The sequence below is a fragment of the Octadecabacter sp. B2R22 genome, assembly GCF_018861045.1.
GTDB lineage: Bacteria > Pseudomonadota > Alphaproteobacteria > Rhodobacterales > Rhodobacteraceae > Octadecabacter.
Genome location: NZ_JAHKQJ010000007.1, coordinates 1,067,850 through 1,121,776, shown reverse-complemented (window position 1 = coordinate 1,121,776; position 53,927 = coordinate 1,067,850). Strand labels below are relative to the sequence as shown.

The following is a 53,927-nucleotide window of genomic DNA, read 5'->3' as shown; positions in this document are numbered from 1 at the left end:
ATACTTGGACTGGAATGCTTCACGCGTCACAGTCTTTTCGACCATGTCTGCAACTTCTTTGGATGTTGGCCAGATGTCTTTCAGGTAGACGTCTTTGCCATCAGGCGTTTGGGCGATTGGATCTGTTGCCAGATTGATGTCCATTGTACCGGCCAGCGCATATGCCACCACGAGAGGAGGAGACGCGAGGTAGTTGGCACGGACGTCAGGCGAAATACGGCCTTCGAAGTTACGGTTACCAGACAGGACGGATGTTGCGACCAGATCACCCTCGTGAATCGCCTCAGAAATTTCTTTCTGCAGCGGACCAGAGTTACCGATACAGGTTGTGCACCCGTAACCGACGAGGTTGAAGCCGATTTTGTCGAGCTCTTCTTGAAGGCCGGCAGCCTCAAGGTAAGCAGACACAACCTGAGACCCCGGAGCGAGGGATGTCTTAACCCAAGGCTTGCGGTTCAGACCCAATGCTGCGGCTTTCTGAGCCACAAGGCCCGCACCGATCATCACATATGGGTTGGATGTGTTTGTGCAGGATGTGATCGACGCGATCACGACCTTGCCGCTGTCCATTGTGTAATCTTCGCCAGCGACTGCAACTTCTTTGCCCATTGGACGCTTGAATGTTTCTTCCATTTCTTTGCGGAAGGCATCTTTGGCGCCTGTCAGTGCCACGTAGTCTTGTGGACGTTTCGGGCCCGAGATCGCAGGAACGATTGTTCCCATGTCGAGCTCGAGTGTGGATGTGTAGACAGGGTTGTAATCCGCGCCGCGCCAGAAACCGTTTTCTTTTGCGTAGGCTTCGACCAATGCGATTCGGTCTTCTTCGCGGCCTGTATTGCGCAGGTAACGAAGCGTTTCGTCATCAATTGGGAAGAAACCACATGTTGCGCCGTATTCTGGTGCCATGTTTGCGATTGTCGCACGGTCTGCCAGTGGCAGAGTGTCGAGGCCTTCGCCGTAGAATTCTACGAACTTGGACACAACGCCGTGGGCGCGCAGCATTTCAACGACTTTCAGCACGAGGTCAGTACCTGTTGTGCCTTCCATCATTGCGCCCGTCAGTTTGAAACCAACAACTTCTGGGATCAGCATGGAAATTGGCTGGCCGAGCATAGACGCTTCAGCCTCAATCCCGCCAACGCCCCAACCCAGAACAGCAGCGCCGTTCACCATTGTGGTGTGGGAGTCAGTGCCGACGAGCGTGTCAGGGTATGCAACTTCTTCGCCGTTTTGGTCTTTGTCAGTCCAAACCGTCTGGCTGAGGTACTCAAGGTTCACCTGGTGACAGATACCTGTGCCCGGAGGAACAACGCGGAAGTTGGAGAATGCAGACTGGCCCCATTTCAGGAATGTGTAACGCTCAAGGTTGCGTTCGTATTCGCGGTCCACGTTCATCTGGAACGCACGTGGGTTACCGAATTCGTCGATCATCACAGAGTGGTCGATCACGAGGTCAACAGGGTTCAGTGGGTTGATCTGCTGAGCGTCGCCACCGAGGGCAACAATACCGTCACGCATCGCAGCGAGGTCAACAACAGCCGGAACGCCGGTGAAATCCTGCATCAAAACGCGGGCAGGGCGGTATGCGATTTCGCGTGGGTTCTTGCCGCCTTTAGCGCCCCATTCGGCGAAAGCCTTGATGTCGTCTACGGAAACGGTCTTGCCGTCTTCGAAACGAAGCATGTTCTCAAGAACAACTTTCAGCGCCGCTGGAAGGTTCGAGAAATCGCCAAGGCCTGCTTCGGTTGCGGCTGGGATTGAATAGTAAGCAATCGACTGATCGCCAACTTTTAGCGTCTTGCGCGTTTTTGCGGTATCGTGTCCAACTGTGATGGTCATCTGCGTCTCTCCTGCGGGAACGTGGGAAGTGAGTCTGGTTGCGGTATACAATTGCACACAATAGTTGCCAAGGCCCGTTTTCCCTGAATTTTATGCGCTTAATTGTCACGTGTTTACTGTGTTCCACACAATTGTAACAGCCCATCGCAAACGGTTGATTGGCCTGTTAGGCCGGACTGGGTTAGGCAAGGACAACGAAACTAGGAATCTCCATGCGTAAAACCTTTGCTGCCCTCGCCTCATGCATCGCATTTGCCACTCCGGTCGTGGCGGATGGCCCCGTCGTCGTCGAACTATATACGTCGCAAGGCTGTTCAAGTTGTCCCCCTGCGGACGCGATGCTGGTGGATCTAGCCGCACGTTCAGATGTTCTCGCGCTCGCTCTTCATGTTGACTATTGGGACTACATTGGCTGGGCCGACACTTTTGGCAGCCCCGCCTTTACACGGCGCCAACAGCAGTATGCGCATGCTGCAGGCGACAGCACGATCTATACACCGCAAATTGTGATTGCAGGGCGTGATCACGTCATCGGGACAAAGCCGATGGAAGTTGCGGACCTGATCCGGCGCCACAACGCCGCCCAAACCGGCGTGCAGGTTGTGGCCGAACTTCAAGGCGATCAATTGCGGATCACCGGAACTTCGCCGCGGCCATTTGATAGCGCTGCGATGGTTCAAGTTGTCCGGTTCGATCCAGAACAGATCGTCGAAATTGGTCGCGGCGAGAATCAGGGGCGGTCGATCCGGTACGCGAATATCGTTACGGATTGGCAGGTCGTCGGCGAATGGGGCGGGCGTGAAGGCTTGGATCAGACCGTTCGGCTGAACGGTAACGGCGCTGTTGCCGTGATCGTGCAAACGCGTGGTCCTCGCAACATTCTCGCGACAGCGGTTTTACGATAAGGGCATCGACCCTAATCGTCGTCACCTTCAACGATCAACGCAATAGTCCCTGCATCCGCGGCGGCTCGGATGGCTGTAACCACAGCATTTTGGGCGGCTTCTGCGTCCGAGAGTTTAATTTTACCGGATTCGCCCATTTCTTCGCGTAGGTTGTCGGCCATACGGGTGGACATGTTGTCTAGTAGGTGGTTTGCCGCTACGGCCAACGGCCCACCGGTACCTGCGGCAGAGGCCAAAGCACGCACCAGATCGCCGGAATCGATGTCACGTAGGATTTTCGGAACGTCAGGCACAGCAAGGCGGGCAGGGATATCCGCAAACGTAAAGATGGCTTTGCGCACGCTTGCGCCAAAACTTGGATCTTCAGACAGCAGCCCTTCGAGAACCTGTTCGCGGGTTGCGGCAGGGCTGGAATTGAGGATCGCGCCGATGCGGCTTTCCGCGGTTTCGCTAAACGCGGGGAGGGCGGCGCCGCAATATTGCTGAGCCAGACCCGTTCCGATCCGCGCAATTGCATCGGCCCGGATGTGAGAGGTTTTCGACATAGAGAAAGCGATGCGGCGCGCGGTTTCACCAGGCACCAAACCAAGCAAAGTCGCGGCCTTTGATGTCGGGAGTTTTGAGAGCAGAATCGCTGACACTTCGGGGCTTTCGGCGGTGGTGATGGGCACCATTTCATCTGCGGACAGTTCAAGGACGATTGTCCACGGATCGCTGCCGTTTTGGGCTGCCGCTTCTTCGCGCAGCCGTGCGACGGTCGCCGCAGAAATACGCCCATCTAGGGATTTGAGCGCGGCTTCGACGCTGCCCGGAGCCGTAAGGGCGACATCAGACAATTCCGCCGCAAATTCGATTGCCACGTTCTTTAATGTCTCACGGTCGATGATGTTTAGGCCGCCGAGTTCGCGGGTCAAACGGGCTTGTGCGGCTTCGGGCAACTGACTGAGGGGGAGGTCCCCGCCGTCACTGAGTAAAAGTTGAACGACCATTGCTGCCTTGCGCGAACGGGGCATGACGGGTGTGGCGGTATTTGGCATCGGACTCGACAATTGCGCGCTCCTACAGAAGATCGAGGCCGTTTTAACGCAATTTAGGTGAATGGGGGCTTAACAGGGCTTTGGGAATTTGAAATTTTGCGCGTTCAGGGTGCGATTCACCGTCGTTTCATAGGAATTTATAGATGCGTTGGTCCGCACGTACCTGCGGAATTTCAACCCCTGGTTGTTCCCGGGTGAGTCATCTTAATGGAGAGCGCCTGTAATTCCTGGCGCATTTTGTCGCCCATACCGGTGTTGGTGGCGGTTAGATCGTGCAGATCTTGTACGTGTGCGCTTAGAACTGCGATTTCATCATCCGTAAATTCACGATCGCCACGAGAAAAACCCGCACAACTGCGACTGCCATTGGTTTCTGTGGCAATTGCCACGCCGTAGGCCATGCCAAATGCAAGCGACTGTTCCAAAACGTTATGATCATCATACTCACCGAGAGCTGACCATCGAATAGACCCCGTTTCGGTGAAGCCCCAGCGCACAATAGGGTCAACCATCACGTAACCTTTTTCGGAGTACATGTCGGTCCATTCCTTTGCGTAGGTCTGAAACAAAAAATCGGGGGAGGTTAGCCGAATATGAAATGCAATCGCAAAGCCAGCAGGAGACAATGTCTCAACCGTTTCGAGAATTTCCCTGATTTGTGATGTGTTTGACATTCCCGTGTATACTCGCTTTCAAGTTGCTAAGCTCCAACTGGCTGGACTAAGGTGCGTTCACAGTCAGTGGTTTGAATGGTAGGTGTTTTTAGTGCAGATTGACAGTGACAATTGTTTCAAATGGCCGATTGAGGTGCCCGGATATTGATGAACCTATCTTCTCATGACGAAGTGAGTTCTCTGGCTACGACCGGCTATTATATAGCGTTGCGGGTTGGTTTTGCGTTTCCATTGGAAGAAGTGAACGCGCTTCCGGTCGCTTGGGCTGAGCATTACACGACCCACCGATTCATGCTGCATGATCCCGTAATTCGTTGGATTTACGCAAATACGGGCGCGATTGCCTGGAGTGGTATTGAGCTTCCTGATCCGATGCGCGTGTTGGATCAGGCGCAGACGTTTGGCCTGAGATACGGTGTGGCTGTTGCCTGTTTTGACGGAAACCGAGAAGGGCAAAGGTCCTTTGGGACGTTCGCACGGCCTGACCGCGAGTTTGATAAGCACGAAATCGAGGCGTTGTACGCCTATGTTTTGAGGCGCCACCACGAGAAAGCGCCGCCGACGAATCTGACCGATGCAGAGCTGGAAGCATTGAAAATGGTAAAAGAAGGCATGCGGCTAAAGCAGATTGCCTATGAGTTGGGCGTTTCTGAGGGGGCGGTCAAACAGCGTTTGAAGAACGCGAAAACCAAATTGAACGCGCAAACATCAGCGCAAGCTGCTGCAATGGTTGCAGAATTTGGCTTGATTTGAACTATTTGAATTTATTAACAAATAGTTAACGAATGCCATTGGTGTATCAGTCTCGATTATTTCCAATATGGAAACAGTTTATTGGTTAACAAACGATTGTTCAGAGCGCTAAATGGACTCTCCAAATAGGAGAGTCTCTATGAAAAATGTCACCTTTGAATTGTCTAACGTCCACCAATACGGATCTTCGTTTTTTGATTACCTTGCATTACGCAAACAATTCTTCGTCGATGCGCTGCATTGGCAAATCCCGCATAATGCGGAGGTCGAGATGGACCAATACGATAACCCGATGGCCCGCTATTCGCTGGTCTTAGACGATAACGGGCGGGTGCTTGCGGGTGCGCGCGCGATGTCCACGGCGGCGGTTTGGGGCGATCATACCTATATGCTGAAAGACGCCATGACGGGGAAACTGGATACGATCCCTAGTGATCTGCTAACCGATGTGATCGACAGCCCAAAGGTTTGGGAATGCACACGTTTGGTGATCGCGCCGGAAGTGAATTCCATGCGCATGCGGACGCAGTGCCTTGATCTTATCGTCGAAGGTTTGATCGAGATGGCCAACAAAGAAGGCGCTGATACTTTGATATCATTGTCAAATCTATGGCTTCTGCGCGCATTGAAGCGGTTGGGCTACGGCGCGGAATTGCTGGGTGAACCCTATGAGAACGGCGATGATGGTCACAAATACGCTGTGATGGCGATCGCGGCGCGTCACAAGCAAGTCGCGAACAATGTCTTGCAAATGACGGCGGCGTAAATGTTTAGCAGTCCATGGGCCCAGGTGTTGTGTTTTTAGGGGCCCATGGAAGGTTTTAGGGATCGTTAGGACGTTTCGCCAAACACGCGAGCAAAGATCGTGTCGACGTGTTTGGTGTGGTAGCCAAGATCGAACTTTTCCTTGATGGCATCGACGCCCAAGGCGGCAACCACTTGTTCATCCGCCAGCAGTTCTTCTTGGAAATCCGTACGGAATTCCCACACTTTAAGCGCGTTGCGTTGAACCATTGAGTAGGCGTCCTCGCGGGATGTACCGGCTTGTGTCAGGGCCAAAAGCACGCGCTGAGACATAACCAAACCCGGGAATTTGTTCATGTTGTCGAGCATGTTGTCAGGGAAGATCAACATCTTATCGATAACACCTGTCAAACGGCTCAGGGCGAAATCAAGCGTCACAGTCGCGTCTGGGCCAATGCCACGTTCCACGGAGGAGTGCGAGATATCACGCTCGTGCCATAGGGCAACGTTTTCCATCGCGGGGATCACGGTCATGCGCACAAGGCGGGCCAAACCCGTGAGGTTTTCTGTCAGAACCGGGTTCTTCTTATGCGGCATCGCGCTGGACCCTTTTTGGCCCATTGAGAAGAATTCGGCGCCTTCCAGAACTTCGGTGCGCTGCATGTGGCGGATTTCTGTGGCGACGTTTTCAATGGACGACGCGATAACACCGAGTGTTGCAAAGAACATCGCATGACGGTCGCGCGGGATGACTTGCGTGCTGATCGGTTCAGGGGAGAGGCCCAGTTTTTCGCAAACATGTTCTTCGACGGCTGGGTCGATGTTGGCGAATGTGCCAACCGCACCGGAAATCGCGCCAGTGGCGACTTCGGTCCGGGCGAGTTTCAGGCGGGCAAGGTTGCGATCCATTTCAGCGTAAAAGCGTGCAAACGTCAGGCCCATTGTTGTTGGCTCAGCGTGGATGCCGTGGCTGCGGCCAACGCGAACGGTCATTTTGTGTTCCATTGCGCGTTTTTTCAGCGCAGCGAGGAGGCCTTCGAGGTCAGCGACAAGGATGTCTGCGGCGCGCACAAGCTGAACGTTGAAACAGGTGTCCAGAACGTCAGAGGATGTCATGCCTTGGTGCACGAAGCGAGCTTCGTCGCTGCCGACGTGTTCTGCAAGGTGCGTCAGGAACGCGATGACGTCATGTTTGGTCACAGCTTCGATTTCGTCGATCCGAGCCACGTCGAATTCAACATCCTTGGCTTTCCAGACCGCATCCGCGTTTTCGCGTGGGATGACGCCGATGTCAGCCATGGCATCACAGGCGTGGGCCTCGATCTCGTACCAGATTTTGAATTTGGTAGCGGGCTCCCAAATGTCGGTCATCACGGGGCGGGCATAGCGAGGGATCATGGCGGCGGCCTTTTCTTCAGGGTGCAAATAGGTATTGGAGGCGTCATAAGGTGCAGGCGTTCGGGTCACAAGGGCCGGACAAAGGGGATTGATAAGGCAATGCGTGGAATTTCGGATTTCCTAGGCGTTTATAAGGTCACGCGCGAGATCGTCGATCACAGGGCCGAGGCGCGGTCCCAGTTTGAGGGGCAGGCGGTGATCGCGGCGACGGCCGAGGGCGCAACCTATCGCGAGACCGGCGGGCTAATCGTCAACGGGCAGCGCTTTGAGGCTGAGCGCAGTTATCTGTGGCACCAAGAAGGTGACCGGATTTGGGTGAGCTTTGAGGATGGTCGCCCGTTTCACGACTTTGATCCGCAGTCGGGGGGATTGGCGAGCGAACACTTGTGTGGAGAAGACATGTACCGCGGCGGTTATGAGGTTTCAGATTGGCCCTTATGGTCAGTCACTTGGAACGTTCAGGGCCCCCGTAAGGATTACCGATCCCAAACAATCTATGAAATGTGTTCGCGCTAACAAGAGCCTTCGCACTTGCAGAAACGAACCTGCTAAGGCATTCAAGGTCCCAACACGGACTGAAAAGGGAAGAATTCTGATGACAATGACGATGAATGATAAAGTACTGACAGAAGCCTTTGGCGCGAACGAAGGCTCCGCATTGCGCGTAAAGCAGGCGTTGTTGGTTGTTGCAGGTATTGCAGCCATGGCTGCGCTGGCAAAAATTCAAGTATTCCTGCCGGGCAATCCAGTTCCGGTCACAATGGGTACATTCGGTATCTTGACCATTGGTGCAGCATACGGCGCACGCTTGGGTCTGGTAACAATCCTTGGCTACCTTGCACTGGGTGCGATGGGTGCGACTGTTTTCGCGGGTGAGAAAGCTGGCCTGACATACATGATGGGCGGCACAGGCGGCTATCTTGTTGGTTACGTTCTGGCGACGCTTGCACTCGGGTTTGCTGCGCGCAAAGGGTGGGACCGCAATGTTCTACTGATGGCTTTGGCTATGCTGGTCGGCAACGCGCTGATCTACATCCCGGGTCTTCTTTGGTTGAACGGTTTCGCTGAAAGCTGGGCCCAGACACTTGAGTGGGGCATCACACCATTCCTTATCGGTGACGCTCTGAAGCTCGTTTTGGCAGCGCTTTTGGTTCCTGCTGTATGGAAGTTCATCGGTAAAGCCCGCGGCTAAAATCTGCGACGGTTTAGAAATAGAGAGGCGCTGAGCAATGCTCCGCGCCTCTTTCTTTTTGTAGGTGTCTTTGGTGGACCTGAGCCAATTGCGGCTTAGGCAAGTTTTGTGTCGATATGGTTGGAGCGTTCCAACGACTGGTGCACAGGGCAGCGGTCTGCGATTTCGAGCAGGCGTTTGCGTTGGTCTTCATCCAGATCGCCGCTCAGTGTGATGGTGCGCACGAACCGATCAATCTTTGCCTTTGTCTCTGCGCCAGCGTCTTGTCCGTGGACTTTGTCATGGGTCACATCAACCGAGACATGATCCAGTGGCCAGCCTTTGCGACGGGCATACATGCGGATGGTCATCGACGTGCAAGCCCCAAGCCCTGCTGAAAGGAACCCATAAGGTGTAAGTCCCTTGTTGCTACCACCATAGGCGGCCGGTTCATCTGCCAGCACGTGGTGGGGCCCTGAGTGGATGTCTTGTAGATAGCCATTTGGATCGGCCTCTGACACGCGCAGCACGCCTTCGGGGGTGCCAATTGGGGGCGCAGGGCGGCGCAGGTCGAGGTAACGCGCAGCCCAAGTGGCAATGACGTCTGCGGCGTATTCTGCATCTTCTGCGTTGCTCAGCAGGTGGTCCGCATTGTCCAGCGTCACGAAAGATTTCGGGTGTTTGGCAGCAAGGAAGATCTCGGATGCATTGTCGATTGAGACGGTCGCGTCACGCGGGCCATGAAGAACAAGCAGGGCGGCGTTCAGGCTCGCGATGGCAGGCGTCAGTTCACCCTTTGCGACGTCTTCGAGGAAATCATTAGAGATGCGGAATGACCGACCGCCAAGGGAAACCTCAGCGATCCCGTCACGCAGGATGTCAGGCAGAGCATGAGCAAAGTTATGGGTCACGTGTTCAGGATCAAAAGGCGCGCCGATGGTGGCGACGGCTTTGATGTTGTCCATCTGCGCGGCGGCTTTGAGCACCGCCGCACCCCCGAGGGAGTGACCGATAAGGAGCGACGGTGTCATGTTGCGTTTGTCCAGCTCTGCACAAGCGGTCACAAGATCCTGCACATTGGTGGTGAAGTTTGTGTTTTCAAATTCACCCTCAGAATGGCCGAGCCCCGTGAAATCAAATCGAAGTACAGCAATGCCAAGGCCCGCCAAACGTGCGGCGACACGGCGAGCTGCGGGGATGTCTTTAGAACAGGTGAAACAATGCGCAAAAAGGGCCGTCGCAAGATGCGGGCCATCGGGCAGATCAAGACGTGCGGACAGCTGGCCACCATCATGGCCGGGGAAGGTGAAACGCTCTGTAGGCATGGGGCAATTCCTTTGGTTGCCCTCAACGTGGACGCAGGGCAGACAACCTGCAAGGGATGTGACGGCCCCGTCACGCAGAGGTGAAATATGTGGCAACTGATTGGGCGAAGTTTGGTGATCTGTGCAGGCATCGTTTTGGCGATGTCATTCGCAGGTGACGTGCATGGGCTTGGTGACAGTTTAGCAGTTTTCAGACTGTGGATTGCGTTTGGTCTGGCGTTGGCCTCGGCCTTGGCATTTGCAGTGGGTTGTAAATTGATAGGCCCTTTGGGGCTCATAATGGGAACGGGAGTTGTCGTTCGTATCCTGTTGATGTTCTTTGTCGAAATCGAAATCGAAAACGATCGCGCTTTTGATTTATTGGTATATTCGAAGAATACCTTAGGAGGGCGGGGTGATGACGCAGCCGTAGTCGCGGACATTCAAAGGGCGGCCGCAGATATCGTGCTATTGCAAGAAGTTAGCGCGACACGCAGCGACTACGCTAACGACCTTATGAGTACTCATCCTCACGCGCATTTCTGCCAGTTCTCGGATTGGTCTGGTATCGGCATCGTCGCGCGATGGCCGATTGAACAAAATTACTGTTCCCCCAGCCGGTCAATCGCGGCGGCACGAATACTGGGGCCAAACGGACCGTTCTGGGCGGTGTCGGTGCATCTGGTTTGGCCATACCCATACGATCAGCAGTCAATTTTGGCCCAAGCATTGCCTTTTCTCGCTGAAATCGACGGGCGAGTTCTTGTTGGCGGAGATTTCAACATGGCCCCTTGGGGGGCATCCGTGCGTCAAATAGCGAACGCAACCGAAACGGCCCTTCATGGGCCATTGCAAACCACGTTAAGGATCCGGAACATCCCGTTCCAGATCGATCATGTCCTTAGTACGGGGGAAGGGCAGGTCACAACCCGTCCACTCTTTGGGTCGGACCATCACGGTGTTTTGGCTGAAATCGATTGGGGGGATGACTAACGTTCCATCGCCACCCAGATGTCATTGGTGCTCGATGTGCCGAATGTTAGGATGCCAAACATGAGCAGGCCGCCGCAACCGCGTTTCATATTGTCTTGGGTCGATCTTTCGGGTGTCCTTGTCATGCTGGCTCGTTCGCCCTCTCCTTCGCTAAGTTAGAGGTTGCAGCGAAGGGTTCGTCGGTCAGGAGTGGATGCGACATGAGAAAGCGGGGCATATGGCGATCAAAATGAACACGATATTGCAAGCTAAGATGCCTGATGGGCAGTTGGATGTTGCAACTGCACGTCTGCCCGCCGTGCGGCCTGTTGTTGGGGATTGGCTGCTTCGGGATGACGCCTACGGGGCACAAATGGCGTTGAGGCGTCATTTGTTGCAGACCCGAAAACAGGACGTCTACGCGCAGTTACCCGATGGTTTGGCTGCTGCGCAGGGCTTTTTGGCATTGGCGTTGGAGGCCCTTCCGGATGGGTTTCGGGTTCATGGGGGGCAGGTAACGTGCCCGGATGGGGTTCAGGTCGCTTTGGACTGGGAGGCTCCGCTTTGGTCTGCTGGGCAAATTTTTCAGCAGGACGTGTGTATTCTGGAAAAGCGTGGCAATGAGCATGTGCTTACGGGGGCTATATTGTGTTTTCCGGCGAGTTGGACATTGGCACAAAAGATTGGCAAGCCACTGATCGGAATACACAAACCGGTTTCTGAATATGATGCACCGATCGCGACCCGTGTTCAGCGCTTGTTTGATGGCGTTCAGGCTGGGCGGCCCGTGTGGCGGGCCAATGCCCTGCGATATGATGATCCCGCGCTGTTTCAACCGCGCCTCGAAAACGACCCACGGCCGGTTGGAAGACCGGATGCGCCTTATTTGCGCAGCGAACGGCAAACGATCCTCCGGCTACCCCAGCCAGACGCCGTGGCCTTTGTCATCCACACGACAGTTGTGAAGGGGGACTAACGTCTGTCTTTCAGGCTGTGGCTTGTTTTGGGAGTGTGACGGGGCCGCTCTCTCGGCGGGTTTAGTCTAGAACAGCAGCAGTAGGACAACTGAGCCGAGCACGAGCGCAGATGTGATCTTGTTGGTTTTTGACGCCGTCATCCAACGGAAAGGATCCATAGCGATATCAGCAAAGCTGCGAACTTGGTCCGTTCTTGGTTTGAAGGCCGTTTTTGCGCGGCTGTGGTCTGTGCGCCAAGCAGCCGGCATAGAAGACGCACCGGCGCGGATCGCGGACGATGGAAGTTCCGTATTACGATGCAGACAGATCCCATTGGTTTGGGGTGTCGACTCGGTCGGGGATACATATTTTGAAACACTACTCATGACGCTAAGGTCAACCATGACTGGGTCAACATAAGGTTAACGTTAGGGAAAGTTAACGTTCTAATGAAGGCAGAAATTGGGTCGCGGGGCGGGGCGCACGAAAAAGGGCGCCCCGAGGGACGCCCTTTGAAGACTGTAAGTCTTTGAATTAGCAGCTGTAGTACAGCTTGAATTCAACAGGGTGAGGAGTGTGTTCGTATTCGTACACTTCTTCCCATTTCAGATCCATGTAGCCCTGAAGTTGGTCTTTTGTGAACACGTCGCCCGCAAGCAGGAAGTCCATGTCTGCTTCGAGAGCTTCGAGCGCTTCGCGCAGGGAGCCACAAACAGTTGGGATTTCTGCGAGTTCTTCTGGTGGCAGATCGTAGAGATCTTTGTCAGATGCCGCACCTGGGTCGATCTTGTTCTTGATGCCGTCAAGGCCAGCCATCAGCAATGCCGCAAAGCAGAGGTATGGGTTGGCTGCTGGATCAGGGAAACGCGCTTCAACGCGCTTGGCTTTCGGGGAATCTGTCCATGGAATACGGACACAGCCGGAACGGTTAGACGCAGAGTACGCACGAAGAACTGGTGCTTCGAAACCCGGGATCAAACGCTTGTATGAGTTTGTGGATGGGTTTGTGATCGCGTTCAGGGCGCGTGCGTGCTTCAGGATACCACCGATGAAGTACAGAGCTTCCTGAGACAGGTCAGCGTATTTATCGCCTGCGAACAATGGCTTGCCATCTTTCCAGATGGACATGTTCACGTGCATGCCTGTGCCGTTATCGCCAGCGATTGGCTTTGGCATGAATGTAGCGGACTTGCCGTATGCCTGTGCCACGTTGTGAACAACGTATTTGTATTTCTGAAGTTCGTCACCCTGAGTAGTCAGTGTGCCAAAGATCAGGCCCAGTTCGTGCTGACAGGACGCCACTTCGTGGTGGTGCTTGTCGACCTTCATGCCGAGGCGCTTCATAGTGGAGAGCATCTCAGAACGGATGTCCTGTGCGTCATCAATTGGGTTAACAGGGAAGTAGCCGCCCTTAACGCCAGGACGGTGGCCTGTGTTGCCCATTTCGTACTGTGTGTCTGTGTTCCAAGACGCATCGATCGCATCGACTTCGTAGCCGACTTTGTTGATGCCTACAGAGTAGCGCACGTCGTCGAACAGGAAGAATTCAGCTTCTGGACCCCAGAAGGATGTGTCGCCGATGCCTGTGGATTTCAGGTAAGCTTCTGCGCGCTCTGCTGTGCCGCGTGGGTCACGTGCGTAGCCTTCGCCAGTGTCTGGTTCAACAACGGAGCAGTGAATACAGATTGTTTTTTCAGCGTAGAAGGGGTCGAGGTACGCGCTGGACGCGTCCGGCATCAGTTTCATGTCGGATTCGTTAATGGCTTTCCAACCTGCGATGGAGGAGCCGTCAAACATGAAGCCATCTTCGAGGAAGTCTTCGTCAACTTCGTCGCAGATCAGCGTTACGTGCTGCAGTTTACCGCGTGGGTCTGTGAAACGGATATCGACGTATTCGATTTCCTCATCTTTAATTCTTTTGACGAGATCTTTGTTGGCTGACATATCAGTCTTCTTTCCATGGATAGTGTTGGAGTTGGAATTGTTCAGAGCATGGGCGTTAAGGCACCCAGCTTTTACAACGCTTCGTCACCTTCTTCGCCGGTGCGGATACGGATCGCATGGCTGACGTCGGAGACGAAAATTTTGCCGTCACCGATTTTGTCGGTTTTGGCGGCGGTGATGATGGCTTCGATTGCGCCGTCAACTTGATCGTCGGCCAGAACGACCTCGATCTTAACCTTTGGCAGGAAGTCGACGACATATTCGGCGCCACGGTAAAGTTCTGTGTGGCCCTTTTGGCGGCCGAACCCTTTGACTTCCACGACACTGAGGCCTTGAATGCCTGCGTCTTGGAGCGCTTCTTTCACTTCGTCCAATTTGAACGGCTTGATGATCGCTTCGATTTTCTTCATGGCCGCGACTCCCTCGGTTTTATGATTTCATATGGGTCAGACCACTTCTATGCAGGGGCTACAATTCGGTAGGGTATTAGGGGCAGGAGTCCCAAGACGATTCCAATAGTGCTGCCTAAAAAATAGGCAAAATGATGTAAGTTTGAGCGAAATTGAATCGCGAAAGGTCAAGGAAATGACTGAATTGTTAACAGCCGCCCAAATGCGCGCCATTGAGACCGCCGCAATTGAGAGTGGGTCCGTAACGGGGTTGGAGTTGATGGAACGTGCGGGGCAAGGCGTTGTTGATGCAGTCTTTTCCGAATGGCCAGACCTGGCCAAAGGATCGTTTCACGCGGTGATTCTATGCGGGCCGGGCAACAATGGCGGCGACGGATTTGTCGTGGCGCGCCTGTTGCGGGACGCGGGCTGGGATGTGGGCGTGTTTTTGTATGGGGACGCGGAAAAGCTGCCGCCGGATGCGAAGATGAATTATGAGCGTTGGGTGGCCATAGGGGATGTGTGCAGTTTGTCGTTTCCGACGCTCACACGAGATGAGATTGACCAAGTCGGTTCAGCGATTGATTTGGTGGGCAACAATACAACGATTTGTATAGACGCACTGTTCGGAACGGGGCTGTCTCGCCCCATAGACGGTATCCGAAGATTGATTGAAGAGACTTCTTTAGGCGGCTCAGCAAATGAACAGATTCCGCCTTTCATAGTCAGCGTTGATGTTCCGACAGGAATTTGTGCCGATAGTGGTCGAACTCTAGGCAATCACGACGAGATCGCGGTCGGTGCTCATCTGACGGTCACGTTCCAATTTGCTAAGATTGGTCATCTGTTAGACATCGCCGGAATGAATGGCCGACGACTAAGAATCACAGACCTTGGACTTGATAAGTTTGAAGCTCGTCGCGTCTTAGGCGCATGGCCGGGGCCACAGAATGGTTTTGAGAAACCGGACAATTCTATCATCGCAAGAAGTGTCGAAGAGTTCAGGTTTGAACCAGCTTTCAATTGGGGGAAAAGCATCCTCGACAAGGTGGCATCGGCTCACAAATACTCTCACGGCCACGCGCTTATCCTATCCGGTGACCAAGGTCATACCGGTGCAGCCCGTCTCGCTGCGCGTGGGGCGCTGCGGATCGGGGCGGGGGTGGTGACGGTGGGCAGTCCGCCGGACGCATTGGCTGAAAACGCCGCACATTTAACGGCGGTTATGCTGGCGGGGGTGCATGACGGGGATGCCTTGGCGCGGGTTCTTAAGGATGAGCGGATCAATGCGTTGTGCCTTGGGCCAGCATTGGGGTTGAGTGATGACAAGGCGGTGTTGATCCGTGTTGCGCTTGCTGCTGGGCGGGCAATGGTTTTGGACGCGGATGCGCTGACGATCGTTTCCCGAGAACCAGACTTGTTTGCGGGGCTTCATGAGACATGCGTGCTTACGCCCCACGCAGGCGAGTTTGGGCGGCTGTTTCCTGACATTTCTGAGAAACTCAACGCGCCTGCAACCACGGGACCAGCCTATTCCAAGGTCGATGCCACAAGAGATGCGGCAAAAAGAGCGGGCTGTGTGGTGCTGTTCAAGGGGCCGGATACAGTGATTGCCAGCCCTGATGGGCGCTGTTCGATCAATTCAAGCGCTTACGCGCGTTCGGCGCCTTGGTTGGCGACCGCGGGGTCGGGGGATGTGTTGGCAGGATTTATCACGGGGCTGTTGGCGCGCGGGTTCGTGCCGCACAGGGCGGCAGAAGCTGGGGCGTTTTTGCATACAGAATGCGCGCTGAGCTTTGGGGCAGGGCTTATTGCCGAGGATTTGCCAGAGGAACTGCCCAAAGTGTTTCGTGCGCTGGGGCTTTGAGGTGCCCAATGAGGGGCCCCAAAAGAAAAACGCAGCCCCGTAAGAGCTGCGTTCAATTCAATTAGACAATGTGAAAGCGGATGGCCTTCGGTTTTAAACCGCGGCAGAGGCCACTTCGAGGCCGTCAGCATACAGGATGTGCTGGCGATCAAAGATCAGTTCATAAACTGTCATCTTTGTTGCATCTTGTTCGGATACAAATTCACCGTCGATCAGGCGCTTTGCCTTAACTGTAGCGACATCAGCGCCGAACAGCGCTTTGGCGCGCCAGTCACGGATGTGAACCAGTGTATCAGGTCCGACAAGCAGATCGTCCTGTGGGCGGGTGTGGCCCAAGGAGCCAGCTTTGATTTGGATTGAGGCGACATACACCTCGTGGCTGCGGATTTCGCGCAGCACTGACATGCCTGCGTCACGTGTAATAACACGGTCGCCAGCGTTCAGGTGTTCGACGGGCAATTCGCCGTCGAGTGTCATAACAGTTGTTCCGGCTGCAAGGCCCGCCACGTTCGCGGCTTTGGATACAACCGCGATGCGGTCTTTGAATTCTGTTGTCTGTCCCAGGTGCATGGCGTTTCTCGCTCTCAGCTATTTTGTCTGCCTCAGTGTTTGCAGCAGAATATGGCAAGAAAGTGTTTCGAACAGGACAATTGTGGTGTCATTACATGTCATTCAAAAGGTGAGTCTTTTGGGACACTGCGAATAAAGTCCGAAAAATTCGCGAAAACCTAGGGGGGGAGGCGTGTTTTCCTCTCGCATCCCTCCAGACACTTTGCTAGGAGGTGCCCAACTTAAGGGGAACGCGGTTGCGTTCCCTTTATATCGTGCGGGTGTGGCGGAATTGGTAGACGCACCAGATTTAGGTTCTGGCGCCGCAAGGCGTGAAGGTTCAAGTCCTTTCACCCGCACCAAGATTACTTAGTCCTACCAAGGGTAGGGCTGTTCGAATGGAAAAGGACGATACCATGTCGGTTAAAGAGACCCTGAACGATGGCCTGAAGCGCGGCTATGAGATCACAGTTACAGCTGCCGAGCTGGATGCGACAGTAAACGACAAGCTCAAAGAGGCGCAGCCTGAGATTGAGATGAAGGGTTTCCGCAAAGGCAAAGTGCCAATGCCGATGCTGAAAAAGCAATTCGGTCCAAAGGTTCTTGGCGAAGCGATGCAAGAAGCTGTCGATGGCGCAATGAACAAGCACCTCGAAGCATCCGGCGACCGCCCTGCGATGCAGCCAGAGATGAAAATGTCCAACGAAGACTGGAAAGAAGGCGATGATGTTGTCGTAGAAGTATCCTACGAAGCACTGCCTGCGATCCCTGAGGTCGACTTCTCCGACATCAAGTTGGAAAAAATGGTTGTTAAAGCTGACGACGCATCTGTTGACGAAGCGTTGGCGTCTTTGGCTGAAACCGCACAGAACTTTGAGGACCGCAAAAAGGGTTCCAAAGCGAAAGACGGCGATCAGGTTGTATTCGATTTCCTTGGTAAAGTTGACGGCGAAGCTTTTGAAGGCGGCGCGGCGGAAGGCCACACATTGGTTCTCGGTTCCGGTCAGTTCATTCCTGGCTTTGAAGAGGGCCTTGTTGGTGTGAAAGCTGGCGAAGAGAAAGACATCGAAGTCACCTTCCCGGAAGAGTACAACGCTGAGCACCTTGCTGGCAAAAAAGCTGTCTTCGAATGCAAGATCCACAACGTTCTTGAGCCTAAGGCGGCTGAGTTGAACGACGAGATGGCAAAGCAGTTCGGTGCAGAAGATCTTGCTGGCCTCAAAGGTCAGATTTCCGACAAACTGGAAGAAGAATACGCAGGCGCGGCACGTGCAGTGACCAAGCGTGGCCTTCTGGACGCACTGGACAAGAAGGTTTCCTTCGAGCTGCCACCATCCTTGGTTGAAGCCGAAGCTGGCCAGATTGCACACCAGCTGTGGCACGAAGAAAACCCTGAAGTTGAAGGCCACGATCACCCTGAGATCGAGACCACTGAAGAGCACACAACACTTGCAGAGCGCCGCGTAAAGCTGGGCCTGTTGTTGGCTGAAATCGGTCAGAAAGCCGAAGTTCAAGTATCTGACGCGGAATTCACACAAGCTGTGATGAACCAAGCGCGCCAGTACGGTAACCAAGCGCGTCAGTTCTTTGAATTCGTTCAGCAAAACGCTCAGATGCAGCAGCAAATCCGCGCACCTTTGTTTGAAGACAAAGTTGTGGACCACGTTCTTGAAAGCGCATCTCTGAAAGAAAAAGAAGTGTCTAAGGACGATCTGCAAAAGGCCGTTGAAGCGCTCGAAGAAGCATAAGCTTCACACCAGAATTAGTGAAAAGGCCGTCCATTTAGGGCGGCCTTTTTGCGTTTGTGTTGGAAAACTACGGGAAACCTGACCTTTGCCGTGTCCAGAAACGCTGTGCATTCTCACGATATGGGGTTACCCTTACGTCACGCATTTAGAATTGGGGAGTAACATGAAATTTTTATTTGCTGTTTTTGTTACGTGCTTTGGTTTTGTTGGGACGGCTCAGGCGTGTCCCGATTACACACTTTGGGGAAATGAAGTGTATAACTCGACTGGGGGGCAGTTGTTTTCGCCTCGCCAGTTCAATGTCGTCGCGGGTGGTGACAACAATCTGCAACGGTGTGGATTCGCGTCCGGAGTTGATGGGTTCGTAATTACGGAGCCGGATTTCTCGTTCGATTTGAGCGGCATGAATGGCTACCGCATTGTTATTGATGTGAGAAGCAATTGTGACTCGGTTTTGCTGGCGAATACTGCGGATACGCAGTGGTATTATGATGATGACAGCAACGGGAATGCGGATGCACGTTTGGATATCCGCAGCCCGGGTAATGGTGTTCTCGATGTTTGGGTCGGGACGTTTGATGGTCAGACGTGTGACGCCGTTCTGACACTTGAGACCTTCAACTAGGTTAACCGCGATAAACGAACGTTTAGGGCCGCCTTCGATAATGAGGGCGGCCCTTTTTCTTTGCGGCTTTGACGGGGCAGCGCACGCTGGCCTCGCGATCGGTTAACCAAATTGTGTTCATCTGGGATTCGACACGTTCAAGATCAAATGTAGGATTGTCGTATGAAACACATCGTCGCATTTCTTGTTCTTTCGACTGGTCCGGCTTTTGCGGACTGTCCTGATCCGTCCCTAGATGCCCCGTTTTTTGAGGCCTCGGGCCCCGATTTAATCGCTCCACAAAGCTGGGAGGTCCGTGCTGAGGGCGATCATATAGCGCCTTGTGGGACGTGGGTTGTCACTGGGGTTGAGGATGATCGGGTGAGGGGGTTCTTGCCCTTGGCGCCGACGGCTCGGTTTGAGCTGGATACCATGGGACCTCATATTCTGATGGTCATGGCAGAGGCGGCCTGTAGCCCCGTGTTGGCCGTGCAAGACAGTCGGGGCGTTTGGTATTTTGGCGACACCGCGAATGGCCGCGAAGAGGTGACTGTTTGGGGCGCAAGCGATGGCCCGTTACATGTCTGGATTGGATCAACGGAGCAGACGACGTGCGAAGGCACGCTAACGCTTGAGACGTTTGATCGATAAGTCGACCGCCCCAAAGAAGGGGCGGCCAAGGTTTGATAGCCGGAGTTAGAGAGTGATGCGGAACAGAGAGAAGCCGCTGTCGCTTTGGCCTGCGGCTTCCATCGTCACGCCCGGAACATCGTCGGCGTAGGCTTCGCCTGCGGGGCCGGTTTCAAACAAAACGGTGGTGCCGTCCATCGGGGCAAACGTCCAGTTTCCGTCGGCCCGTGGGCTGACAGTGCCCTGATCGACGATGTAGCGCACGATGACGTCACGGTTGGTGTCAGGCCCTTCAAATACGGTTGTTTCCGCTGATGCACCGGGGAAGCTGCCGCCACCACCTGCGCGGTAGTTGTTGGTGGCGATGATGAATTCAGCGGCCATGTCGATTGGCTGACCATCAAACATCAAATTCACGATGCGGTTCGCGCCCTCATTGATCACAGCGCCGTCGCGGTCAAACTTGGACGGCTGGCTGAGGTCGATTTGGTAGGTGACACCGTCGATGACGTCAAAGTTGTAGGACGGGAAGTCAGGGTTCAGCAGGATCGCGTCTTGGGCGCCTGCTTCGATCTGATTGAACATGCCCGCAGAGCGTTCAAGCCAGTCTTTGACCTGCGCGCCCGTCACCCGCACGGCGCGTGTCGTATTTGGATAAAGGTAAAGGTCGGCGACGTTCTTGATCGCCACATCGCCGATTGCGACATCCGTGTAGTATTCGGGTCCGCCTCGGCCGCCTGCCTTAAACGGCGCGGCCGCGGAAAGGATCGGCAGGCCTTCGTGTTCGGTGCCGACCATCATCTGTTCAATGTACCACATCTGCGCGTTCGACACGATTTGGACGGACGGATCATCGGCAACGAGCGCGAAGTAGCTGTGTAACGGCGCATCCGTCTTGCCAACGGCGCGGCGCACGTATGCGAGGGTTTCTTCGTGGTCAGTCGCGACGGCATCGAGGACCGGTTGATAATCTTCAACCAAGGCAGTCACAGAGCGGTCTTCGTTGCGCTGCGAAATCGGGCGAGCCTCGGACGTGTGGGATAGAACGCGCCAGCCAGAGCCGTCCCGTTCCAACATCAGATCAATCAGGCCCATGTGGCTGCCCCAGAACCCGCCCATGACAGCAGGTTTGCCGTGCAAGGTGCCGGCTTCAACGTCCGCACCTGCAAAGTCCGCGTAGGTGGAGGACGGGAAGACGAGGTGACTGTGGCCGGTGAGGATCGCGTCGATGCCGTCAACTGCGGCCAGTGGCACGGAGGCGTTTTCCATGCCGTCTTCCTCATCCGCGCTGCCAATGCCTGAGTGAGAGAGGGCGATGACGATATCACAACCGGCTTCGCGCATTTGAGGCACCCAAGCGCGGGCGGCCTGAAGAATGTCACGTGCCTGCACGTTGCCTTCGAGGTGACGACGGTCCCAGTTCATCACTTGCGGTGGGACAAAGCCGATAAGGCCGATCTTGATAGGGTGGACCTCGCCTGAACCTTCCGTGAGGTCGCGTTCAAGGATCACATAGGGCGGCAAAAGCGTTTCGTCTTCTGTAGGGGAGGCGCCCAAGGCTTTGGCGACGTTCGCACAAACCACAGGGAAGCCCGCACCCGCGAGAGACTTTTCGAGGAAGCTAAGGCCGTAGTTGAATTCATGGTTCCCCAAGGTGGATGCGTCAAAGCCCAGAGTGTTCATAGCTGTGATAACAGGGTGGGTTACGTCGCCGTCCATGCCGCGTTCATAGGCGATGTAATCGCCCATCGGGTTCCCCTGAAGGAAGTCACCATTGTCGAGCAGGATAGAGTTCGTCGATTCCGCGCGGATGTCTTGGATGATTGACGCTGTGCGGGACAAGCCGACAGTGTCGACGGCGCGGTCGGAGTAGTAGTCATATGGGTAGACGTGGACGTGCAGATCCGTCGTTTCCATGATGCGCAGGTGTGCTTGATTGGTTTGCGCGCGCACCGAGAAAGGATGCATAGCGATAAGGCCTGCGGTTCCGGAAAGGAATCCGCGACGAGAAAGTGTGAATGACATGATGTGCCCCTTTGAATGAAGTTGAACCCAGTCTTAAGGTCGTTGTGCAACGAGACTGTAACAACATGCGGCGGGAGTCGAGAAACATAAACGACAAAGGCCGCCCCAATAAGGAGCGGCCTTGGCCTATCGATGATGGTTTGTTTACGCTTGCTTGCGACGCTTTGCAGCGGCAAGGCCACCCAGACTAGCCAACAACATCCAACCTGCGGCAGGCAACGGAACCGGCGAGGGATCTGGGAGGACGTCAGATGTGATGCCAGCATATGTGACATTATCTTGGCTGTAGTTGTAAAAACCAAAACCACCGTCAGCGAAGACACCGCTAACATCCAGCTCGAGGACGTCGTCGACGAACACTTTCACATTTGTTGCTGTGAAGTCGATTTTGAAATCGTAAGTTTGGTTGATGTTCCAGCCTGTGCTGCCGAGGTTTGTGGCTCGTGCAAGCTCTGTCACATTGTTGGCTGGGTCGTGTGCCCAAGCGCCACTGTCGTTACCGAGTTCGCCGCTCACCTGTGAAATGGAAAGACCGAGAAGACCGGTACCCTGGTAGTCTTGCGTGCCGCGTTTCCAGTCGACAAGAAGATAGCTTGCGGCGCTGTTTGACAGATCATTTGCATTGTAGCCCAAAACAAACCCGATGAAATCGTCGTCCCACGTGCTCCCGACTGTAATCTGACCCTGAAGATCATTGCCCTGCGATGAGGTTGAATTGTTGTGAAATACAGTTGGTGCCGGTGTGTTGATCGTCTGCAAGACTGCATCGTTGCCTGACTGAACAGTCCAATTTCCGGACCCTTCTGCGGACCACGTTGTGAGGTCAATTGACGCGGCAGATGCCATGCTGGCAGACATTACCAAAGCCGCAATGCTTGAAGTTACGATATTGAAATTCATTTCTATTCCCCCCGGAAACATGAGTTCTAACTAAAAAAGGTACTTCTGTGCCCAGATTCTAGGAATCTGGTGCGCGGTTAGCAAGAAATATTGGTTAACAAGTGCTTAACGGTCACTTTCATGCGGAATCGTGAACGATCCGGCCAAGCCGGTCAAATAGGCCCGTTTTTCGAAACAATCAGACCTGACTCTAGCGGGGAATCGGGGGGGCTTGAGTACGGAAAAGGCCGCCCCGAGATCGGAGCGGCCTTTTCTGTTTTCAACGAAGGAAGACTTAGTCTTCTTCGGAAGCTTCTTCAGCAGGTGCTTCTTCGGCGGCAGGTGCGTCGTCACCAAAGTCGTCCATACCGGCAGCGCCGATATCGTCGAACAGTTCCTGAATTTCGAATTCAGCAGCTGCTTCTTCTTCCGCGGCCAGTTCGGCTACGGATTTACCAGCGGCCTGAAGTTCTGCTTCTTCAGTAGAACGTGCAACGTTCAACTTGATTGTCGCATCAACTTCTGGGTGCAGTTTGACTAGCACATCGTGGATACCAAGCTCTTTGATAGGCTCGATAAGAACGACCTGCTTACGATCAACTGTGAAACCAGCTTCGATTGCAGCGTCAGCCGCGTCGCGTGTTGTGACGGAGCCGTAAAGGTTGCCGCCGTCAGACGCAGAGCGAATCACGATGAAAGTTTCACCATCGAGTTTGGCCGCAAGTGCTTCGGCCTCTTTCTTGGTTTCGAGGTTGCGTGCTTCGAGCTGGGCTTTCTGTGCTTCGAACGCTGCCATGTTGGCTTCGTTGACGCGCAGGGCTTTGCCGTGTGGCAACAAGAAGTTGCGTGCGTAACCTGGTTTTACTGAGACAACTTCGCCCATCTGGCCAAGCTTTGCGACACGTTCGAGAAGGATAACATCCATTGGAATTTCTCCTTACTTAACGGCGTAGGGCAGCAGGGCCAAAAACCGTGCGCGTTTGATTGCGCGTGCCAAAGCACGTTGGTTTTTTGCACCGACAGCGGTGATACGGGATGGAACGATCTTGCCACGCTCAGAGATGTAGCGCTGAAGTGTCCGGGTGTCTTTGTAGTCGATCTTAGGAGCGTTATCGCCCTCAAATGGATCGGACTTACGACGGCGGAAAAATGGTTTAGTACCCATGACTTATGGTCCTTTCTTTATCTGGTGGATTAGCGGCGTTCGCGGCGATCTGGTCGCTCGTCACGCTTTTGCATTTGCACTGAGGGACCTTCCTCGTGCGCGTCCACTTTGATGGTCAGAAGGCGCATAACGTCTTCGTGCAGGCGCATCAGGCGTTCCATTTCTTGGATCGCTGGGGCAGCTGCGTCAGAACGCAAATAGGCGTAGTGGCCTTTGCGGTTCTTGTTGATTTTGTAAGCCATCGTTTTGACGCCCCAGTACTCAGATTCAACGACTTTACCGCCGTTGTCTGCAAGCACTGTGGAGAAGTGTTCGATGAGGCTTTCTGCTTGCGTGTTGGACAAGTCCTGACGCGCAATAAACACATGCTCATATAGTGGCATGGTGACTCCGTTCTGTTCTCGGCGCATTTCAAAGGGCGAGGATTTAAACATCCCACTCTCGCCCACGAGAGACTGCGCAGTTCATAAAAGCTGCGGGATGTGTGGGCCTTATACAAAGGTGCACTGTAGGATCAAGCGAAAGCTTTGCAGGGCGTGCTGATCTTGGCTAGCGGGGGTGGCGATGTACGGATTGGGGGGATGATTATTAACAGAAGGTTAACAAATCCCTCTTTCACCGTTTTGGTGTCACGTTTCCGCCCAAGTTCGCGGTGAGGTTGTGTCCAATTGAATTGGAGACCTAAATGACCGCAACACCTGATCCGTGCCATTTTGTTGAAGCCGCTGTTTCCCCGCAACTCAAGCCTTACGGTCGACCACAAGTGTCCGAGGTCTATTGGGGGTACGAGACTAAGATGAACGAACAGGTCATCGACCTTTCCGTTCTCGCCCGAGGCGTTGTATCCATTTTCGCAGTTGCCGCTTTCATTGCTGCCGTGGCGGTTTGGATCATGCCCGCAATGTCGTTCACCGGGAGCGCGTTTTTGGCGAAGCTTTTCATTTCTTTGGGAGCCCTCGTTGTAGGGGCGTTTTGTGGTCGGCACGCGTTTCGCGGCACGCGCGTTAGAGTTCAGATTGATACAAACGTTGGCGAGTTGCGCCAGGTTATCAAGGGCGCAACCGGCGGAGAAATCACGCTCAGCCGGCATGGTCTCGACACGGTGAAATCCGTCGACGTTGTTTCCTCCCGGGGGGACAGTAGTTTTGGGCAGGTTCAGATCACATTGACCAGCCGAATGGTTCTTGCTGTCGCGGACGGGGCAGTTGCGACTTTGTATCCTTTGCGGGACCGCCTTGCACATGATTGCGGGATTATTCAGGGCGGCACTGCGCGGCCTGCTGTTTGGACTGGCCCATTGGCGGCATAACCGTTCAAAACCATTATGAAACCGACCAAGCGACCCTTTTGGGGTCGCTTTTGCGTTTTAAGGGTGCTGGCTGGTGTCTTGTGCGTAGGCCATGGTCACGCTAACGGTAGGGAAAGAATAATAGTGAGGGGCACATCATGAAATCATTCGTTTTTCCGGGGCAGGGCGCGCAGACGATCGGGATGGGGCAGGCATTGGCTGAAGCCTATCCGGCTGCAAAGGCCGTTTTTGATGAAGTCGACGATGCTTTGGGTGAAAAGCTATCCGACCTGATTTGGTCTGGCGATATTGCTGATTTGACGCTGACGCGGAACGCGCAGCCTGCGTTAATGGCCACATCATTGGCGGCGATGCGCGCACTTGAGGCTGAAGGCGTTACCATTGAAGCGGCATCTTTTGTGGCGGGGCATTCGTTGGGCGAATATTCTGCGTTGGCTGCCGCTGGCGCGTTGAGCGTGACGGACACGGCGCGCTTGTTGCGCACCCGTGGCGAAGCCATGCAAGACGCTGTGCCTGTCGGGATTGGCGCGATGGCGGTTTTGCTGGGCATGGATTTTGAAGCTGCACAAGCGGTTGCGGCCGAAGCCGCGCAGGGGGAGGTCTGTCAGGCCGCCAATGATAACGATCCGTCACAGGTTGTCGTTTCGGGCCATAAGGCCGCCGTGGAACGAGCGGTTGAGATCGCAAAGGCCAATGGCGCCAAGCGGGCGATGTTGTTGCCTGTTTCTGCCCCTTTTCATTCATCCCTGATGGCACCTGCTGCGGAGGTGATGGAAGAGGCTTTGGCTGCGGTTACCATGAACGCTCCGGCTGTGCCGTTGATCGCGAACGTGCGTGCAGAGGCTGTGAACGCAGATGAGATTAAGGCGCTCTTGGTTGAGCAGGTGACGGGCTCTGTGCGCTGGCGTGAAAGCGTTCAGTGGATGGCAGGTGCCGGTGTTACTGAGGTTTGGGAGATCGGTGCAGGCAAGGCTTTGTCTGGCATGGTGAAACGGGTCGATCGTAGTATTGCAACCCGCGCTGTTGGGTCCCCCGATGATGTTGTTGCGGCTGCTGCTGCATTGAATGAAGGATAAGACATGTTTGATTTAACAGGTAAGAACGCTCTGATCACGGGTGCCTCTGGCGGTATTGGTGGCGAGATTGCCAAGACGTTGTATGCCGCTGGCGCAACTGTGGGCCTGTCCGGCACGCGGGTCGAACCACTTGAGGCATTGGCCGCTGAGCTGGGTGATCGCGCCCATGTGCTGCCGTGTAACCTGAGCGATGGCGCGGCTGTTGATGCGCTGCCAAAGCAGGCGGTTGAGGCGATGGGATCCGTTGATATTCTGGTGAACAATGCTGGCATTACCCGCGATCAGATTTTTATGCGGATGTCGGATGACGAATGGTCCGATGTGATCAACGTGAACCTCACGTCGACAATGCGCCTGTGTAAGGGTGTCATTCGTGGCATGATGAAATCCCGCTGGGGCCGGATCGTGAATGTGTCTTCAATCGTTGGCGCAACTGGAAATCCGGGGCAGGCGAACTACGCTGCAAGTAAAGCTGGCATGGTCGGGATGTCTAAATCCATCGCTTATGAGGTCGCATCGCGCGGCATCACTGTGAACTGTATCGCGCCAGGTTTCATTGCCACCGCGATGACCGAAAAGCTGACGGATGATCAAAAAGAGAAAATCAATAGCCAGATCCCGGCAGGCCGTATGGGCACGCCAGAGGAGATTGCGGCAGCTGCATTGTACTTGTCGAGCGATCAAGCGGCCTACGTCACGGGCACGACTTTGCATGTCAATGGTGGTATGGCGATGCTGTAGCCCCTATATGGGGTGCATTCGAAAGCGTTTGCCACAGAGTGAAACTCTGCTATAGGCGGCGCAGAATTGGAAATCGTGACGTAGCGTCTCGTTTCTTTAGGGTCCGGTCACGGATCAAAAAACCGCTCTTGCCTATTGTAGGTTTGGGTGAACAAAACGGGCCACAGGCCCCGAACTATGTGAGGAATTTAACATGAGCGATGTCGCAGACCGCGTACGTAAGATCGTTGTAGAGCACCTTGGTGTTGAAGAAGACAAAGTTGTTGATGGCGCGTCCTTCATCGACGATCTGGGCGCTGACAGCCTCGACACTGTTGAGCTCGTGATGGCGTTCGAAGAGGAATTCGGTATCGAAATCCCTGACGACGCAGCAGAAACGATCCAGAGCTTTGGCGACGCCACTAAGTTCATCTCTGAAGCGACGTAAGCGTCCTTTAGATCTGATTGGGAGGGCGGTGCCGCAAGGTGCCGCCCTTTTTCGTTTGGGCAAAGTTTGGCCGCTCAAGCACCATAGCGAGCGGCTAAAATTAGCCGATTGCGCGATTTTCCACCTGACGGCGGCGGCCAACGGGTCCGACAATTTTCCCAAGAAGCGCTTGTTTGATGGAATTGGCCATTGGCGCACTTGCCCCTTTGGTGCTGCACGCGGTATCACCTGCAAAAGCTTATTAACGTGAGGGTTGAGCTATGCGTCGCGTCGTTGTTACCGGACTGGGGTTGGTAACCCCGCTTGCTGATGGAGTCGAAAAGAGCTGGGAGCGTATCTTGGATGCGCAATCCGGCGCTGGACCGATCACTCATTTTGACCCTGAAGGGTTTGGAACGACTTACGCCTGTGAGGTTCCTTATGGCGACGGCACGGACGGCACGTTTGATGCGGCCAAGTACATGGCACCCAAGGATCAGCGTAAGGTTGATACGTTTATCCTGTTCGCAATGGCTGCTGCACAGCAGGCCGTTGAGGATTCCGGTTGGGCCCCTGAAAACGATGATGATTTTGAGCGCACGGGCGTTCTGACCGGCTCAGGTATTGGTGGTCTGAATTCGATCGCGGAAACGGCCATCATGATGAAGGAAAAGGGCCCGCGTCGCGTGTCGCCATTCTTTGTTCCTGGTGCGTTGATCAACCTGATTTCTGGCCAGATCGCGATTAAGTACGGTTTCAAAGGCCCTAACCATGCAGTTGTGACGGCCTGTTCTACAGGTGCGCATGCTATTGGCGATGCAACACAACTTATCAAGGCGGGCCGTGCGGACGTGATGATTGCTGGTGGCGCTGAGGCGACGATCTGTGAGATTGGCATTGCAGGCTTTAACGCTTGTAAGGCGCTGTCCACCAAACGCGCAGACGATCCTAAAGGCGCAAGTCGCCCTTACGACGAAGACCGTGATGGGTTCGTCATGGGCGAGGGCGCGGGCATGGTTGTTCTGGAAGACTATGATCACGCTGTAGCGCGTGGCGCGAAGATTTACGCTGAAGTGTTGGGCTATGGTCTGACAGGGGATGCATACCACATCACAGCCCCGTCCGAGGACGGTGAGGGCGGTGAGCGGTCTATGCGGATGGCGTTGAAGGATGCAGGGCTTGAGCCTGCGGATATCGATTACATCAACGCACACGGCACATCGACCATGGCAGATACCATCGAATTGGGCGCTGTTGAGCGGATGATGGGCGATGCCGCATCCAAGGTGACGATGTCATCCACCAAGTCCGCAACGGGCCACCTTTTAGGGGCTGCGGGCGCGATTGAGGCGATCTTTAGCATTCTGGCGATCCGCGATCAGGTGGCTCCGCCGACGATCAACCTTGATAACCCTGCAGTCGAAACTGCGATTGACCTTGCCCCCAACGCAAAAGTTGAACGCGAGATCAATGTGGCGCTGTCCAATTCGTTTGGCTTTGGTGGCACCAATGCATCTGTCTTGTTTGGGAAGGTTTCCTAAATGTGGAAACATATCGCGGCCAACGCGCTGACGTTTTTCATCGTCGCGTTGTTCCTGTTTGCCGGTGTGATCGCTTGGGGAACCAACGAATACAGCGCTGAAGGGCCTTTGGAACAAGCGATCTGTTTGCAGGTCCGTTCAGGGTCCAACATGCGGATCGTGAGCGAGAGCCTTGCCGAGCAAGACGCGATTTCCTCTCCTGCGCTTTTTCGGATTGGTGTAGATTACGCGAACAAAGCATCGCAGTTGAAGGCGGGTAGTTTTCTGGTGCCTGTTGGGGCGTCCATGGAAGAGATCGTGGATATTGTGACGCGCGGTGGGCCGAGTTCATGTGGGACGCAGATCATCTATCGCGTTGGTATCAATCGGGTTTTGGCTGAGGTGCGCGAATTGGACCCAGCAACGGGTGACTTTGTTGAGCTGGCACAATTTAATCCTTCGGAAGAGGATGCCCCTGCAATTTTCACAGAAGCGCGAGAGGCGAGCGACACGCAATTTAACGTGGTATTTGCCGAGGGCGTGACGAGCTGGCAGGTTGTGCAAGCCCTGAATTCACTGGACGTCATGGAAGGTTCCGTGAACGAAATTCCAGCTGAGGGCATGTTGGCACCCGATTCCTATCAGGTTCAACCCGGGGATTCGGTGGCCGAATTGTTGGACAAAATGGAAGCGGCACAAACGCGCGTTCTGGCAGACGCGTGGGAGTCGCGGGCCGATGGATTGCCGCTGGCGTCCCCAGAAGAGGCCCTGATTCTTGCATCAATCATCGAGAAGGAGGCGTCGACCTCTGATGAGCGTTTTGACGTGGCATCGGTGTTTATCAACCGCTTGAACCAAGGCATGCGCCTGCAGACTGACCCGACGGTCATCTATGGCGTTACGCTGGGCGAAGGTGTGTTGGGGCGCGGTTTACGCCAAAGTGAGCTTCGGGCGGAAACACCTTGGAATACCTATGTAATCGAGGGGCTGCCGCAGACGCCAATTGCCAATCCAGGGCGTGGATCTATCGAGGCGGCGTTGAACCCGTCAGACACGGATTTCATCTTCTTTGTGGCGAAAACGTTGAACCCGAGAGACGGGCACAACTTTGCTGTGACCTTGGATGAGCACAACGCAAACGTTGCGATTTATCGCCGTCTTGAGGCTGAACGTGCCGCATCGGGTGACAATTAAGGGTTAACGAAGTGTTCCATGTGGGCGCGGTAACTATCTGTTAATATTTGGAAAAAACCGACACTTTGCGTAGTTTGATACTGCGCTGGTCGAAATTAAGCGGGCGCTTGGGACACTTCCCTAGCGCCCTTTTTCGTTCTCATGGGCGGAGCAACCCGAGAGGGGAACTTCAATAATGACAGACCAAAGCGGTGGTGTTCCCACCGAACAGAAATCGGCTGCTGAACGTATCGAGGAGGCTAGGCAGCTTTACGAAACCATTGGCGAGACGCTGAGTGTCGTGTTGGACCTTGTGAAGGCAGGGGACTTTAAGGACATAGATCTGTTGCCCAAACAGATGTCCCGTCTGACCGATGCAATCGCGGAAGCTCGCAAGAGAGAGGCAGACTTCAATGACAAATTCGGAGACGGGCTGGGAGAAGGGGACATCGACTTCGCCGCCCTCAGACGTGAGATCGGGTGCCGCCTTGGTCGCATCCGCCGATGTTGCAGATCGTAAGCAATTCTTGAGGAGCTTGACGGATGAGCAGGTTAGGGCGCTGCCCTACTTGTTCGACTTTTGGGCGTTGGACCATCAGTTGCCCCCTGAGGGGGATTGGCGGACATGGGTTATTCTTGGTGGGCGCGGTGCAGGCAAGACACGCGCGGGCAGTGAATGGGTCAGGTCTATGGTTGAGGGGTCGCGTCCGCGCGACCCCGGTTTAGCGAAACGTGTTGGGTTGATCGGTGAAACGATGGAACAGGCGCGCGAGGTTATGGTGTTTGGTGAAAGTGGCATCTTGGCCTGTTCGCCTCCGGACCGCCGACCGCAATGGATTTCTGGACGGCAGATGTTGGTTTGGCCAAATGGCGCTGAGGCGCGATTGTTTTCGGCGTTTGATCCTGAACGGCTGCGTGGACCGCAGTTTGACGCCGTGTGGGCGGACGAATTGGCGAAATGGCCAAAGGCGCAGGATACGTGGGATATGATGCAGTTTGGATTGCGTTTAGGCAAGAATCCACGCGCATGTGTCACTACTACGCCGCGAAATGTTGGAATATTGAAAGAGCTTTTGGAGCGGAGCAGCACGGTTCAAACCCATGCGTCCACGGAAGCGAACCGTGCCTACCTTGCCGACAGTTTTCTGGCCGAGGTTCAGGAGCGCTATGCGGGCACACGGTTGGGGCGCCAAGAGCTGGACGGCGTGTTGTTGGCGGACGTCGATGGGGCGCTGTGGTCGTCTGCGACGGTTGAGGCTGCTCATGTGAAGGCAGTGCCGGAACTGGACCGCATTGTGGTGGCGGTTGACCCGCCTGCGGGGGCGAATGCGACGTCGGATGCGTGCGGGATTGTTGTGGCCGGGATCATGAGCCAAGGACCGGTGTCTGATTGGAAGGTCTTTGTTCTCGAAGATGCGAGCATCCAAGGAGCGAGCCCCAATGAGTGGGCGGCGGCGGCAATTGCCGCCATGGATCGCCATGGCGCGGAGCGGCTGGTGGCGGAAGTGAACCAAGGCGGGGCGATGGTTGAGACCATTGTGCGTTCCATTGATCCGACGGTGCCCTATCGCGGGGTGCATGCGACGCGCGGGAAATCCATGCGCGCCGAGCCTGTGGCTGCTTTGTATGAACAAGGGCGTGTTCATCATGTTCTGGGGCTTGGGGCGCTGGAAGATGAGATGTGCCAGATGACCGCGCAAGGGTTTACGGGACAGGGATCCCCTGACCGCGTGGATGCCTTGGTCTGGGCGATTACGGATCTGTTTATCGAGCCGGCGAAGCGGTGGCGGTCGCCGCAGGTTCGGCAGTTATAGCCATATTTTCATGGCGATATCGGGGTGTTGCGCAGGCAGCGAACGGTGCCTTTAGCATTCCGAAGCAAATTTAGACGAAATTATATCGTGTTGGATGAGACGCCATGATGCGGCGGCACCAGAGGGGATTTGAATGTTTGATTTTCTAAAGCGAGCGGACGGCGAACAGCAGGCAGTGCCTGAGGTGAAGGCATCCGCGACGGGGAAGATTGCCGCGTGGGGATCTGCGGGGCGGGCAGTTTGGGGTGCGCGTGATACGGCGTCGCTGACACGCGGTGGGTTCACGGCCAACCCTGTAGGGTTTCGTGCAGTGAAATTGATCGCAGAGGCGGCAGCGGCGTTACCGTTAGTGTTGCAAGACTGCGAACGTCGTTATGACACGCATCCGGTTCTGGAGCTGGTTGCGCGTCCGAATGGGGCGCAGGGCCGCGCCGAGTTGTTTGAAGCTTTGTTTGGTCAGTTGCTGCTGACAGGCAATGGATACCTTGAGGCCGTCGGTGGCGAGGACGTTCCGCTTGAGTTGCATGTGTTGCGCAGCGACCGGATGACATTGGTTCCCGGGACGGATGGCTGGCCTGTGGGGTATGACTACACGGTTGGCGGGCGCAAACATCGGTTTGCGGTGGGCGAGGGCCCAAGCCCTGTGTGTCACATCAAGTCGTTCCACCCGCAGGATGATCACTATGGGCTAAGCCCGATGCAGGCGGCTGCGCAGGCGCTTGATGTGCATAACGCGGCGAGCCGGTGGTCCAAAGCGTTGCTCGACAATGCGGCGCGGCCAAGTGGTGCCATTGTTTACAAAGGTGCTGAGGGGCAGAGCCAGTTGAGCAGCGATCAGTATGATCGGTTGCTTAGTGAGATGGAGAGCCAACATCAGGGTGCGCGCAATGCGGGCCGTCCGATGTTGCTAGAAGGTGGTTTGGACTGGAAACCAATGGGCTTTAGCCCGTCCGACATGGAATTCCAGAAAACCAAGGAAGCCGCAGCAAGAGAGATCGCGATTGCCTTTGGGGTGCCGCCGATGCTGCTGGGGCTGACGGGGGATGCCACTTACGCGAATTACCAAGAGGCCAACCGTGCGTTTTATCGTTTGACGGTGTTGCCATTGGTGACGCGCGTAACGGGGTCGATTGCTCATTGGTTGGGTGATTTCACGGGGGAGAGTTTCCATCTCAAGCCCGACTTGGACCAAGTTGCAGCGCTGTCGGACGAACGTGATGCGCAGTGGAGCCGGATCAGCAGTGCGCCGTTCCTCACAGATGCAGAAAAGCGGAACCTGTTGGGGCTGCCTGCGCTTGAGGTGGGTGATGGCTGATCCGCGCGAGAGCTTTGAATGCGGACCATCGTTGCGCGTTGAAGCCCATGAGAGGGTGGCAGCGCTGCAATTTGCGCAGGTGAATTCTCAATTGGGGAAGATCGAAGCGATGATGGAACGGCTGGAGCGCCGTTTGTGGCTGACGGTTTACGGTGTGGTTGGGGTGATATTGGCGCAGGCGGTTGAATCGATCCTGAATGCGGCACCCTGAGAGGAGATGACATGACTTTAGAACATAAATTTATAGCCCTTGGGGACAGTGTTGCCGTCGAGAACGGGATTGAGATCAGCGGCTATGCGTCGCTGTTTGGCAAGACCGACCAAGGTGGCGATGTGGTTGAGACCGGTGCTTATGCGGCGTCCCTGGACAAGCTGGCGAGCAAAGGCGGGCGCGTGAAGATGTTGTGGCAACATGATCCTGCGCAACCCATCGGGGTTTGGGGCGAGGTCCGCGAGGATAAGGCCGGCCTGTGGGTTAAGGGGCGTATCCTGCGCGATGTCGCCAAAGGCCGAGAGGCGGCAGCGCTGATTGAGGCGGGCGCGATTGACGGGCTTTCCATTGGTTACCGCACGGTGCGGGCCACGAAGAATGACAAGGGCGGTCGCCTTTTGTCTGAGTTGGAACTTTGGGAGGTGTCTTTGGTCACGTTCCCGATGCTTCCGGATGCGCGGGTGGGGGCTAAGGGGGATGACCCTGCGGCTGAGGCCCTGCGCGAATTGGCGGGGGTGTTTGAGGATGCCCGCGCTGTGCTGGGCCACCGTTAGGACCGGCGTTTCCACCCATTGATCTGAAAGGATCCGAACATGACGACACCTGAGTGCAAGGCTCGGGCCGGGGAAGATGCGCGCGGCGACGCGACGACCCCAGCCACCGAGTTGAAAGCCGCGATGGCGGGATTTGTGACCGATTTCAAAGGCTTCACGACTGATATTCAAACCAAACTGAAAGAGCAGGACGACCGAATGACAAAACTTGACCGTAAATCCATGATTTCTGGCGCACGCCCTGCGCTGGCCACTGCTGCCTCTGTTGAGGCGCCACACCAGAAGGCGTTTGAGGCCTATCTGCGCAGCGGCGAAGATGACGCGTTGCGTGGCCTTGAGATTGAAGGCAAATCCATGTCCACGGCTGTTGCGGCTGATGGTGGCTATCTGGTGGACCCACAGACATCTGCGACGGTTCAGTCTACGCTGTCCTCTACGGCGTCGCTGCGTGCGATTGCCAATGTGGTCAACGTTGAGGCGACATCTTATGACGTGCTGATTGATCACACGGAAATGGGTGCTGGTTGGGCAACTGAGACCGATCCGACATCTGAGACAGGCACGCCGCAGATCGATCGCATTACGATCCCGCTGCACGAGCTTTCCGCTCTGCCAAAGGCATCCCAGCGTCTGCTGGATGACACAGCATTCAACATTGATGAATGGCTTGCGGGTCGTATTGCCGACAAGTTCGCACGTTCCGAGGCGGCGGCGTTTGTGTCTGGCGATGGCATCGACAAGCCGACTGGTTTCTTGACGGCGCCACAGGTCGATAATGACGTTTGGGTCTGGGGCAACCTTGGCTACGTGGTTACGGGGACGGATGGTGATTTCAATGGTGCGGATGCGCTGGTTGATCTCGTCTATTCTTTGGGCGCGGAGTACCGCGCGGGTGCGTCATTTGTGATGAACTCCAAGACGGCTGGCCTTGTGCGTAAGCTGAAAGACAATGATGGCCGTTTCTTGTGGTCTGATGGTCTGGTTGCGGGCGAGCCTGCACGTCTGCTGGGGTATCCGGTGCTGATTGCTGAAGACATGCCTGATGTGGCGTCTGACAGCACATCCATTGCGTTTGGCGACTTTGGCAATGGCTACACCGTTGCGGAACGTCCTGATCTGCGCGTTTTGCGTGACCCGTTCAGCGCCAAGCCACATGTCTTGTTCTATGCGACCAAGCGCGTTGGTGGTGCGATCAGCGATTACGCTGCGATCAAGCTTCTTAAGTTCGGCCTGTCCTAAGGCCTACGGAACGGGCGCGGGGGCAAGCCTTCGCGTTCGGTCCGGGCGTGTGCAGTGCGCGAGCGACCCTCGCGTTGTCCAGTTGCTTCCTTCCGTCCGAGCAATGTGGGGGGCACGCGCCCGGATTCAGGACGGTATTTGATTTGGCACTTTTCGGAGTAAACCCATGATGTTGATCGAAGAAACCAGCGTGCCGACAGCGGCGTTGCCGGTTGCACAGTTCAAAGACCACCTGCGCCTTGGATCGGGGTTTTCCGATGATGGCGTGCAAGACGGATTGCTGGAAGGGTTCCTGCGATCTGCACTGGCCGCGATTGAAGCGCGCACCGGTAAGGCGCTGATCGAGCGCGACTTTAGTTGGACGTTGACGCGTTGGCGTGACGCCTGCGCGCAGGCCCTGCCAATTGCGCCGGTTTCGGCGATTGTTGATGTTGTTATAACGGATCGGGCGGGCACGGAGACGGCAATTGATGCCGGTGCTTATCAGCTGCGCCCCGACATGCAGCGCCCGTCGCTTGAGGCTGTTTCAGGGGCTTTGCCTACAATTGGAAACGGCGGATCTGTCAAGATCACGATGTTGGCAGGCTTTGGCCCGGAGTGGGCGGATTTGCCAGCTGATTTGGCACAAGCAGTGTTTCTGCTGGCGGCGCATTACTACGAATATCGCCATGAAGTTCAATATGATGGCGGGTGCATGCCGTTCGGCGTCAGCGCGTTGATTGAACGCTACCGGACGTTGCGCATTTTGGGCGGGGGTGCGTCCTGATGGCGTATCGTTTGAACCGCCAACTGGTGCTGGAGGCCCCGCAACGCGTGGCCGATGGCGCAGGGGGCTTCAACGAGAGTTGGGCCGCGCTTGGCATCGTTTGGGCCAATGTGAAGGCCCGTTCAGGACGTGAAAAGGCTGGGGTTGCGGCTCCGTTGAGTCTGGTTTCCTACCAGATCGTTGTGCGTGCGGCTCCTGTTGGGTCCGATGCGCGCCCTCAGGCCGAACAGCGGTTCCGTGAAGGCGAACGGTATTACCGGATTTTGAGTGTGACCGAAGATGACGCCGATGGGCGCTATCTGATTTGCACCTCACAAGAGGAGACAGTGGCATGAGTTATGGCGTTTCAGCGGCGTTGCAGACGGCCATTTACCAAGCCCTTGTCGCGGATGCGACGCTGTCGGGATTGGTCGGAACGGACATTTATGATGCTTTGCCATCCGGCGTTGCACCGTCCCTTTATGTGGCGTTGGGGCCGGAGCTTGCCAAGGATCGATCGGACAAGACGGGGGCCGGAGCGGAGCATGAGTTCACCGTGTCCGTGGTGACTGACAGTTCCGGTTTTGCGGTGGCAAAAACTGCGGCGGCGGCGGTGTCGGATGTTCTGACGAATGCCGACCTTACACTGTCACGCGGGTCTTTGGTGTCGCTCAATTTTTATCGCGCAAAGGCGGTGCGTGTGGGCACGGCGGACGAACGACGGATTGATCTGACGTTTCGGGCGCGGGTTCAGGATGACTGATCGCCTGACGTAAGGCGTATAATTTTCAAACACTTATGGAGTATTCGATATGGTAGCTCAGAACGGTAAGGATCTGTTGATCAAGATCGACATGACTGGCGGAGGCCAGTTTGAAACGGCTGCAGGTCTGCGGGCCACGCGGATCAATTTTAATGCAGAAACGGTTGATGTGACGTCTTTGGACAGCACAGGCGGGTGGCGCGAAGTGCTTGGGACTGCGGGTGTGAAGTCCGCGTCCATTAGCGGGTCAGGTGTGTTCAAGGATGACGCAACGGACGAACGCGTGCGTGAGATGTTCTTTGCGGGGGATACGCCGAACTTTCAGGTGATTGTGCCGGATTTTGGTACGATGGAGGGGCCGTTTTTGGTCAGCTCGATTGAGTATTCCGGTTCTCATGATGGTGAGGCGACATATGAGATGTCGTTGACGTCGGCAGGCCAAGTTACGTTCACGGCGTTCCCATAATGCAGGACGGTCTGGCGAACCCGTGGCGCGGTGAGGTGTCCCTGTCGATTGATGGGGTGACCTACACCTGCAAGCTGACGCTTGGCTCGTTGGCAGAGCTGGAAGCAAGCCTTGGCACGGATACGCTGGTGGGCTTGGTGAAGCGGTTCGAGAGCGGCGGGTTTTCTACGCGTGATGTTTTGGCGTTGATCGTCGCGGGGTTGCGGGGCGGTGGCTGGCGTGGGTCGGCAGCTGATTTGGTGAGTGCACAAATTGAAGGCGGGATCGTGCGGGCAGCAGAGGCGGCGGCAGAGCTTCTGGCCCGCGCGTTTGCAACCCCATGAAAGGGTCTGACGGCGGGTTTGACTGGCCAGCGATGATGCGGGTTGCGCTGAAGGGGCTGGAGCTGAAGCCGGATGAGTTTTGGGCGCTGACGCCTGCCGAGTTCTGGCTGCTGCTGGGAGACGAAGTTGGGGCGATGCCTATGGGGCGCAGTCGTTTGGATGAGTTGAGCCGAAGCTACCCTGACCGGGTAAGTGGCAAAGGAGAAGACGATGGATGATATCGACGGGTTGGATGCCCTGGAAAGCGAAGCCAAGGCGCTGGAGACCACATTGGGATCGGTCACTGTGATGACGGATGCCTTTGAGGGACAACTGAGCCGGATGAAGGCCACGCTGGGCGACACCACGCGGGATCTGGGCAATTTGGAGCGCGGATTTTCGGGTGGTTTGCGCAAAGCCTTTGATGGCCTGGTCTTTGATGGCAATTCATTGTCGGACGCTTTGGCGACTGTTGGTCAGGCAATGTCGCGTACGGTTTACAACAATGCGATCTCTCCGGTGACGGATCATTTTGGTGGCATCCTTGCGGGGGGCGTCAATTCATTGGTCTCGAGCCTGATGCCGTTTGAAAAGGGTGGTGCGATCAGTCAGGGCCGCGTGACGCCCTTTGCCAAGGGCGGCGTGGTGTCGGGGGCGACGACTTTCCCGATGCGTGGCGGCACGGGGCTGATGGGTGAAGCGGGGCCTGAGGCGATCATGCCTTTGACCCGTGGTGCTGATGGCAGCCTTGGCGTGAAAGCGCAGGGCGGGCAGGCCGTGAATGTCACTATGAATATTTCAACGCCAGACGCGGCAGGGTTTCAACGCAGCCAGAGCCAAATCGCGGCTTCGCTTGGCCGTGCGTTGGGCCGTGGTCAACGTAATCGCTAGGACGGGAGTAAGAACATGAGTTTTCATGAGGTAAGGTTTCCGACTGATCTGAGCTTTGGGGCGCTTGGTGGGCCGGAGCGGCGCACAGAGATCGTGACGCTGGCCAACGGGTTTGAGGAACGCAACACGCCGTGGGCCCATTCACGCCGTCGTTTTGATGCGGGCATGGGGTTACGGTCATTGGATGATGTCGAGGTGTTGGTGGCGTTTTTTGAAGCACGCCAAGGCCAAATGTACGGGTTTCGCTGGAAGGACTGGTCGGATTATCGATCCGCCAAGCCAAGCCGTGAGATCACGGGGGATGATCAGTTGATCGGCATGGGCGACGAGGTAATCTCCGAATTCCAGATTGTTAAGAATTACGCGTCTGGAACAGCGAGTTATGCGCGCCCGATTACCAAACTTGTGGCGGGCACTGTGCAAGTGTCTGTCAGTGGCGATCCGCAAACCGAAGGTGTGGATTACAGTGTTGATTTGAACACGGGCATTGTGACGTTTGATCATCCGCCTGATGTGCAGGCCGAGATTACCGCCGGCTATGAATTTGATGTGCCTGCGCGGTTTGATGCGGATGCGATCATCACGTCGATGGCGACGTTTCAGGCCGGTGAGGTCCCTGATGTGCCTGTCATTGAGGTGCGGGTATGAGTACGCTTCAGGAGCATTTGGAAACGGGCGTCACTACGGTTGCGCGGTGCTGGGTGGTGGTCCGGCGTGATGGCACGACCTACGGATTTACGGACCACGACTGTGCTTTGAGTTTCGAAGGTATGGAGTTCAAAGCCGATGCCGGGATGACGGCAAGCGCGATCATAGCGGCGACCGGGCTGTCGGTTGATAACTCCGAGGCCTTGGGGGCGCTGAGTGATGCTGCGATCACGGAAGCCGACATCCAGGCGGGCCGATTTGACGGCGCCGAGGTCAAGGCGTGGTTGGTCAATTGGGCCGATGTGGATATGCGCGTGTTGCGGTTTGCCGGTACCATTGGCGAGCTGCGCCGTATGGGCGGCGCGTTTCATGCTGAATTGCGCGGGCTAACGGAGAACCTGAACCAGTCGCAGGGGCGGGTGTATCAAACGCCGTGTTCCGCGATCCTTGGGGATGAGACCTGCCAGTTTGATCTGGAGGCGGACGGCTTTTTCACAGAGGTCGTTGTCGAAACCTTTGAGGACGATCGGCGGTTTAAATTCGAGGACATGATCGGGTTTGAACCTGCGTGGTTCGAGCGTGGGCGTATTCGGGTTCTGAGCGGAGCGGCTGAGGGTCTTGTTGGGGTGATCAAACGCGATCGATTTGTTGGCACTGTTCGGGAAATCGAGATTTGGGAAGCCTTTCGGGCTTTGATTGAAGTGGGGGACGTGGTCCGGCTTGAGGCGGGGTGTGATAAACGCGCTGCGACCTGTCGAGCCAAGTTCGACAATCTTCTGAATTTTCAGGGCTTCATCGATATTCCAGGTGATGATTGGCTGGTAAGCACACCCGCCAGTAGTGGCCAAAATGGTGGCGGCAGTTTGCGCCGTGATGATCTGGTATGAGCGATCTTGTTTCTGCTGCGCGGGGCTGGATTGGCACGCCATATGTACATCAAGCGGCGCGACGCGGGGCGGGGTGTGACTGCCTTGGTCTGTTGCGCGGTGTCTGGGCCGAGGTGAGCGGTGCGCCTGTTTTGGCTGTGCCGCCGTACACGCCTGACTGGTCTGAACCGCAAGGTGACGAAGTCCTGTGGCGCGGCGCTGCGAAACACCTGCATCGTAAGGCAAAAACAGACGCTGCGGTTGGTGATGTTTTGTTGTTCCGGATGCGGCAGGGATCGGTCGCCAAACATGTCGGGATGCAGGCCGAGGTCGGCCCGTGTCCAACTTTTATTCATGCGTATCAGGGGCATGGCGTGCGTGAAAGTGCGCTGACTTCTCCTTGGGAACGACGCCTTGTGGCGCGGTTCGCATTCCCTGAGCGCCCATAACATAAGGTCTGGTTTTCATGGCAACGATTGTACTTTCGGCGGCAGGAATGGCGCTTGGCGGGTCTGTAGGCGGCACGGTTTTGGGCCTTGGTATGGGCGCGATTGGGCGTGCGGCCGGGGCAACTTTGGGCAGCGCGATAGACCAGCGGATTTTGGGCGGTGGTGCAGATGCCGTTGAGACCGGACGGGTGGACCGTTTCCGGCTGACGGGCGCAAGCGAAGGCACGGCGATGAACCACGTCTATGGGCGGATGCGTATCGCCGGACAGGTCATCTGGGCGACTGAATTTGTCGAATCGAGTGTCACAACCGGCGGTGGCAAGGGCAGTGCAAGCAAGCCGAAAACCACGACCTATAGTTACAGTATCTCACTGGCGATCGCGCTGTGCGAAGGTGAGATTTCACGCGTCGGCCGTGTCTGGGCGGATGGCGAGGAAATTGCCCGCGATGATCTGAATATGCGTGTTTATTCGGGTTCCAACGATCAGATGCCGGACCCAAAGATGGAAGCCGTTGAAGGCGCTGGGCTGGTGCCTGCCTATCGCGGCACAGCCTATGTGGTTCTGGAGGATCTGGAACTTGGGCAGTTTAGCAATCGTGTTCCTCAGTTTTCCTTTGAGGTGATGCGCCCCGGGCCTGGGGACGCCGAAATTCATGATGATATGAACGAGCTTGTTACGGGCGTCGCTTTGGTGCCCGGAACGGGGGAGTATTCTTTGGCGACCACGGCTGTCACCTTGTCCAAAGGGTTTGGCGTGCGCGAGTCTGCCAACGTGAATACGCCGTCGGGCAAGACGGACTATTTGGTCTCTATGGAGGCTTTGGAAGAAGAGTTGCCCAACTGCGGATCGGTGACACTGGTTGTGTCTTGGTTCGGGGATGACCTGCGGTGTGGTGATTGTGAGATTAAGCCAAAGGTCGAACAGACTGAAACAGATGGTGTAGAAATGTCATGGGCCGTGTCTGGTGTCGCTCGAGCGGCAGCTGAAACCGTGCAAAGCGAGGACGGACGGCCCATTTATGGCGGCACCCCTGCGGATGCTGCGGTGCTTGAGGCACTTACTGATATGGCTGAACGGGGCCAGAGAGCCGTCTTCTATCCGTTTATCTTGATGGATCAGCAAGACGGGAACACGTTGGTGAACCCTTGGTCCGGCGGCGAGGGTCAGCCTGCTTTGCCGTGGCGCGGACGGATTACCACGTCGTTGGCACCGACGGTTGACGGCACGCCAGATCAGACTGCAACAGCGGATGCAGAGGTTGCGGCGTTCTTTGGTCAGGCCCTCGCGACGGATTTTACGGTCTCAGGGACGACCATTGCGTACTCAGGACCGGCGGAGTGGTCTTACCGACGTTTCATCCTCCACTATGCGCATCTGTGTGCGTTGGCGGGCGATGTGGATGGGTTCTGCATCGGGTCTGAAATGCGTTCTCTGACCCAAATTCGCGGTGCGAACGGGTTTCCGGCGGTGCAGGCGATGATTGATCTCGCGGGGGACGTGCGCGACATTCTGGGGCCGGATGTGAAGATCGGTTATGCGTCTGACTGGTCTGAATACCATGGCTACCAACCCAGTGGCACGGCGGACAAATTGTTCCACCTTGACCCTCTGTGGGCGAGTGCCGATATCGATTTCATTGGGATTGATAACTATATGCCGTTGTCTGACTGGCGCGAGGGCGACGATCATCTGGATGCCGATAACGGTTCGATCTACAACCTCGACTACCTGAGCGGGAACGTGGAAGGCGGTGAGGGCTATGACTGGTATTACCATTCTCCTGAGGCGATGGCCGCGCAAATTCGCACGCCGATCACAGACGGCGAGGGCGAGCCTTGGATTTGGCGCTACAAAGATTTGCGCAATTGGTGGCTTAACGCGCACCATGATCGTGTTGATGGGGTGCGTGCAGCCCTTCCAACGCAGTGGGTCCCCGGCAGTAAACCGATCTGGTTCACAGAAGTGGGCTGTGCTGCGGTGGATAAAGCGACCAATGAGCCCAACAAGTTCGTTGACCTAAAATCGTCTGAATCTGCGTTGCCGCGGGCTTCCAATGGTATCCGAGATGACTACATCCAGCTGCAATACCTGCGTGCGATTTACGGGCATTATAACGATCCTGATTTGAATCCCGTGTCGGACGTGACGGGCGTGCGCATGGTGGACACAGACCGCATACACGTTTGGGCGTGGGATGCGCGCCCATTTCCGGCTTTTCCGGGCAATGGTGACCTGTGGTCTGACAATGTGAACTATTCGCGTGGGCATTGGATCAATGGCAGATCGTCAGCGCGTCCTTTGTCCTCTGTTGTTGCAGAAATCTGCGAACGGGCTGGCGTGACGGACATTGATGTCTCAGCGCTGCATGGGCTTGTGCGCGGTTACGGTGTGGATGATGTGACGACGGCGCGATCCGCGTTGCAGCCGTTGATGACGGCCTATGGGTTTGACGCGATCGAGAGAGACGGAGTCTTGGTGTTCCGCACGCGGGGTGCGCGTTTGGATGCCGAGGTCAACCAAGACCAGCTGGTTTATGAATATGACGCTGAAGGTGCGATTGAACTGACCCGCGCGCAGGAGCCCGAAATCGCGGGACGTGTTCGCGTCGGTTTCATTGAATCGGATGCGGATTACGAAGTCCGCACCTCTGAGGCGGTGTTCCCCGATGATCGCGGACTGACCACGAGCGCGTCGGAGCTGTCACTGGTGTTGACTAGTGCTGAGGGGCAACGCATTGCGGAACGTTGGTTGTCAGAAGCCCGCGTTGCCCGTGATACAGCGAGACTGACCTTACCTCCGTCCTTGATGCATGTCGGAGCGGGGGATGTCATCCGCCTGCCGGATGGGCACGGGGATGGGTTGTTTCGTGTAGATCAGTCTGAGCAAACGGACCGCCAAGCACTGGACGTCGTCCGCATCGAACCGGCGGTTTATGAGCCGCAGGACGTGCCGGAACGTACGTTTAATCTGCGCACGTTTGTGCCGTCGGTTCCGGTGGAACTAATGTTGATGGATCTGCCACTGTTGAGCGGTGATGAAGACCCCGTTGCGCCTTATGTGGCGACCTCTGGTGTGCCGTGGCCTGGATCGGTGGCATTGTATTCGGCGACGCAGGATGCGGGTTATGATCTGAATCGTCTGGTGACGTCGGCTTCGGTCATGGGCGTCACGCAAACAGTGATGAGCCAAGCGCCTGCGGGTCTTTATGATCGGGGGGCCGCGTTGCAGGTGCAGCTCATTCGCGGAGATCTGCAGTCGGTTTCGACGGATCAAATCCTTGGGGGGGCCAATGTTGCAGTGATTGGTGATGGGTCCGCTGATAATTGGGAGGTGTTCCAATTCGCTGAGGCCAATATCATCGATGAGAACACCTATGAGATTACGATGCGTTTGCGCGGGCAAGCGGGCAGTGACGGGATTGCGCCGGATGAATGGCCGGCCGGGTCGATTTTCGTTTTGCTTAACAGTGTGCCCGAACAGATTTCTCTGGCGTCTTCCGCACGCGGGGTGGAGCAGCACTTCCGGTATGGTCCGGGGACGCGGCCGCTGAGTGATCCGAGCTATAAATACCGCACGGAAACATTTGCGGGCAACGGGTTGCGGCCATACCGTGTGGCGCATCTGCGCACGGCAGAAAACGGCGCAGACGTTGACGTGGCGTGGGTGCGTCGCGCGCGAAAAGATGGCGACAGTTGGGAAAGTGAAGATGTCCCCTTGTCCGAAGCATTTGAACGCTACGCGGTGCGGGTGTTCAAGGATGGGGTTCAGATGCGCGCAGCCTCTGTCTCGGATCCAAGCTGGACCTATACTTCGGCGATGCAAATATCTGACGGGTCGGGCGAAATTCGCATTGATGTCGCTCAGGTGTCTGACGTCTATGGTGAAGGTCCCGTAGCAACAACGACGTTTTCGACCTGATGCGACAGGTCGGCCTAACTGATCTAGACCTTGCAGCCCGCGTGCTTTTGGCCGCACCGCGGGAGGCATGGCCTGATCTTGCCTCAACACTTGTAGAAGATGCGCATGTCGCGGATTTGTGGCGGAAACGCTACGCAACGGCGCATCCGAACGGTGGAACGGGGTCATTATTCGCGCAAGCGGCGTTGTATCCTCGGTCGCGCAAAGGGGGGTGCTCTAGGCTGTACTGCATGGCTATGGCCTCGGTTTTGGAGGCGCTGCAGACATGGCGAAACCGTGTATCCAAAAGATCAAATCACGAAAAGTGATCCATCTCTTCACGGGATTATTCTTGGAGTTCAGGCACCATATGCGGTAGGACGAACCTGAAAGAGAGGTGCGCTATGGCCCAGACCAACCCAAAATTGACAACTGTCGATCCAGTTTGGCAGCGCATTTGCGACGAAGCACAAGCAGCGATTCATGATGAACCGCTGATCGGCGGTTTCGTTCACGCATCGGTTTTGCACCACACATCTTTGGAAAACGCGCTTGCGTACCGGATTTCGATGAAACTGTCTTCGCCTGATATGTCCGATCAGATGCTACGCGAGATTGCAGACCGCGCCTATGCGGCGGAACCTGAAATCGTGGACAGTGCGCGTGCGGATATTGTGGCGATCTTTGACCGTGATCCTGCGTGCCTGCGTTTCTTGCAACCTTTGTTGTTTTTCAAAGGCTTCCAAGCTGTTCAGGCGTTTCGCTTGGGGAACTTCCTTTGGAAAGAAGGCCGCAAGGATCTGGCCTATTTTGTGCAGATGCGCGTGTCCGAGATTTTCGGCGTGGATATTCACCCAGGAGCGACCATCGGCAAGGGTCTGATGATTGACCACGCCCATTCGATCGTGATCGGGGAAACCGCTGTGGTTGGGGACAATGTGTCTATGCTGCACTCAGTCACACTGGGCGGCACAGGCAAAGAAGAAGAAGACCGTCACCCCAAGATTGGCGACGGCGTTCTTATTGGTGCTGGGGCCCACGTCTTGGGCAACATCAAGATCGGCCACTGCAGCCGGATTGCGGCGGGTTCTGTTGTTCTTGCGGATGTTGAACCCAATAAAACCGTTGCTGGCGTCCCTGCCAAAATCGTCGGCGAAGCGGGTTGTGCACAGCCATCCGTGTCTATGGATCAGCTTTTGGTTGGCTGCGGCGCAAACAACTAGGCGCGCACCAGAAGACCAGCTTAGCTAAGCTGGTCAAAGGCCTCCATGGCTTTCGCCCCATACATGTAGCCTGGTCCACCATTCATCATGACCACAACGTTGACGGTCTCGGCGATTTCGTCGCGGCTTGCGCCTGCACGGATCGCTGCTTTGACGTGGAAGCCGATGCAATCGTTGCACTGTTTGGAAATACCGATCGCCAACGCGATGAGTTCTTTGTGCTTGGTGGAAACGGCCCCTTCAGCAAGGGCAGCGTTGTGCAGGGCGTGAAACCCTTTGGCGGTGCCTTCTTGCTCGGCACGCATTGGCCCCAGAATGCTACCTGTGTGGGCGAGTGTCTTTTTCCAGTCCATTTCTCATGTCCTTTTGAGTTATCTTTTCAACGGCATAACGCTGCGCACAGGCCTGCACTTTGCCATAGATCAAATAGACGCTAGGTCAGTGTTGACGTTGACGTCTCGCATCTTTGGAATGGCGGCAACAAAGGGGACTGACATGACCGACCTTGTAACTGTGACTAACGCCGAAGGCCCAGTGGCTGAGGTGCGGATCAATAGACCAGACAAAAAGAATGCGGTCACACTGGAATTGCTAGCCGATTTGGTTGCTGCTGGTGAATCGCTGGCCCATCAATCGGGGCTGCGGGCCGTTGTTTTGTCTGGTGCTGAGGGGAATTTCAGCTCTGGGATGGACACGTCTGTCTTTATGAAAATGGCGGGCCAGTTAGATCAGATCAAAGACCAGATGCTGAACCTGCCAGAAGGCCAGACCGCCAATGATTTCCAACGTCCGGCGCAGGTCTGGCAGGATTTGGAGGTTCCGGTCATTGCCGCAATCGAAGGTGTCTGTTTTGGCGCGGGGCTTCAGATTGCGCTGGCGGCGGATTTCAGGATCGCTGCGCCGGATGCCTCCCTGTCGATCCTCGAAGCGAAATGGGGCTTAGTGCCGGACATGGGGATTTCACTGTCGCTGCCCAAGTTAATGCCGGTGGATCGCGCCAAGGCGCTGATCATGACGGGGCAGGTGCTATCAGGGACCGATGCCTTGGCCGAAGGGCTTGTGACACGTATTGAGGATGACCCGATTGCTGCGGCTCATGCTTTCGCTGATGAGCTTGCGCAGAAAAGCCCTGACGCCATTCGTTCGGCCAAAACCTTGGCGGATGCGATTTGGGCGGAGGACACGGCCAAAGGGCTCGCGCTTGAGGCTCAGTTGCAGGCCGATCTGATGGGCAGTCCGAACCAGATCGAAACCGTTATGGCGCAAATGCAAAAGCGCGCGCCAAACTATTCCTGAGCTACAAAAAACGCCGAAGGGTTTGATCCCCTCGGCGTTTTTGATTTCTAAAATGTCAGACGTGACTTAGGCCAGCATGCCCATCGGGTTTTCAAGGTTGGCCTTGATCGCGTTGAGCAAGTTCGCACCCAAAGCGCCGTCAATCACACGGTGATCTACGGACAGCGTAGTGGACATGACAGTTGCGACCGCCAATTCACCATCCGCTCCGACGACCGGCTTTTTGACACCAGCACCTACGGCCAAGATCGCGCCATGTGGCGGATTAATGATCGCATCGAAGTTGTCGATTCCGAACATACCGAGGTTAGAGATCGCGAAGGATCCACCGACATATTCATGCGGGGCCAATTTGCCATCACGCGCACGCCCAGCGAGGTCTTTCATCTGTGCGGATAGCGCAGAAAGGGACTTCATTTCAGCGTCTTGCAAGACTGGGGTGAACAAGCCGCCTTCAACGGCGACTGCGACAGCGACATCGGACGCAGAGAACTTGAGCGTACGATCACCGGCCCAGACAGCGTTGGCTTCTGGCACTTCTTGCAACGCCAAAGCACAGGCCTTGATGATGAAGTCGTTGACCGACAGTTTCACGCCCTTTGGCTCCAACGTCTTGTTCAGCTGGCTGCGGAACTTCAGCAGTGCATCCAGTTGGATGTCTTTGCGCAGATAGAAGTGCGGCACGCTTTGTTTGGCTTCTGTCAGGCGGGCAGCAACAGTCTTGCGCATCCCGTTGAGAGAAACCTCTTCGAAGTCGCGACCGTCATACATCTTGAGAACCTGATCCGTGGATGGACCAGATGCCAACGCACCACCTTTGGCGGTAGTGGGAGCGGCGGATGCAGCAGGAGCCGCCGCAGCAGCAGGTTGTGCTGTCGCATTTTCGACGTCGGCTTTGATAATGCGTCCGTGCGGGCCGGAGCCCTTGATCGCCGCAAGGTCGAGGCCTTTGTCAGCCGCGATACGACGTGCAAGCGGTGTTGCAAACAAGCGTGAGCCGTCTTTGGCTGCGGGAGCCGCTGGGGCAGGGGCCGCAGCCGCAGTAGGCGCTGGTGCGGCCTCAACTGCCGGAGCAGCGGCAGCAGCAGGTGCCGCCGCAGGTGCAGCAGCGCTCATGTCTTCACCTTCTTCGCCGATGATGGCGATGGCAGTGTTCACTTTGACGCCTTCTGTGCCCTCAGGGACCAGAATTTTGCCCATGACGCCTTCGTCGACCGCTTCAAATTCCATCGTCGCCTTGTCGGTTTCGATTTCAGCCAAAAGGTCGCCCGACTGAACGGTGTCGCCTTCCTTAACCAGCCATTTCGCCAGCGTGCCTTCCTCCATTGTGGGGGACAGCGCGGGCATTAGGATTTCGGTAGCCATTGTCTGTTCTCCTTAACGGTAGGTGACTTGTTTCACAGCATCGATCACTTCTTGCGTCGTGATCAGCGCGTGTTTTTCAAGGTTTGCGGCATAAGGCATCGGTACGTCTTTGCCTGTGCAGTTGATGACCGGTGCATCAAGGTAGTCAAACGCCTGCTGCATGATGGTCGCGGACAGGTGGTTGCCGATTGCACCGACGGGCCAACCTTCTTCGATTGTCACGCAACGGTTTGTTTTCTTTACGCTTTCGATGACCGTCGCGTAATCAATCGGGCGTAATGTGCGCAGGTTGATCACTTCCGCAGAGATACCTTCTTCGGCCAACTTTTCAGCAGCTTCAAAGGCGTATTGCATGCCGATCCCGAAGGATACGAGCGTCACATCACTGCCTTCCACTTCCACACGGGCTTTGCCGAACGGAATGGTGAAATCTTCGATCACAGGCACTTCGAACGAGCGACCATATAGGATTTCGTTTTCAAGGAAGATCACAGGGTTGTTGTCACGAATGGCGGTCTTCATCAGACCTTTCGCGTCGGCTGCAGAGTAAGGCATCACGACCTTAAGGCCAGGCACCTGTGCATACCAAGCGGCGTAACACTGGGAGTGCTGAGCCCCAACACGAGCCGCAGCGCCGTTGGCCCCACGGAACACCATTGGTGCGCCCATCTGACCACCGGACATATACAATGTCTTGGCCGCAGAGTTGATGATGTGGTCAATCGCCTGCATGGCAAAGTTAAACGTCATGAACTCGACAATCGGACGCAACCCTCCAAAGGCCGCACCAACAGCGATACCGGTAAAGCCGTGCTCGGTGATTGGCGTGTCGATCACGCGCTTGGAGCCGAACTTGTCCAACATGCCTTGGGAAATCTTATAGGCACCTTGGTATTCGGCGACTTCTTCACCCATCAAGAACACGTTTTCGTCGCGCTCCATCTCTTCGGTCATGGCTTCGTTAAGCGCCTCACGGACGGTCATCGATTTCATTTCCGTACCGGCAGGCCAGTCAGGGGAGGTGTCGGATGGCGCGTATTCGACAGCGGCTGCCGTGGAAACAGCAGGGGCGGCGACTTGATCCGTCGCAGCAGGGGCTTCGGCAGCCGCTGGCGCTGGGGCCGCGCTCATATCTTCGCCTTCTTCACCGATAATCGCGATGGGTGTGTTCACCTTTACGCCTTCGGTGCCTTCGGCAACCAGAAGCTTGCCAACGATACCTTCGTCGACAGCTTCAAATTCCATGGTCGCTTTGTCTGTTTCGATCTCGGCGATGATATCGCCGGATTTCACTTCGTCGCCTTCTTTGACGAGCCATTTGGCGAGCGTGCCTTCTTCCATCGTCGGGGAGAGGGCGGGCATCAAAAGTTCAGTAGCCATTATGATGCCTCCTGCGGCAGTGTATCGTCAGCATAAATGTCTGTCCAAAGTTCAGACAGGGCGGGTTCCGGGCTTTCTTTGGCGAACTCGGCGCTCTCGTTCACGACGGCTTTGATGTCTTTATCAATCGCCTTGAGATCGTCTTCGCTTGCGTGTTTGCCGGTAAGCAACATGGCGCGGACCTGTTCGATTGGATCACGTTCTTCGCGCATTTTCTGCACTTCGTCCCGTGTCCGGTATTTGGCAGGGTCAGACATTGAGTGGCCACGGTACCGGTATGTTTTGACTTCCAAAACATAAGGACCTTTGCCAGCGCGGCAATGTGCGACTGCTTTTTCGGACGCTTCCTTGACGGCAAGAACGTTCATGCCGTCAACCAGCTCACCCTTGATGCCGAAGGCTTCGCCGCGTGTGTAAAGATCAGGTGTGGATGTGGACCGTTCTTGACTTGTGCCCATGGCGTATTGGTTGTTTTCGATCACGAAAATCACAGGCAAGTCCCAAAGGGCGGCCATGTTGAACGTTTCGTAAATCTGGCCTTGGTTGGCAGCGCCATCCCCAAAGTACGCAAAAGTGACGTTATCGTTGCCTTTGTATTTGTCCGAGAACGCGAGGCCCGCACCGAGAGGGACCTGAGCGCCAACAATACCGTGGCCGCCATAAAAGTGCTTTTCAGCTGAGAACATGTGCATCGATCCGCCTTTACCAGCAGAATACCCACCTTCGCGGCCCGTCAGTTCGGCCATAACCCCTTTGGGATCCATGCCGCATGCCAACATGTGGCCGTGGTCGCGATACGATGTGATGCGTTTGTCGCCTTCCTTGGTTGCGGCCTCTAGACCGACAACAACGGCTTCTTGGCCGATATAAAGGTGACAGAACCCGCCGATGAGACCCATGCCATACAGTTGGCCGGCTTTTTCTTCGAATCGACGGATGAGAAGCATCTCTCGGTAGTATCCGAGCAGTTCTTCAGCAGAAACGTTTGGTTTCTTTGCACTTTTCTTAGCGGCCATGGGTCCTCCCTCGGGCGGTGGAAAATATAGTTTAGTGTTAAACTATTTCCTACAGGACCAGAACGCAAAAATCGACCGCCAAAATGACCTTGGGGCAGGGTTCAGGTGATTTCCTGCCTTGCGCCCAGTGCATAGGAGCGACAGGATCGAGAGATGAAATGGAATATCAGACAAGAAAAAGACGCAGACGTTGCCGCGATTGCGGATGTCACCCGCGCCGCCTTTGACGGCAAAGCCTACGCCGATGGCGACGAAGCTGAGCTTCCGGGTAAACTGCGAGACGCTGGCGCGCTGGTGCTGTCCTTGGTTGCCGTTGAGGGCAAGACCGTGATTGGCCATGTGGCCTTGTCCCCGGCCAAAATCGGCGACGAGAAGTGCCTTGGCCTTGGCCCTGTTTCTGTGCGGCCGGATCGGCAGGGGCGGGGCATTGGATCTGCTTTGGTTAATCATGCGGTCGCGATTGGTTCGGCCTATGGGCGCAGCGGCGTCGTTCTGATGGGGGACCCGGGGTTTTACGGGCGCCTTGGGTTTGTCGCGGAACAGGGGCCAACCGTAAAAGGTAAGACGTCAAAGCATCTGCAAATCATTGGGTTTGACGACGTCCCAACGGGCGACGTGGCGTTTCACCCGAAGTTCTTTGAGTAGATATCGAACGTCGGACGGCTTTGACCATCCGGTGAGAGAATGACCGTTAATAAAAGCCTGACGTTCCTGAACGACGCAGCGAACGGCAGCTTTGAGCCCAGAGGCTGCGATGCTACGGCTCGGATTAGAGTGCGCTTTCAAGGTCTAGCGCTGCAAACTGTGATGCGTAGGCGGAAGGCGACACGCTAAGTTGTCTTTGAAACGCACGGCGCATGTTTTCATCATTTGTAAAGCCTGCTTCAGCCCGTACTGTGGCGAGGGAAATTTCATTTTGGTGCAACATAGCTGCTGCGTGTTCAACGCGAAGTTTTTCGACGAACTGTGCAGGAGAGACGCCTATCTCAACCACAAATTTGCGCGAGAAGTTCCGTTCGCTCATGCCAGCTTTGGCTGCCATTTTCGCTACCGATATGTGGTCTTTCAAGTTTGAGGCGATGAATTCGACGAGTTCACTGAAACGGTGACTGCTGCTTGCCGTCTGAGCGGCCAAAACTCTGCTGAACTGACGTTGACCGCCGCTACGAAGCATTGGCAGCAAGAGCGATTTAGCGATACGAACAGCCTCGGCGGTACCAAGGTCGCGTCGTACCATTTCGATCGCCATGTCGATCCCGGCTGTGACGCCCGCGGATGTCCAAATCCCGTTGTCTTCAACAAAGATTGCATCATCTTGGACGCATATATCAGAATAATCAGCGCTGAGTTTGGCGACGCCGTCCCAATGCGTTGTGGCACGGCGTCCCGATAGACGGCCACAAGCGGCAAGGACGAATGCGCCCAAGCAAATTGATCCAAGCCTGCGGCAACTGGCGGCTGACGTATTGATGTAGCTGCATAAGATGTCTGACTGCATGGCCTCATAGGCGCTGTTTCCTCCAGACACCAATACCGTATCCCAATTCGCAACCTGACATTCCGCGACCGCTTTGGTTTCGATCCGGCAAACAGTATCGGTGCTCAACAAGCCACCCATATCAGACAAGAGATGTACATCATAAGCTGGCGTTCCATCTGGGAGTTTGGCGTCATTGAAGACCTGCAAAGGCCCCGCGAAATCCAAGAGCTTAGTGCCTTTGAAAAGAAGGAACGCCATGGGCAAAGGGGTTTTGAGGGATTTGGCTGAATCGGTGGGCATGTTGTCATTTATGCCAAACAGCGCACGCGCTAACAAGGTATCAACGGAACGGAGATATAAAATGTTGGAAGTTAAACCGAATTGCGAGCTGTGTGACCGCGATCTACCACCGGCCTCAAAAGAAGCCATGATCTGCAGTTATGAATGCACCTATTGTTCAGATTGTGTCGAGACGACACTGCACAATGTCTGCCCGACATGCGGCGGCGGGTTCACGATGCGCCCTATTCGCCCCGTCAGGGCCGAAGGCGGACAGGCGAACCTTGGATTGTCTAACCGCCCTGCGGGCACTCAGAGGTATCATACAAAGTGGAGCCGTGAGCAGATTGATGCCGTCGTTTCGCGACTTAAAAACGTTCCACCCGAGAAAAGGTAATCAGAGCCCCTTTGGAGTGCGGAGCAAGCGCCGGAGCATAAACAGCGGTTTCGCTGTTTTTCTGCGGCATGTCCTATGTTCGCTTTTCGCCGTTTCACTTTACAATCGCGTCAATCCAATCGCGAAAGCATGCAACTGCAGAACGGGTTTTGCGGTCTGGATCGGCGACCAAATAAAAGTTCTGGGTGGTGGGGACGGCCTGTTCAAAGGGAACAACCAAATCGCCTCGCTTGACGTAGCTGTCAGTGAACAGCGTATCCACAATTGCGATACCGCGACCCGCCGCAATACTTTCGAGCGCGAGCAACGAGGATTCCACTGACATCCAAGCGGACGGAACCGCACTATTCACCCCCAATTCGCTAAACATGCGCGGCCAGTCGTTTTCGGAACCAACAATATTAACAATGTCTGCAGTCTCAAGTTGGTTCGGATCCCCTTGCAGAGTGCTGGCAACGTGCGGACTGCAAATCAGAGACGCGTGACCCCGCCTTAACTGCCAAATATCGCGTTCTGGCCAGTCGCCGTTGCCATAGCGAAGATCCACGTCGATGGTCGCATCATTCAGCCGGTTCGACCACACAGTGGTCGATACCACGATGTTGATTTCGGGGTGCAAGGCGCGGAATTCGTGCAATCTGGGAACAAGCACGATCACACCAAACGAGATCGACGCACGCACATGCAACGTCGTTTGTTTCTGAGTTTGGAAAAGCCCGTCTGTTGCGGTCTGAAGATCGACAAATGATTGCCGAACAGGTTGGGCGTAGGCTTGCCCGATGTCCGTTAATTCGACGCCTTTGGGCAACCTTTTGAACAGCTTCATTTCAAGAGTTTGTTCGAGCAGTTTGATATGCTGGCTTACGGCCGCGGGGGTGAGGCTTAGTTCATCTGCGGCAGCGGCAAAAGATCCGTGGCGCGCAGCGGCCTCAAAGGTGCTGAGCCAAGTCACATGCGGAAGGCGTCTCATGGCGGTGTCCCAATCGTTCTCGCGGCACAGTTGCCTGCATTTTTATTGCCAATCAATCACCCATGCGCAATCAAATTTAGGCCTAAGCCGCAAGTTTGTTTGTTTGCGCAGGCGCGTCTGCTCGGTTCTTTTGGTGGCTCTTGGAATGGCGGACGAACACCTTGGATACCTGCGAATTTGATTACATCATTGTTGGTGCGGGATCCGCCGGTTGCGTTGTGGCAAACCGCCTGTCCGAGGGAGGTAAGTTCACAGTCGCTCTTCTCGAAAGCGGGGGGAGTGATGCGCGGTTTTGGGTCAAGGTGCCTTTGGGCTACGGCGTTAACGTCTCCAATCCTGATGTGAATTGGGGGTATCGCACCGAACCAGACGAAGGGTTGAATGCCCGTTCGATCAGCTGGCCCAGAGGGCGGCTCATCGGTGGGTCGAGTTCGATAAACGCGATGACCTACATCAGGGGCCTTGCGCAGGATTTTAATGATTGGTCGCAGGCGGGGGCCACGGGCTGGCACTGGGACAACGTGCGTGCGGTGTTTGACCGTTTGGAAACCCATAGCGAGCTTAGCCCGATGGGCCGCACC

The 53,927-nt window shown here is 55.6% G+C and carries 60 protein-coding genes and 1 tRNA gene (2 of these 61 cut by a window edge); 40 read left to right on the top strand and 21 right to left on the bottom strand.

The genetic code is table 11. The features are described 5' to 3' along the window. Positions 1-1,839: the 5' portion of an aconitate hydratase AcnA gene (gene acnA, locus KO486_RS11015; protein ID WP_216037272.1), read on the bottom strand. The gene continues 849 nt to the left of window position 1, outside the view; the window shows 1,839 of its 2,688 coding nt (coding positions 1-1,839); its start codon is at positions 1,837-1,839; its stop codon lies off the left edge, out of view. A gap of 212 nt (positions 1,840-2,051) precedes the next feature. On the opposite strand from acnA, the gene KO486_RS11010 reads away from it, so the two are divergent. Beyond that, complete coding sequence (locus KO486_RS11010; RefSeq protein WP_216037271.1) at positions 2,052-2,744, top strand: DUF1223 domain-containing protein; 693 nt, start codon at positions 2,052-2,054, stop codon at positions 2,742-2,744. Between the two features lie 11 nt (positions 2,745-2,755). Here KO486_RS11010 and KO486_RS11005 read toward each other — a convergent pair whose 3' ends face one another. After that, positions 2,756-3,757: a FliG C-terminal domain-containing protein gene (locus tag KO486_RS11005; protein WP_252734648.1), complete on the bottom strand. Its 1,002-nt coding sequence runs from the start codon at positions 3,755-3,757 to the stop codon at positions 2,756-2,758. 197 nt (positions 3,758-3,954) lie between these two features. Continuing rightward, positions 3,955-4,455: an autoinducer binding domain-containing protein gene (locus KO486_RS11000; RefSeq protein WP_216037269.1), complete on the bottom strand. Its 501-nt coding sequence runs from the start codon at positions 4,453-4,455 to the stop codon at positions 3,955-3,957. A 147-nt stretch (positions 4,456-4,602) separates the two neighbouring features. Between KO486_RS11000 and KO486_RS10995 the strand changes: the two genes are divergently transcribed. Together KO486_RS10995 and KO486_RS10990 are read left to right on the top strand one after the other, a co-directional pair. After that, complete coding sequence (locus KO486_RS10995; RefSeq protein ID WP_216037268.1) at positions 4,603-5,208, top strand: LuxR family transcriptional regulator; 606 nt, start codon at positions 4,603-4,605, stop codon at positions 5,206-5,208. Positions 5,209-5,347: 139 nt separating this feature from the next. Beyond that, positions 5,348-5,974: an acyl-homoserine-lactone synthase gene (locus tag KO486_RS10990; RefSeq protein ID WP_216037267.1), complete on the top strand. Its 627-nt coding sequence runs from the start codon at positions 5,348-5,350 to the stop codon at positions 5,972-5,974. A 65-nt stretch (positions 5,975-6,039) separates the two neighbouring features. Here KO486_RS10990 and purB read toward each other — a convergent pair whose 3' ends face one another. Continuing rightward, a complete protein-coding gene (gene purB / locus KO486_RS10985) occupies positions 6,040-7,350 on the bottom strand; it encodes an adenylosuccinate lyase (RefSeq protein WP_216037569.1) in 1,311 nt (436 codons plus the stop codon). Positions 7,351-7,449: 99 nt separating this feature from the next. Between purB and KO486_RS10980 the strand changes: the two genes are divergently transcribed. Further along, positions 7,450-7,866 carry a DUF6314 family protein gene (locus KO486_RS10980; protein ID WP_216037266.1) on the top strand — a complete coding sequence of 139 codons (417 nt, stop codon included), beginning with the start codon at positions 7,450-7,452 and terminating at the stop codon, positions 7,864-7,866. Between the two features lie 79 nt (positions 7,867-7,945). Next, complete coding sequence (locus tag KO486_RS10975; protein WP_216037265.1) at positions 7,946-8,542, top strand: biotin transporter BioY; 597 nt, start codon at positions 7,946-7,948, stop codon at positions 8,540-8,542. 95 nt (positions 8,543-8,637) lie between these two features. Here KO486_RS10975 and KO486_RS10970 read toward each other — a convergent pair whose 3' ends face one another. Continuing rightward, positions 8,638-9,846 carry a bifunctional alpha/beta hydrolase/OsmC family protein gene (locus tag KO486_RS10970; RefSeq protein WP_216037264.1) on the bottom strand — a complete coding sequence of 403 codons (1,209 nt, stop codon included), beginning with the start codon at positions 9,844-9,846 and terminating at the stop codon, positions 8,638-8,640. 87 nt (positions 9,847-9,933) lie between these two features. Here KO486_RS10970 and KO486_RS10965 point away from each other — a divergent pair, with 87 nt between their 5' ends. Continuing rightward, positions 9,934-10,818, top strand: a complete 885-nt coding sequence (locus KO486_RS10965; protein WP_216037263.1) for an endonuclease/exonuclease/phosphatase family protein — start codon at positions 9,934-9,936, stop codon at positions 10,816-10,818. Here the strand turns inward: KO486_RS10965 and KO486_RS16545 are convergent. Further along, positions 10,815-10,943, bottom strand: a complete 129-nt coding sequence (locus KO486_RS16545; RefSeq protein WP_289847967.1) for a hypothetical protein — start codon at positions 10,941-10,943, stop codon at positions 10,815-10,817. The two genes, KO486_RS10965 and KO486_RS16545, sit on opposite strands and share 4 nt — an antisense overlap. A 68-nt stretch (positions 10,944-11,011) precedes the next feature. On the opposite strand from KO486_RS16545, the gene KO486_RS10960 reads away from it, so the two are divergent. Beyond that, positions 11,012-11,773: a DUF3445 domain-containing protein gene (locus tag KO486_RS10960; protein WP_252734647.1), complete on the top strand. Its 762-nt coding sequence runs from the start codon at positions 11,012-11,014 to the stop codon at positions 11,771-11,773. A 66-nt stretch (positions 11,774-11,839) separates the two neighbouring features. On the opposite strand, the gene KO486_RS10955 is transcribed toward KO486_RS10960, so the two are convergent. The 3 genes from KO486_RS10955 to KO486_RS10945 form a co-directional block, all read right to left on the bottom strand. Next, the gene (locus KO486_RS10955) at positions 11,840-12,139 is read right to left on the bottom strand and encodes a hypothetical protein (protein ID WP_216037262.1); all 300 of its coding nucleotides are present in this window, start codon (positions 12,137-12,139) and stop codon (positions 11,840-11,842) included. A 148-nt stretch (positions 12,140-12,287) separates the two neighbouring features. Then, positions 12,288-13,697 (bottom strand): type I glutamate--ammonia ligase, encoded by a 1,410-nt coding sequence (glnA, locus tag KO486_RS10950; protein WP_216037261.1) that lies wholly within the window; start codon positions 13,695-13,697, stop codon positions 12,288-12,290. A gap of 71 nt (positions 13,698-13,768) precedes the next feature. Next, positions 13,769-14,107: a P-II family nitrogen regulator gene (locus tag KO486_RS10945; protein WP_216037260.1), complete on the bottom strand. Its 339-nt coding sequence runs from the start codon at positions 14,105-14,107 to the stop codon at positions 13,769-13,771. Positions 14,108-14,282: 175 nt separating this feature from the next. Between KO486_RS10945 and KO486_RS10940 the strand changes: the two genes are divergently transcribed. Beyond that, positions 14,283-15,953: an NAD(P)H-hydrate dehydratase gene (locus KO486_RS10940; RefSeq protein ID WP_216037259.1), complete on the top strand. Its 1,671-nt coding sequence runs from the start codon at positions 14,283-14,285 to the stop codon at positions 15,951-15,953. A 93-nt stretch (positions 15,954-16,046) separates the two neighbouring features. Here KO486_RS10940 and KO486_RS10935 read toward each other — a convergent pair whose 3' ends face one another. Beyond that, positions 16,047-16,523 (bottom strand): Hint domain-containing protein, encoded by a 477-nt coding sequence (locus tag KO486_RS10935; RefSeq protein WP_216037258.1) that lies wholly within the window; start codon positions 16,521-16,523, stop codon positions 16,047-16,049. Between the two features lie 256 nt (positions 16,524-16,779). Between KO486_RS10935 and KO486_RS10930 the strand changes: the two genes are divergently transcribed. The 4 genes from KO486_RS10930 (at position 16,780) to KO486_RS10915 (ending at position 19,505) form a co-directional block, all read left to right on the top strand. After that, a tRNA-Leu gene (locus KO486_RS10930) sits at positions 16,780-16,864 on the top strand. Between the two features lie 54 nt (positions 16,865-16,918). After that, positions 16,919-18,250 carry a trigger factor gene (gene tig, locus KO486_RS10925; RefSeq protein ID WP_216037257.1) on the top strand — a complete coding sequence of 444 codons (1,332 nt, stop codon included), beginning with the start codon at positions 16,919-16,921 and terminating at the stop codon, positions 18,248-18,250. Positions 18,251-18,413: 163 nt separating this feature from the next. Beyond that, positions 18,414-18,875 carry a hypothetical protein gene (locus tag KO486_RS10920; RefSeq protein WP_216037256.1) on the top strand — a complete coding sequence of 154 codons (462 nt, stop codon included), beginning with the start codon at positions 18,414-18,416 and terminating at the stop codon, positions 18,873-18,875. 162 nt (positions 18,876-19,037) lie between these two features. Continuing rightward, positions 19,038-19,505: a hypothetical protein gene (locus KO486_RS10915; protein WP_216037255.1), complete on the top strand. Its 468-nt coding sequence runs from the start codon at positions 19,038-19,040 to the stop codon at positions 19,503-19,505. Positions 19,506-19,550: 45 nt separating this feature from the next. Here the strand turns inward: KO486_RS10915 and KO486_RS10910 are convergent, their stop codons facing one another. The 5 genes from KO486_RS10910 to rpsF form a co-directional block, all read right to left on the bottom strand. After that, a complete protein-coding gene (locus tag KO486_RS10910; protein WP_216037254.1) occupies positions 19,551-21,509 on the bottom strand; it encodes a bifunctional 2',3'-cyclic-nucleotide 2'-phosphodiesterase/3'-nucleotidase in 1,959 nt (652 codons plus the stop codon). A 144-nt stretch (positions 21,510-21,653) separates the two neighbouring features. Beyond that, a complete protein-coding gene (locus KO486_RS10905) occupies positions 21,654-22,409 on the bottom strand; it encodes a VPLPA-CTERM sorting domain-containing protein (RefSeq protein WP_216037253.1) in 756 nt (251 codons plus the stop codon). Positions 22,410-22,683: 274 nt separating this feature from the next. Continuing rightward, on the bottom strand, positions 22,684-23,313 hold the full coding sequence (rplI, locus tag KO486_RS10900; protein WP_216037252.1) for a 50S ribosomal protein L9: 630 nt from the start codon (positions 23,311-23,313) through the stop codon (positions 22,684-22,686). Positions 23,314-23,325: 12 nt separating this feature from the next. Beyond that, entirely contained in the window at positions 23,326-23,553 is a 228-nt protein-coding gene (rpsR, locus tag KO486_RS10895) for a 30S ribosomal protein S18 (RefSeq protein WP_216037251.1), read from the bottom strand. A 29-nt stretch (positions 23,554-23,582) separates the two neighbouring features. Further along, the gene (gene rpsF / locus KO486_RS10890) at positions 23,583-23,936 is read right to left on the bottom strand and encodes a 30S ribosomal protein S6 (protein WP_216037250.1); all 354 of its coding nucleotides are present in this window, start codon (positions 23,934-23,936) and stop codon (positions 23,583-23,585) included. A 302-nt stretch (positions 23,937-24,238) separates the two neighbouring features. On the opposite strand from rpsF, the gene KO486_RS10885 reads away from it, so the two are divergent. From KO486_RS10885 to cysE, 24 genes are all read left to right on the top strand, one after another. Then, entirely contained in the window at positions 24,239-24,862 is a 624-nt protein-coding gene (locus KO486_RS10885) for a hypothetical protein (RefSeq protein WP_216037249.1), read from the top strand. A gap of 137 nt (positions 24,863-24,999) precedes the next feature. Beyond that, entirely contained in the window at positions 25,000-25,938 is a 939-nt protein-coding gene (gene fabD / locus KO486_RS10880; protein ID WP_216037248.1) for an ACP S-malonyltransferase, read from the top strand. Positions 25,939-25,941: 3 nt separating this feature from the next. Continuing rightward, positions 25,942-26,679, top strand: coding sequence for a 3-oxoacyl-[acyl-carrier-protein] reductase (fabG, locus tag KO486_RS10875; protein ID WP_216037247.1), 738 nt, complete (start codon positions 25,942-25,944; stop codon positions 26,677-26,679). Positions 26,680-26,872: 193 nt separating this feature from the next. Continuing rightward, entirely contained in the window at positions 26,873-27,106 is a 234-nt protein-coding gene (locus KO486_RS10870) for an acyl carrier protein (protein WP_216037246.1), read from the top strand. Between the two features lie 260 nt (positions 27,107-27,366). Continuing rightward, positions 27,367-28,626 carry a beta-ketoacyl-ACP synthase II gene (fabF, locus tag KO486_RS10865; protein ID WP_216037245.1) on the top strand — a complete coding sequence of 420 codons (1,260 nt, stop codon included), beginning with the start codon at positions 27,367-27,369 and terminating at the stop codon, positions 28,624-28,626. Continuing rightward, positions 28,627-29,799, top strand: a complete 1,173-nt coding sequence (gene mltG, locus KO486_RS10860) for an endolytic transglycosylase MltG (protein WP_216037244.1) — start codon at positions 28,627-28,629, stop codon at positions 29,797-29,799. A gap of 175 nt (positions 29,800-29,974) precedes the next feature. Then, complete coding sequence (locus KO486_RS10855) at positions 29,975-30,298, top strand: hypothetical protein (protein WP_216037243.1); 324 nt, start codon at positions 29,975-29,977, stop codon at positions 30,296-30,298. Further along, positions 30,249-31,592 (top strand): terminase family protein, encoded by a 1,344-nt coding sequence (locus KO486_RS10850; RefSeq protein WP_303435543.1) that lies wholly within the window; start codon positions 30,249-30,251, stop codon positions 31,590-31,592. The genes KO486_RS10855 and KO486_RS10850 overlap by 50 nt, the downstream gene beginning before the upstream one ends. A 133-nt stretch (positions 31,593-31,725) precedes the next feature. After that, the gene (locus KO486_RS10845; RefSeq protein ID WP_216037241.1) at positions 31,726-32,907 is read left to right on the top strand and encodes a phage portal protein; all 1,182 of its coding nucleotides are present in this window, start codon (positions 31,726-31,728) and stop codon (positions 32,905-32,907) included. Next, positions 32,900-33,118, top strand: coding sequence for a hypothetical protein (locus KO486_RS10840; protein WP_216037240.1), 219 nt, complete (start codon positions 32,900-32,902; stop codon positions 33,116-33,118). Before KO486_RS10845 ends, KO486_RS10840 begins: the two co-directional genes overlap by 8 nt. A gap of 11 nt (positions 33,119-33,129) precedes the next feature. Then, on the top strand, positions 33,130-33,672 hold the full coding sequence (locus KO486_RS10835; protein WP_216037239.1) for an HK97 family phage prohead protease: 543 nt from the start codon (positions 33,130-33,132) through the stop codon (positions 33,670-33,672). Positions 33,673-33,711: 39 nt separating this feature from the next. Continuing rightward, a complete protein-coding gene (locus tag KO486_RS10830; RefSeq protein ID WP_216037238.1) occupies positions 33,712-34,911 on the top strand; it encodes a phage major capsid protein in 1,200 nt (399 codons plus the stop codon). A gap of 166 nt (positions 34,912-35,077) precedes the next feature. Beyond that, positions 35,078-35,677 (top strand): hypothetical protein, encoded by a 600-nt coding sequence (locus KO486_RS10825; RefSeq protein ID WP_216037237.1) that lies wholly within the window; start codon positions 35,078-35,080, stop codon positions 35,675-35,677. Then, positions 35,677-36,012, top strand: coding sequence for a head-tail adaptor protein (locus KO486_RS10820; protein WP_216037236.1), 336 nt, complete (start codon positions 35,677-35,679; stop codon positions 36,010-36,012). Before KO486_RS10825 ends, KO486_RS10820 begins: the two co-directional genes overlap by 1 nt. Beyond that, positions 36,009-36,419, top strand: a complete 411-nt coding sequence (locus tag KO486_RS10815; protein ID WP_216037235.1) for a DUF3168 domain-containing protein — start codon at positions 36,009-36,011, stop codon at positions 36,417-36,419. Before KO486_RS10820 ends, KO486_RS10815 begins: the two co-directional genes overlap by 4 nt. A gap of 49 nt (positions 36,420-36,468) precedes the next feature. Beyond that, positions 36,469-36,885, top strand: a complete 417-nt coding sequence (locus KO486_RS10810; RefSeq protein WP_216037234.1) for a phage major tail protein, TP901-1 family — start codon at positions 36,469-36,471, stop codon at positions 36,883-36,885. Then, on the top strand, positions 36,885-37,208 hold the full coding sequence (locus tag KO486_RS10805; RefSeq protein ID WP_252734646.1) for a gene transfer agent family protein: 324 nt from the start codon (positions 36,885-36,887) through the stop codon (positions 37,206-37,208). The genes KO486_RS10810 and KO486_RS10805 overlap by 1 nt, the downstream gene beginning before the upstream one ends. Further along, entirely contained in the window at positions 37,205-37,426 is a 222-nt protein-coding gene (locus KO486_RS10800; RefSeq protein ID WP_216037233.1) for a rcc01693 family protein, read from the top strand. Before KO486_RS10805 ends, KO486_RS10800 begins: the two co-directional genes overlap by 4 nt. Beyond that, positions 37,419-38,078, top strand: a complete 660-nt coding sequence (locus KO486_RS10795; protein WP_216037232.1) for a phage tail tape measure protein — start codon at positions 37,419-37,421, stop codon at positions 38,076-38,078. Before KO486_RS10800 ends, KO486_RS10795 begins: the two co-directional genes overlap by 8 nt. A gap of 15 nt (positions 38,079-38,093) precedes the next feature. Continuing rightward, a complete protein-coding gene (locus KO486_RS10790) occupies positions 38,094-38,726 on the top strand; it encodes a DUF2460 domain-containing protein (protein ID WP_216037231.1) in 633 nt (210 codons plus the stop codon). Then, positions 38,723-39,613, top strand: coding sequence for a DUF2163 domain-containing protein (locus tag KO486_RS10785; RefSeq protein WP_216037230.1), 891 nt, complete (start codon positions 38,723-38,725; stop codon positions 39,611-39,613). Before KO486_RS10790 ends, KO486_RS10785 begins: the two co-directional genes overlap by 4 nt. Next, positions 39,610-40,041 carry an NlpC/P60 family protein gene (locus KO486_RS10780; protein ID WP_216037229.1) on the top strand — a complete coding sequence of 144 codons (432 nt, stop codon included), beginning with the start codon at positions 39,610-39,612 and terminating at the stop codon, positions 40,039-40,041. Before KO486_RS10785 ends, KO486_RS10780 begins: the two co-directional genes overlap by 4 nt. 17 nt (positions 40,042-40,058) lie before the next feature. Beyond that, positions 40,059-43,961, top strand: a complete 3,903-nt coding sequence (locus KO486_RS10775) for a glycoside hydrolase TIM-barrel-like domain-containing protein (RefSeq protein ID WP_216037228.1) — start codon at positions 40,059-40,061, stop codon at positions 43,959-43,961. Between the two features lie 383 nt (positions 43,962-44,344). Continuing rightward, complete coding sequence (gene cysE, locus KO486_RS10770; protein WP_216037227.1) at positions 44,345-45,163, top strand: serine O-acetyltransferase; 819 nt, start codon at positions 44,345-44,347, stop codon at positions 45,161-45,163. Positions 45,164-45,183: 20 nt separating this feature from the next. On the opposite strand, the gene KO486_RS10765 is transcribed toward cysE, so the two are convergent. Beyond that, positions 45,184-45,516, bottom strand: coding sequence for a carboxymuconolactone decarboxylase family protein (locus tag KO486_RS10765; protein ID WP_216037226.1), 333 nt, complete (start codon positions 45,514-45,516; stop codon positions 45,184-45,186). A 142-nt stretch (positions 45,517-45,658) separates the two neighbouring features. Here KO486_RS10765 and KO486_RS10760 point away from each other — a divergent pair, with 142 nt between their 5' ends. Further along, positions 45,659-46,459 carry a crotonase/enoyl-CoA hydratase family protein gene (locus tag KO486_RS10760; protein WP_216037225.1) on the top strand — a complete coding sequence of 267 codons (801 nt, stop codon included), beginning with the start codon at positions 45,659-45,661 and terminating at the stop codon, positions 46,457-46,459. Positions 46,460-46,525: 66 nt separating this feature from the next. Here the strand turns inward: KO486_RS10760 and KO486_RS10755 are convergent, their stop codons facing one another. The 3 genes from KO486_RS10755 to pdhA are packed head-to-tail and all read right to left on the bottom strand — an operon-like array spanning position 46,526 to position 50,220. Next, positions 46,526-47,824: a pyruvate dehydrogenase complex dihydrolipoamide acetyltransferase gene (locus tag KO486_RS10755; RefSeq protein ID WP_216037224.1), complete on the bottom strand. Its 1,299-nt coding sequence runs from the start codon at positions 47,822-47,824 to the stop codon at positions 46,526-46,528. 12 nt (positions 47,825-47,836) lie between these two features. Beyond that, positions 47,837-49,204 (bottom strand): pyruvate dehydrogenase complex E1 component subunit beta, encoded by a 1,368-nt coding sequence (locus tag KO486_RS10750; protein ID WP_216037223.1) that lies wholly within the window; start codon positions 49,202-49,204, stop codon positions 47,837-47,839. After that, positions 49,204-50,220, bottom strand: coding sequence for a pyruvate dehydrogenase (acetyl-transferring) E1 component subunit alpha (gene pdhA, locus KO486_RS10745; RefSeq protein ID WP_216037222.1), 1,017 nt, complete (start codon positions 50,218-50,220; stop codon positions 49,204-49,206). Before pdhA ends, KO486_RS10750 begins: the two co-directional genes overlap by 1 nt. 153 nt (positions 50,221-50,373) lie before the next feature. Here pdhA and KO486_RS10740 point away from each other — a divergent pair, with 153 nt between their 5' ends. After that, on the top strand, positions 50,374-50,865 hold the full coding sequence (locus tag KO486_RS10740; protein ID WP_216037221.1) for an N-acetyltransferase: 492 nt from the start codon (positions 50,374-50,376) through the stop codon (positions 50,863-50,865). A gap of 124 nt (positions 50,866-50,989) precedes the next feature. Here KO486_RS10740 and KO486_RS10735 read toward each other — a convergent pair whose 3' ends face one another. After that, positions 50,990-52,000 (bottom strand): helix-turn-helix domain-containing protein, encoded by a 1,011-nt coding sequence (locus KO486_RS10735; RefSeq protein ID WP_216037220.1) that lies wholly within the window; start codon positions 51,998-52,000, stop codon positions 50,990-50,992. Between the two features lie 61 nt (positions 52,001-52,061). On the opposite strand from KO486_RS10735, the gene KO486_RS10730 reads away from it, so the two are divergent. Next, positions 52,062-52,376 (top strand): DUF1272 domain-containing protein, encoded by a 315-nt coding sequence (locus KO486_RS10730; protein ID WP_216037219.1) that lies wholly within the window; start codon positions 52,062-52,064, stop codon positions 52,374-52,376. Between the two features lie 94 nt (positions 52,377-52,470). Here the strand turns inward: KO486_RS10730 and KO486_RS10725 are convergent, their stop codons facing one another. Further along, positions 52,471-53,346: a LysR substrate-binding domain-containing protein gene (locus tag KO486_RS10725; protein WP_216037218.1), complete on the bottom strand. Its 876-nt coding sequence runs from the start codon at positions 53,344-53,346 to the stop codon at positions 52,471-52,473. A 140-nt stretch (positions 53,347-53,486) separates the two neighbouring features. On the opposite strand from KO486_RS10725, the gene KO486_RS10720 reads away from it, so the two are divergent. Next, positions 53,487-53,927 carry the start of a GMC family oxidoreductase N-terminal domain-containing protein gene (locus KO486_RS10720; protein WP_252734645.1) on the top strand. It continues 1,200 nt past the right edge of the window, so only the first 441 of its 1,641 coding nucleotides appear in the window; its start codon is at positions 53,487-53,489; its stop codon lies beyond the right edge, outside the window.

What these genes read in the sequence shown, in the direction of transcription:
- KO486_RS11010 (WP_216037271.1), top strand. Translation starts at nt 2,052, where the DNA reads ATGCGTAAAACCTTTGCTGCCCTCGCCTCATGCATCGCATTTGCCACT.
- KO486_RS11005 (WP_252734648.1), bottom strand. Translation starts at nt 3,757, where the DNA reads ATGCCCCGTTCGCGCAAGGCAGCAATGGTCGTTCAACTTTTACTCAGT.
- KO486_RS11000 (WP_216037269.1), bottom strand. Translation starts at nt 4,455, where the DNA reads ATGTCAAACACATCACAAATCAGGGAAATTCTCGAAACGGTTGAGACA.
- KO486_RS10995 (WP_216037268.1), top strand. Translation starts at nt 4,603, where the DNA reads ATGAACCTATCTTCTCATGACGAAGTGAGTTCTCTGGCTACGACCGGC.
- KO486_RS10990 (WP_216037267.1), top strand. Translation starts at nt 5,348, where the DNA reads ATGAAAAATGTCACCTTTGAATTGTCTAACGTCCACCAATACGGATCT.
- purB (WP_216037569.1), bottom strand. Translation starts at nt 7,350, where the DNA reads ATGATCCCTCGCTATGCCCGCCCCGTGATGACCGACATTTGGGAGCCC.
- KO486_RS10980 (WP_216037266.1), top strand. Translation starts at nt 7,450, where the DNA reads ATGCGTGGAATTTCGGATTTCCTAGGCGTTTATAAGGTCACGCGCGAG.
- KO486_RS10975 (WP_216037265.1), top strand. Translation starts at nt 7,946, where the DNA reads ATGACAATGACGATGAATGATAAAGTACTGACAGAAGCCTTTGGCGCG.
- KO486_RS10970 (WP_216037264.1), bottom strand. Translation starts at nt 9,846, where the DNA reads ATGCCTACAGAGCGTTTCACCTTCCCCGGCCATGATGGTGGCCAGCTG.
- KO486_RS10965 (WP_216037263.1), top strand. Translation starts at nt 9,934, where the DNA reads ATGTGGCAACTGATTGGGCGAAGTTTGGTGATCTGTGCAGGCATCGTT.
- KO486_RS16545 (WP_289847967.1), bottom strand. Translation starts at nt 10,943, where the DNA reads ATGACAAGGACACCCGAAAGATCGACCCAAGACAATATGAAACGCGGT.
- KO486_RS10960 (WP_252734647.1), top strand. Translation starts at nt 11,012, where the DNA reads ATGCGACATGAGAAAGCGGGGCATATGGCGATCAAAATGAACACGATA.
- KO486_RS10955 (WP_216037262.1), bottom strand. Translation starts at nt 12,139, where the DNA reads ATGAGTAGTGTTTCAAAATATGTATCCCCGACCGAGTCGACACCCCAA.
- glnA (WP_216037261.1), bottom strand. Translation starts at nt 13,697, where the DNA reads ATGTCAGCCAACAAAGATCTCGTCAAAAGAATTAAAGATGAGGAAATC.
- KO486_RS10945 (WP_216037260.1), bottom strand. Translation starts at nt 14,107, where the DNA reads ATGAAGAAAATCGAAGCGATCATCAAGCCGTTCAAATTGGACGAAGTG.
- KO486_RS10940 (WP_216037259.1), top strand. Translation starts at nt 14,283, where the DNA reads ATGACTGAATTGTTAACAGCCGCCCAAATGCGCGCCATTGAGACCGCC.
- KO486_RS10935 (WP_216037258.1), bottom strand. Translation starts at nt 16,523, where the DNA reads ATGCACCTGGGACAGACAACAGAATTCAAAGACCGCATCGCGGTTGTA.
- tig (WP_216037257.1), top strand. Translation starts at nt 16,919, where the DNA reads ATGTCGGTTAAAGAGACCCTGAACGATGGCCTGAAGCGCGGCTATGAG.
- KO486_RS10920 (WP_216037256.1), top strand. Translation starts at nt 18,414, where the DNA reads ATGAAATTTTTATTTGCTGTTTTTGTTACGTGCTTTGGTTTTGTTGGG.
- KO486_RS10915 (WP_216037255.1), top strand. Translation starts at nt 19,038, where the DNA reads ATGAAACACATCGTCGCATTTCTTGTTCTTTCGACTGGTCCGGCTTTT.
- KO486_RS10910 (WP_216037254.1), bottom strand. Translation starts at nt 21,509, where the DNA reads ATGTCATTCACACTTTCTCGTCGCGGATTCCTTTCCGGAACCGCAGGC.
- KO486_RS10905 (WP_216037253.1), bottom strand. Translation starts at nt 22,409, where the DNA reads ATGAATTTCAATATCGTAACTTCAAGCATTGCGGCTTTGGTAATGTCT.
- rplI (WP_216037252.1), bottom strand. Translation starts at nt 23,313, where the DNA reads ATGGATGTTATCCTTCTCGAACGTGTCGCAAAGCTTGGCCAGATGGGC.
- rpsR (WP_216037251.1), bottom strand. Translation starts at nt 23,553, where the DNA reads ATGGGTACTAAACCATTTTTCCGCCGTCGTAAGTCCGATCCATTTGAG.
- rpsF (WP_216037250.1), bottom strand. Translation starts at nt 23,936, where the DNA reads ATGCCACTATATGAGCATGTGTTTATTGCGCGTCAGGACTTGTCCAAC.
- KO486_RS10885 (WP_216037249.1), top strand. Translation starts at nt 24,239, where the DNA reads ATGACCGCAACACCTGATCCGTGCCATTTTGTTGAAGCCGCTGTTTCC.
- fabD (WP_216037248.1), top strand. Translation starts at nt 25,000, where the DNA reads ATGAAATCATTCGTTTTTCCGGGGCAGGGCGCGCAGACGATCGGGATG.
- fabG (WP_216037247.1), top strand. Translation starts at nt 25,942, where the DNA reads ATGTTTGATTTAACAGGTAAGAACGCTCTGATCACGGGTGCCTCTGGC.
- KO486_RS10870 (WP_216037246.1), top strand. Translation starts at nt 26,873, where the DNA reads ATGAGCGATGTCGCAGACCGCGTACGTAAGATCGTTGTAGAGCACCTT.
- fabF (WP_216037245.1), top strand. Translation starts at nt 27,367, where the DNA reads ATGCGTCGCGTCGTTGTTACCGGACTGGGGTTGGTAACCCCGCTTGCT.
- mltG (WP_216037244.1), top strand. Translation starts at nt 28,627, where the DNA reads ATGTGGAAACATATCGCGGCCAACGCGCTGACGTTTTTCATCGTCGCG.
- KO486_RS10855 (WP_216037243.1), top strand. Translation starts at nt 29,975, where the DNA reads ATGACAGACCAAAGCGGTGGTGTTCCCACCGAACAGAAATCGGCTGCT.
- KO486_RS10845 (WP_216037241.1), top strand. Translation starts at nt 31,726, where the DNA reads ATGTTTGATTTTCTAAAGCGAGCGGACGGCGAACAGCAGGCAGTGCCT.
- KO486_RS10840 (WP_216037240.1), top strand. Translation starts at nt 32,900, where the DNA reads ATGGCTGATCCGCGCGAGAGCTTTGAATGCGGACCATCGTTGCGCGTT.
- KO486_RS10835 (WP_216037239.1), top strand. Translation starts at nt 33,130, where the DNA reads ATGACTTTAGAACATAAATTTATAGCCCTTGGGGACAGTGTTGCCGTC.
- KO486_RS10830 (WP_216037238.1), top strand. Translation starts at nt 33,712, where the DNA reads ATGACGACACCTGAGTGCAAGGCTCGGGCCGGGGAAGATGCGCGCGGC.
- KO486_RS10825 (WP_216037237.1), top strand. Translation starts at nt 35,078, where the DNA reads ATGATGTTGATCGAAGAAACCAGCGTGCCGACAGCGGCGTTGCCGGTT.
- KO486_RS10820 (WP_216037236.1), top strand. Translation starts at nt 35,677, where the DNA reads ATGGCGTATCGTTTGAACCGCCAACTGGTGCTGGAGGCCCCGCAACGC.
- KO486_RS10815 (WP_216037235.1), top strand. Translation starts at nt 36,009, where the DNA reads ATGAGTTATGGCGTTTCAGCGGCGTTGCAGACGGCCATTTACCAAGCC.
- KO486_RS10810 (WP_216037234.1), top strand. Translation starts at nt 36,469, where the DNA reads ATGGTAGCTCAGAACGGTAAGGATCTGTTGATCAAGATCGACATGACT.
- KO486_RS10805 (WP_252734646.1), top strand. Translation starts at nt 36,885, where the DNA reads ATGCAGGACGGTCTGGCGAACCCGTGGCGCGGTGAGGTGTCCCTGTCG.
- KO486_RS10800 (WP_216037233.1), top strand. Translation starts at nt 37,205, where the DNA reads ATGAAAGGGTCTGACGGCGGGTTTGACTGGCCAGCGATGATGCGGGTT.
- KO486_RS10795 (WP_216037232.1), top strand. Translation starts at nt 37,419, where the DNA reads ATGGATGATATCGACGGGTTGGATGCCCTGGAAAGCGAAGCCAAGGCG.
- KO486_RS10790 (WP_216037231.1), top strand. Translation starts at nt 38,094, where the DNA reads ATGAGTTTTCATGAGGTAAGGTTTCCGACTGATCTGAGCTTTGGGGCG.
- KO486_RS10785 (WP_216037230.1), top strand. Translation starts at nt 38,723, where the DNA reads ATGAGTACGCTTCAGGAGCATTTGGAAACGGGCGTCACTACGGTTGCG.
- KO486_RS10780 (WP_216037229.1), top strand. Translation starts at nt 39,610, where the DNA reads ATGAGCGATCTTGTTTCTGCTGCGCGGGGCTGGATTGGCACGCCATAT.
- KO486_RS10775 (WP_216037228.1), top strand. Translation starts at nt 40,059, where the DNA reads ATGGCAACGATTGTACTTTCGGCGGCAGGAATGGCGCTTGGCGGGTCT.
- cysE (WP_216037227.1), top strand. Translation starts at nt 44,345, where the DNA reads ATGGCCCAGACCAACCCAAAATTGACAACTGTCGATCCAGTTTGGCAG.
- KO486_RS10765 (WP_216037226.1), bottom strand. Translation starts at nt 45,516, where the DNA reads ATGGACTGGAAAAAGACACTCGCCCACACAGGTAGCATTCTGGGGCCA.
- KO486_RS10760 (WP_216037225.1), top strand. Translation starts at nt 45,659, where the DNA reads ATGACCGACCTTGTAACTGTGACTAACGCCGAAGGCCCAGTGGCTGAG.
- KO486_RS10755 (WP_216037224.1), bottom strand. Translation starts at nt 47,824, where the DNA reads ATGGCTACCGAAATCCTAATGCCCGCGCTGTCCCCCACAATGGAGGAA.
- KO486_RS10750 (WP_216037223.1), bottom strand. Translation starts at nt 49,204, where the DNA reads ATGGCTACTGAACTTTTGATGCCCGCCCTCTCCCCGACGATGGAAGAA.
- pdhA (WP_216037222.1), bottom strand. Translation starts at nt 50,220, where the DNA reads ATGGCCGCTAAGAAAAGTGCAAAGAAACCAAACGTTTCTGCTGAAGAA.
- KO486_RS10740 (WP_216037221.1), top strand. Translation starts at nt 50,374, where the DNA reads ATGAAATGGAATATCAGACAAGAAAAAGACGCAGACGTTGCCGCGATT.
- KO486_RS10735 (WP_216037220.1), bottom strand. Translation starts at nt 52,000, where the DNA reads ATGCCCACCGATTCAGCCAAATCCCTCAAAACCCCTTTGCCCATGGCG.
- KO486_RS10730 (WP_216037219.1), top strand. Translation starts at nt 52,062, where the DNA reads ATGTTGGAAGTTAAACCGAATTGCGAGCTGTGTGACCGCGATCTACCA.
- KO486_RS10725 (WP_216037218.1), bottom strand. Translation starts at nt 53,346, where the DNA reads ATGAGACGCCTTCCGCATGTGACTTGGCTCAGCACCTTTGAGGCCGCT.